The sequence below is a fragment of the Salinarimonas sp. genome (assembly GCF_046292825.1).
Lineage (GTDB): Bacteria > Pseudomonadota > Alphaproteobacteria > Rhizobiales > Beijerinckiaceae > Salinarimonas.
The window spans coordinates 1-41,707 of the sequence record NZ_JBKBQG010000037.1; the positions used below are offsets into that span (position 1 = coordinate 1).

Sequence of the window (41,707 nt, forward strand, 5' to 3'; positions counted from 1 at the left end):
CCCGGGGTGGGGTGCCCCCTCCCCCGCCCCCCCCCCCCCCCGGCCGGGTGGGGCCCGACGCCTGCCGCGAAATCTCCACCCGGGCCCCACCCGACCTCGTTCGCCTCCGGCTCCGAGGCCACCCTCCCCTACGGGGAGGGAGGACGCGCTCCCATCCCTCCCCGCAGGGGAGGGTGGACGTTCGAGCGTAAGCGAGAACGGCCGGGTGGGGCCCGACGTTTGCCGCGAAATCTCCGCCCGGGCCCCACCCGACCTCGTTCGGCTTCGCCTCCGAGGCCACCCTCCCCTACGGGGAGGGATTCAGTCGGCCTCGGCCACGACCCGCAAGACCGCCGCGCCGTAGCGCTCGAGCTTGGCCGCACCCACACCCGTGCAGGCGGACAGAGCCGTCTCGTCGCGGGGGCGGCGGGTGGCGATGTCGATGAGGGTGCGGTCGGTGAAGACGACGTAGGCCGGCACCACCTGCTCGCGCGCGGTCTGCGAGCGCCAGGCCTTGAGCGCCTTGAGCACAGGATCGTCGGCCGAAAGCCCCGCCGCCTCGGCGGCCACGGCGGCGCGCTCGGCCCGGCGGCGCTTCGAGGGGCGCTCGAGCGTGTCGGCGCGCAAGGTCAGCGTCTCGCGTCCGCGCAGGACCGCGTCCCCGCGCTCGGTGATCGAGAGCCCGCCCGCGCCCGCGACATCCATCGAGACGAGGCCGGCCGCGTAGACCTGACGGATCAGCGAGCGCCATTGCGTCTTGGGCCGATCGCGCCCCACCCCGAAGGTCTTCAGCCCCTGGTGGCCGTGGCGCAGGACCGCCTCCGTCTCCTCGCCGACCAGCACCGACATCACGTGCGCCGCGCCGAAGCGCTGGCCCGTGCGGGCGATCGCCGAGAGGATCATCTGCGCCTCGCGGGTGGCGTCGAACAGGCTCACCCCACCCTCGCACAGATCGCAATTGCCGCAGGGCTCGGAGGTCTCGCCGAAATAGGAGAGCAGCGTCTGGCGTCGGCAGCGCGGCGCCTCGCAGAGCGCGACGAGCGCGTCGAGCCGGCGCCGCTCGACGCGTTTGACCTCGTCGGGCGCGTCGCTCTGCTCGATCTGCATGCGCCGCAGCCGGATGTCGTCCATGCCGTAGAGGGTGAGCGTGTCGGCGGGCGCGCCGTCGCGGCCCGCGCGGCCGATCTCCTGGTAATAGGCCTCGATCGTCTTCGGCAGCGCCGCATGCGCGACGAAGCGCACGTCCGGCTTGTCGATGCCCATGCCGAAGGCGACGGTGGCCGTCATCACGATGCCGTCCTCCTGGAGGAAGACGTCCTGGTTCTTCTGGCGCACGCGCTGATCGAGCCCGGCATGATAGGCAAGCGCGCGATAGCCCTTCTCCTTCAGGGCGGCCGCGAGCTTCTCGGTGCTGTCGCGCGTCGCGCAATAGACGATGCCGGTCTCCTCGCGGTGGCGGTCGAGGAAGTCGGTGAGCTGGCGCTTGGTGTTCTCCTTGGCCGCCATCGCGAGGCGGATGTTGGGGCGGTCGAAGCCGTGGACGAAGACGCGCGGGCGCTCGGGGAAGAGCTGGGCGGCGATGTCCTCGCGCGTCGCGGCGTCCGCCGTCGCGGTGAGCGCGATCGTCTGCGGCGCGCCGAGCCGCGCGCGGACCTCGCCGAGGCGGGCGTAATCGGGGCGGAAATCGTGGCCCCATTGCGAGACGCAATGCGCCTCGTCGATGGCGAGCAGCGACACGCCGCGCCGCGCGAGCCAGGAGACCGACGCCTCGCTGCCGAGCCGCTCCGGCGACACGTAGAGGAGCTTGAGCCGGCCCTCGCGCAGAGCCTCGCGCACGCGCTCGGCCTCGGTCTCGTCGTTCGCCGAATTGAGCGCGCCCGCCTCGATCTCGTTCGCCCGCAATTGCGCGACCTGGTCGCGCATCAGCGCGATGAGCGGCGAGACGACGAGCGCGAGGCCCTCGCGCATGAGGGCGGGGAGCTGGTAGCAGAGCGACTTGCCCGCGCCGGTGGGCATCACCGCGAGCACGTCCGTGCCCGCCATCACGGCTTCGACCACCTCCGCCTGGCCGGGGCGGAGCGCCGTGAAGCCGAAGACGTCCTTGAGGACGGCGAGCAGAGCGGGCGAGGTCGCAGCGCTCATCCGGCCGCGCCGCCGCCCGCGTAGAGACCTGCGTAACGCTCGCGAAGCGCCGCCTTCTGCACCTTGCCCATCGTGTTGCGGGGCAATTCCGGGAGGACGATCACGCGTTTGGGCTGCTTGAAGCGGGCGAGGCGGTCGGCCAGCGCGGCCTTCACCTGCGCCTCGTCGAGCGACGCGCCGGGCTCGAGCACGATCGCGGCCGTCACCCCCTCGCCGAGATCGGGATGGGGCACGCCGAAGACCGCGCTCTCGACCACGCCGGGCAGCGCGTCGATCTCGCTCTCGACCTCCTTGGGATAGACGTTGTAGCCGCCCGTGATGACGAGGTCCTTGCCGCGCCCGACGATGTGGACGTAGCCGCGCGGGTCGATCTTGCCGAGATCGCCGGTGACGAAGAACCCGTCCTCGCGGAACTCGGCCTTCGTCTTCTCGGGATTGCGCCAATAGCCCTTGAAGACGTTGGGCCCGCGCACCTCGATCATGCCGATCTCGTCGGTCGCGAGCCCCTCCCCCGTCTGCGGGTCGACGACGCGCAGGTCGATCCCCGGAAGCGGGAAGCCGACGGTGCCCGCGATGCGCTCGCCCTCATAGGGGTTCGAGGTGTTCATGTTGGTCTCGGTCATGCCGTAGCGCTCGAGGATCGCATGCCCGGTGCGCTCGGCGAAGGCGCGATGCGTCTCCGCGAGAAGCGGCGCCGAGCCCGACACGAAGAGCCGCATATGGGCGGTCGCCTCGCTTGTGAGGCCTTCGTGCTGGAGGAGGCGCACGTAGAAGGTCGGCACGCCCATCATCGAGGTCGCGCGCGGCATCAGGCGCAGGATCTCGTCGGCGTCGAATTTCGGCAGAAACAACATCGAGGCGCCGGAGAACAGGATCGTGTTCGTCGCGGTGAAGAGCCCGTGCGTGTGGAAGGTCGGCAGCGCGTGGATCAGCACGTCGCGCGCGGTGAAGGCCCAAGTGTCGCGCAAGGTGCGGGCGTTCGAGGCGAGGTTCTCGTGGGTGAGCATCGCCCCCTTCGAGCGCCCGGTGGTGCCCGACGTGTAGAGGATCGCCGCGAGATCGTCCGGCCCGCGCTCGGCATCGGCGAAATCGGGGGAGGCGGCGGCCGCCTTGTCCGCGAGGCTGCCCTCCCCGCGCGCGTCGAGCGTCTCGACCGCGCCCACCCCGCGCCGCGTCGCGATCTCGGCGAGGGCGGGTTTGGCGGCGGGATCGCAGACGAGGAGCGCGGGCTCGGCATCGGAGAGGAAATAATCGAGCTCCGCCGGCGTATAGGCCGTGTTGAGCGGCAGGAAGACGGCGCCCGCGCGCAGGCAGCCGAGCAGCAGGAGGATCACCTCCGGGCTCTTCTCCACCTGCACCGCGACGCGATCGCCGACCTCGACGCCGAGCGCCCGCAACGCATTCGCGAAGCGCCCCGCGTGCGCGAAGGCTTGCCGGTAGGTGATCGCCCGCCCGTCTTGCGTCTCGATCAGGACCTTGTCCGGATCGCGCGCGGCGGCTTCGATCTCTGCGTAGAGGTGGGAGGGCATCGGGCGTCTCGTCGCGCGTTCGTCTCGGCCGACAGGCGTGCAATCTCCCGCGCCCCGCGTCAAGGCGGGGATCGCCCGCTCTCCCTCCCTCCCCATAGGGGAGGGTGGACTTTCGAGCGCGAGCGAGAAAGGCCGGGTGTGGCCCGGATGGTGATCATCCTGCAAGCGTCGGGCCCCACCCGACCTGCGTCGCCTTCGGCTCGCAGGCCACCCTCCCCTACGGGGAGGGAGAGGCGCGCGAATCCCTCCCCGGAGGGGAGGGTGGACTTTCGAGCGCGAGCGAGAAAGGCCGGGTGGGGCCCGGGTGGTGATCATCCTGCGAGCGTCGGGCCCCACCCGACCCCTTCGCTTCGCTCCGAGGCCACCCTCCCCTACGGGGAGGGATTCTTCTTCCCCTCCCCTCGCGGCCCCTGTAAGCACCCGAGAATGGACCTCTCCCTCCTGTGGATCCCCGCGACCCTCGCCGCAGCCGCCGCGCAGACGGCGCGCAACGCGTTGCAGCGGGATCTGACGCAGCGGATCGGGACGATCGGCGCGACGCAGGTGCGCTTCCTCTACGGCCTGCCTTTCGCGATCCTGTTCCTCGCGATCCTCGTCGCGGCGACCGGCGAGGCGCTGCCGCGTCCGGGCGAGGGCTTTTGGCCGTTCGTCGTGGCGGGCGCGGTGGCGCAGATCGGCGCGACCGCCCTGATGCTCGCGGCGATGCGCGAGCGCGCGTTCTCGGTCGTCGTCGCCTACATGAAGACCGAGCCCGTGCAGACGGCGGTCTTCGCCATCGCGGTCCTCGGCGATCCGCTGACGGCGGCGAGTATGGTCGCGATCGCGGTCGCGACGGCGGGCGTGATCGTCGTCTCGCACAAGCCGGGCTCGCTCACCGGCGGGGGCCTGCGGCCGGTCCTGATGGGCATCGGCGCGGGGGCTCTGTTCGGCCTGTCGGCGACCGCCTTCCGCGGCGCGATCCTCGCCTTCGAGGACGGCTCGTTCCCGATGCGGGCGACCGCCGCCCTCGTCGTGGCGCTCGCGGTGCAGACCGCGATCCTCCTCGTCTATCTCACTTTGTTCGACCGGCGCGCGCTGACGGCATCCTTCCGGGAATGGCGCGCCTCCGCCGGGGCGGGGTTTCTCGGCGCGCTCGCCTCGCAATTCTGGTTCATCGGCTTCGCGTTGACCAGCGCCGCGAACGTGCGCACGCTCGCCCTCGTCGAGGTGGTGATGGCGCAGGTCGTCTCGCGGCGGCTCTTCGCGCAGAGCGTCAGCGGCAAGGAGATCCTCGGGATGGCGTTGATCGTCGCGGGCGTCGGCGGTCTCCTGTGGAGCGCCGCCTGAGCGCCCTCACGAATCCATCTTGAGCGCCGCGATGAAGGCCTCCTGCGGGATCTCGACGCGGCCGAACTGGCGCATGCGCTTCTTGCCCTCCTTCTGCTTGTCGAGGAGCTTGCGCTTGCGCGAGACGTCGCCGCCGTAGCACTTGGCGGTGACGTCCTTCCTCAGCGCCCGGATCGTCTCGCGGGCGATGATCTTCCCGCCGATCGCCGCCTGGATCGGGATCTGGAAGAGGTGCTGCGGGATGAGGTCCTTGAGCTTCTCGCACATCGCCCGGCCCCGCATCTCGGCGCGGGTGCGGTGGACGAGCATCGAGAGCGCGTCGACGGGCTCCGCATTGACGAGGATCGACATCTTCACGAGGTCGCCCTCGCGGTAATCGGTGATCTGGTAGTCGAACGAGGCGTAGCCGCGGGAGATCGACTTCAGCCGATCGTAGAAGTCGAACACGACCTCGTTGAGCGGCAGGTCGTAGACCACCATCGCCCGCTTGCCGACGTAATTGAGGTCGATCTGCACGCCGCGCCGATCCTGGCAGAGCTTGAGCACGGCGCCGAGATGGTCGTCGGGCGTGAGGATGGTGGCGCGGATCCAGGGCTCGGAGATCGTCTCGATCTTCATCACGTCCGGCATGTCGGCCGGGTTGTGCAGCTCGACCTCCTCGCCGTCGCGCAGGGTGAGCTTGTAGACGACCGACGGGGCGGTGGAGATGAGGTCGAGGTTGAACTCGCGCTCGAGGCGCTCCTGGATGATCTCGAGATGGAGGAGCCCGAGGAAGCCGCAGCGGAAGCCGAAGCCGAGCGCGGCCGAGCTCTCCATCTCGTAGGAGAAGCTCGCATCGTTGAGGCGCAGCCTCCCCATCGCCGCGCGCAAATCCTCGAATTGCGCGGCGTCGACGGGGAAGAGCCCGCAGAACACCACCGGCTGCGCGGGCTTGAAGCCCGGCAGCGCCTCGGCCGTCGGGCGCTTCACCTCGGTGATGGTGTCGCCGACGCGGGTGTCCGCGACCTCCTTGATCGAGGCGGTGATGAAGCCGACCTCGCCGGGGCCGAGCTCCTCGCGCTTCTCCATCTTCGGCCGGAAGACGCCGATCGTGTCGATTTCGTATTGCGCGCCGGTGCCCATCATGGTGATGGCCTGCCCCTTGCGCATCACGCCGTCCATCACGCGCACGAGCACGATGACGCCGAGATAGGAATCGTACCAGCTGTCGACGAGCATCGCCTTGAGCGGCGCCTCGCGGTCGCCCTTGGGCGGGGGGAGCCGCGCGACGATGGCTTCGAGCACGAGATCGATGTTGAGCCCGGTCTTGGCCGAGATCGGCACGGCCTGCGACGCGTCGAGACCGATCACGTCCTCGATCTGCTCCTTGATCCGGTCCGGCTCGGCGGCGGGGAGGTCGATCTTGTTGAGGACGGGGACGATCTCGTGGTCGGCGTCGAGCGCCTGGTAGACGTTGGCGAGCGTCTGCGCCTCGACGCCCTGGGAGGCGTCCACGACGAGGAGCGAGCCCTCGCAGGCCTTGAGGGAGCGCGAGACCTCGTAGGCGAAATCGACGTGGCCGGGCGTGTCCATCAGGTTGAGGATGTAGGTCTTCCCGTCCTTGGCCTGATATTCGAGCCGGACGGTCTGCGCCTTGATGGTGATGCCGCGCTCGCGCTCGATCTCCATGTTGTCGAGCATCTGCTCCTGCATGTCCCGATCGGCGACGGTGCCGGTCGCCTGGATCAGGCGGTCGGCGAGCGTCGACTTGCCGTGGTCGATATGCGCCACGATCGAGAAATTGCGGATGTTGTCGATGGTCCTGGCGCTCATGCGGATCTTGCGCTCGTGTCTGGCGCGGGGCCGCCGCGCTGAAAGTCGTGTCGTTTCGCTGAGCGGGAGATAGCAGCCGCGCCCGCTTTCGCCAAGGGGACGGGGGGACGCGGGCGCGACCGCTGAGGCGAAAGCCGCCGCGCCTTCATCCCGCCGTCGTGGCATCGTGCTCTCGTCCCGCACGGAGAGGGAGGCGATTCGATGGGCGCAGCGATCGAGGTGGGGATGAGCGCGGAGGTGGCGCACGGGGACGGGCGCGACCTCGCCGACGAGCTCGACCGGCTGGAGGCGCTCGGCTGCGATCTCGCCGAGATCCCGCTCATCGCGCTGTGCGTGATCGCGGGAGGCCGCATCCTGCCGGGGCCGACGAGCCGGCTCGTCGCCGCCTGCGCCGGCAGGCCGCTCGCCTACAGCGTCCACGCCGCGATCGGGCTCAATTTCATGGGCGAACCGGAGCATCTGCGGCTCCAATTCGACGTGGCGGTGGCCTCCTTCGACGTCGCCGCACGCATCGGCGCGCGCCACGTCGTCATGCATACCGGCTTCTGCCGGGCGGATGCGCCCGACATCGAGGACCGCTACGCCCGCCAGCGCGAATGGCTCGCCCGGCTCGGCCTCGAGGCGCAGGCGCGCGACTGCACGATCTGCGTGGAGAACATCTTCCCCTTCGAGCCCGACCACCACACCGCCTCGCCGTCCCGCCTCGCCCGCGAGATCGCCGCGATCGGCCACGAGCACGTGCGCGCGACGCTCGATGTCAGCCACGGCTTCCTGCATGCCGGCGCCTGCGGCGGGGATCCGCTCGCGGAGGCGCTCGCGCTCGCGCGGGTGTCCCGCCACGTCCATCTCCACGACAGCTTCGGGCGGCCGGGAGGAGACGTTCTGGGCCTATTCGCAGGCGGAGCGCGTCGCGTTCGGCCTGGGCGATCTCCACCTCCCGCTCGGCTGGGGGGCGATCCCCTTCGACGCTCTGATGCGCGAGGCGCGCTTCGAGCCAGGGACGGCGTTCGTGATCGAGCTGCCGTCGAGCTTCCGCGAGGAGGCGGCGCAGACGCTCCAAGCGGCGCGCGCGCTGGCGTCGGCGGCTTCGCGCGCAGATTGAGAAAAGCGACTGCGAGTTTTCAACCTTCGATTAATCTTGTCGGATGAGGCGCCGTCGTGTTGCGCCGAGGCTACAGCCTCGCGCCGGCTCGATCTGCTAGCGTGAGTCTCCTTCACGACAAGGACACAACTCATCATGAAATATCTCTCACTGGCGACGGTTGCCCTCCTGAGCTCGGTCGGGCTCGCCGCGGCCGCCGATCTCCCGATGCGCGCGACGGCACCCGGCGTTCCGACCTTCGCCGCACCCGCCGCCTTCTCCTGGACCGGCTTCCACGTCGGCGGCCACGTGGGATGGGCCGGCGCCGATCTCGATCGGCGCAGCACGGTCACCGACCCGAATCAGTTCAACTTCGTCGGCCAGATCGGCAACGGGACCTACGAGCCCGACGGCTTCATCCCGGTCGTCACCCAGAACTTCCGCGGTCGCCAGAACGGCGTCGTCGGCGGCATCCATGCCGGCTACACGCACCAATTCGGCGCCTTCGTGCTCGGCGGCGAGGTGGACGCGTCCTTCCTGCAGGGCTCGGCCACGGGCCGGGTGGATCGGCGGGTTCTGACCGACTTCTTCAATCCGGGCGGCGGCGGTCTCCAGATCGCCGAGACGCCCATCCGCCACGAGGTGCGCGCATCGCTCGATTGGCTCGGGACCGCTCGCATCCGCGCGGGCTTCGCGCTCGACCGCGTCCTCGTCTACGCGACCGGCGGCGTCGCCTTCGGGCAAGCGAACCTGCGCGTCTCGACCGGCTACGAGACGCCGTTCGGCGGCAGCGAGAGCCTCGACGTCCGCTCGAGCGGGACACGCTTCGGCTATGCGATCGGCGGCGGCATCGAGTTCGCGGCGACCGACAACATCCTCTTGCGCGCGGAATACCTGCGCTACGATCTCGGCAGCCGGACGGTGCAAGGGCGCCTGCCGATTGGACCGGTCGGCTACCGCGCGCAGTTCCGCGGGGACATCGTCCGCGCGGGCATCGGCTACAAGTTCTGAAATCCTCGGCATCGCGGCGGGCGCGGTGCCCGCCTCCAAATAAAAGAGGCCCGGGCATTCGCCCGGGCCTCCGCGTGACGAGCGTCTGCGACGCGCGCGATCAGATCTCGAAGAAGCGCTTGCGCGCCTGCACGAAGAGCGTGTCGTTGCCGTCGGTGCGCTCGCGGACGATGCGCAGGCTCTCGACGTAGTTCTCGGCCACGCGCTTGGTGAGCGGGTCGTCCGACGCGAGCAGCTCCTCGAGGAGCTGCTTGGAGGCGTCGGCGCCGGCCTCGAGGATCTCGTCCGGGAACGTGCGGATCGTGACGCCGTGCTGGTTGATCAGCGTCTGCAGCGCGCGCGGATCGTTCGCCGCGAAGTCCGACGCGACCTGGTCGTACTCGGCCTGGCAGATGTCGCGCACGAGCGCCTGCAGATCGGCCGGGAGCGCCTGGTACTTCGCCTTGTCGACGACGAGCTCGGTCGCGAGGCCCGGCTCCGTGAACGAGGGGAAGTAGTAGTTCTTCGCGATCTGGTGGAAGCCGAGCGCGAGATCGTTGAAGGGGCCGACGAACTCGGCCGCGTCGAGCGTGCCCGACTGGAGCGCCGGGAAGATCTCGCCCGCGGGCATGTTGACGACCGAGGCGCCGAGCATCTCCCAGACCCGGCCGCCGAGGCCCGGCGTGCGGAAGCGCAGGCCCTGGATGTCGGACAGGCCGGTCAGCTCGGTGCGGAACCAGCCGCCCGCCTGGGTGCCGGTGTCGCCCGAGAGGAAGCCCTGCACGCCGAAACCGTCGTAGATCTCGTCCCAGAGCTCCTGGCCGCCCATGTAGCGGACCCAGGCGGTCAGCTCGCGCGAGGTCATGCCGTAGGGAACGCCGGTGAAGAAGGCGAGACCGCGGCTCTTGTTGAGCCAGTAATAGGCCGCGCCGTGGGCCATCTCGGCGGTGCCGTCGATGACCGCGTCGAGCGATTGCAGCGCCGGGACGAGCTCGCCCGCGGAGAAGACCTGCACCGTCAGCCGGCCGCCGGAGGCCGCGGTGATGCGGTCCGCCAGACGCTGGGCGCCGACGCCGAGGCCAGGGAAGTTGCGCGGCCAGGTCGTGACCATGCGCCAGGTGATGTTGCCCTGCGCGATCGCCGGTGCGGCGAGCGTGCTCGCGGCGGCGGCTACGCCGCCGACGGCGGCACCCTTGAGAAACTGACGACGTTCCATTCTCGTTATCCCTCCACGATTATCGGGACGCTTCTCGGCGACCTTCGCCTTGCGACCTCTCGCGATGCGGCGGCGTTTCCTCGTTTGTCCGCGATCGAACGGCGCCTCGCCCGCGCTCCTCCCCCGAAAGAGGGGCGAATTGCGCGATAGCCGCAGGCCGGCGCACCATAGGCAAAGCGCATGCGGATTACAACACAGTGGTATTGATAAAAATGCCGCGATCCTCGCGAGGTAAACGGGTTGCGAAAGACGCCGGGAGAAGGCGCCGCACGCGCCCCCTCCGCCCTCAGGCGTCGCGCTCCCGATCGGCGTCGGATCCGGCGCCGCGCCGGGGGAAGACGAAGGGCAGCGAGAAGCCGATTCCGAGGAAGCGGACCATGTGGTGGACGCCCACATAGAGCGGATCGAGCCCCATCACGAGCGCGAGCACGATCATCGCCTCGAGCCCCCCCGGCGCGAAGGCGACGAGGGCATCCGCCGGGGGCGCGCCGGCGACGGCGACCGCGAGGAGCGCGAACGAGGCCGCCACCGCCATCCCGACGACGAAGGCGGCGAGCGCCGCCGACAGGAGCTTGCGCAGGGAGGCGAGATCGAGCGTGTTGAAGCGCTGGGCGATGAAGACGCCGATCAGCACGAAGCCGAGCGTCGCGACCTCGTCCGGCAGCCGCCCCTCGATCGTGCCGGAGGCGAAGAGGACGCCGCTCGCGGCGGTCGCCCCGAGGAGGAGCGCGGCCGCCACCCCGATCCGGTCGAAGAGCGCGCCCGCGACGAGGCCGCTCGCGAGGAGCGCCCCGAGCGCGAGGGGCGAGATCGGCTCCGGGCCGGTGCCGAAGCGCGCGCCGCCGGGCTCGCCGGCGAGCGCCACGAGGAACGGCAGGACGATGAGGAGGAAGAGGAGCCGCATCGATTGGACGATGCCGATGCCGGCGACGTCCGCGCGCCGCTCGGCCGCGATCGTCATCACCGCGGTCAGCGCGCCCGGCACCGTCGCGAGGATCGCGTCGTCGCGACGCCAGCCGAAGCCTCGCATCAGCACGAGCGAGGAGGCGAGCGTCGTCGCGACCACCGCGGCGATGAGAAAGGCGAGGCTCGCCGGATAGAGCCCGATCGCGGCGAGCGTCTGCGGCGTCATGCCGGCGCCCATCACGATCCCCGAAATCAGCATCGCCGCTTCGGCGAGGGGGCGCGGCATGACGACGCCGAGTCCGAGCCGCCCCCACAGGATCACGGCCACCACCGCGCCCGAGAGCCACGAGGCCGGGATGCCCAGGGCGTCGAACGCCGCCCCGCCCGCATAGGCGACGGCGATCTGGACGATCTGGGCGACCGGCGAGCGGCGATAGGCTTCGAGCGGGAAACGGAGCACGGCTCGTTCGGCGACCTTTCTCGCATGCCTTGCGATCGATCAATGTCCGCCCCCCGCGAGCCTGCCAATGTGCGTCTCGACGGGGCGCTGTTCCTGGCGGTTACCGTCACGGACGCCCGGCGCAATCTCGGGGGAGTTGCGTCGGGCGTCTTCGTTTTCGAAGGAAGGATCTCCGTCTGCGAACGGGGATCTCGGCCGCCCGTCCTCTTTTCCATCGGGACGCGGCGAAAGAAAAGGCCGCTTCTCGCGAAGCGGCCTTGGCAGTTGGGGACGGGGTACGGCCCGCGTCCCTCGGGAGGAACCTCGGATGGACGCGGCGCCGCACGTGCGCCGGTCCGAACAAGGAGCGTTTCGGGCGGTCCTCGCGCGGGAGAGCGGCGCGCGGGGGAGTTCGGACCGCCCGAAGACCGACGACACGGCGCCCGGAGCCGGCGCCCGATCGGAAGCAGTACGCGATGGTGTAAGACGCGACGCTGGCGCGGGGCTTGTCTCGAGGGACCGCGCGGCGCGGAACCCTCAATGCGAGCCGGTCAGGCGGCAGAGCCGGCAGACGCTGGCGATCTGCACGTTGTCCTGACGGTCGTAGGCGATCACGCCCGAGCGGCGCAGCGCCGAGAAGGCGCGGCTGACGGTCTCGATGGTGAGGCCGAGATAATCGGCGATCTCCTGGCGGGTCATCGCCAGATCGACGCGGGTCTCGCTCTCGGTCTTCGAGGGGCCGGCGCAGGCATAGCCGCCGCGGCCGGGCACGAGGCGCATGATGAAGGTCGCGACCCGCTCCTGCGCCGACTTGCGGCCGAGGAGGAGGGCATGATCGTGCAGAGCGCACATCTGGGCGCGCAAGCGGGCGAAGAGGCGGTCGCGCAGGGTCGCGTCGGTGTCGATCGAGCGCTTGTCGTAGACGGCGACCCGCACCTCGGTGAGCGCCTCGGCGGCGACGTCCGAGACGGCGGTCGGCGCGAGCCCGAACACGTCGCCGACGCCGAGCACCTCGATGATCTGGCGGCGCCCGTCGGGCAGGAGCTTGAAGAGGATCACGCCGCCTTCGAGCACCTCGTAGACGCTCGAGGCCGCATCGCCCTCGTCGAGGATCAGCGCGCGGTGATGATACGAGAAGACCTTGCCCTTGTCGGGGCGATCCGCGCCTCCGCAACCGCCGTCGAAGCGCAGGCTCCAGCCGGAATCGAACTTGGCGTTGCTGAATTCGGAGCGGAAATGACGCGCATCCATGACATGGTCCTTGGAGGATGATGTCCGGGGGATCGGACTGTGCTGATCCGAGGATTTACGCCGAGCGCCCGAACCACGCATCGGGACTTGCCCTTAAGCACGATGCCGTGAGGGGAACGCCGGAGCGCGCCCGCGGCGCCGCTGCGTCAGCCGGACCGCGCGCGAATCCTCGGAGTTTGAAAATCTTTCGTTGCGGTGTCATCCCGGACGCCGAAGGCGATCCGGGACCCATATCCACGACGTCTCAGTCGCAGCCGGTAGGCTGCGTTTCTCAAACGAAAGCTGCGCAAAGGTCGAGCAGCGAGCGCGGCATGCGCGCTCGGGCTCGTCGTCGAGGTTATGGGTCCCGGGTCCGCTTCGCGGCCCGGGATGACAACCTTCGAAAGATTCACAGGCTCTCAGAGATGGGCGACGATCGACTCCGCCTCGAGCGGCTTGCGCAGGAGGGGCAGGCCCGGCAGATCCTCGAGCATCTTCTCGATGTCCACGATGGAACGCCCGGAGATCGCGACGACGCGCGGGGGCGCGTCGAGACGCCGCAGCCAGGCGATCACCTCCTGGCCGGGAATGCCGGGCAGGCCGAGATCGACGAACACGACGTCCGCCGACGAGGGGGGCCCGGAGCGGATCAGCGATTCGCCGTCGGCATAGGCCCGCACCGAGAATCCCAGCGACGAAACGAGCTCCGTCAACGAGTCGCGTACGGCGTAGTCGTCTTCGACGATATGGATCCTCACCGCGCGCCTCGTACCTCGAGCCGGGTCTTCACGTCTTGTCCACGGCACACGTCGTGCATGTCGGAGATGTCCCGGTCGCGATCAAGTCAGGGGTTTTCCCCTTGGTTCTACCGCGCAGGCGGCGGAGGCAGCCTCGAATATGACCTTGCGTGAGCGCGGCTTTCAACCATCGCAAAAGCACGTATGCAAGGGCATACGGTCGGGGCAGCGCGGAGCCGTGTTCGGGTAGAAGGTGCGGATCGCCCCGTCGCGCGCGACGAAGGTGGCGAGGATCTCGGCACCGCTCGGCGTCGTCATGCGATGCAGGCACGTCGCCCGCCCCCGCGGGCTCGGCGCCTGCGCCGCGAGCGCGCGGGTCGCCTCGACGAGGATCGAGAGCGCGTCGAGATCGAGCGCGACGCTTTTGGGGCAGGCCTGCTCGCGCGCGCCCGACGGCGTCAGGAAGGCGATGCCGAGGCCGTAGGTCGGCGGGCGGTCGGGAACGGCGTCGCAGGCCGCGCGCCCGCCCCAGCCGCGCTCCTGCATCTCGACGAGCCGCCCGCGGAAATGCAGCCCGCCGAGGCCGCTCTCGCCCGGCTCCCCGCAGAAGACGTGGCGAAAACCGCCTTCCGCGAACCAGAGCCCCGCGAGCGCGTCGCGGAAGCGCGCACCCTCGAGCGCCCGTCCGCTCGCCTGCGAGAGCGGGGCGGCGAGCGCCGCCTCGAGCGCCCGCGCCTCCTCGACGAACGCGTCGCGATCGAGGAGCGCGCGGAAGGCGGCGCGGTCCGGACGCGCGCCCCATTCGCCGCAGATCGCGAGGAGCGCCTCCTCGAAGGCGGTCAGGCGCGGACGCGGCAGGGCGCCCTCGCCGAAGAAGGGAGCGAATCGGCTCTCCCCCGGCGCTCTTTCGCCGGAGGTCTCCTGCGGCGCGCGATCGCACGCCGAGAGGCTCGCCGAGGCGAGCGCCGCGACGACGAGCGCGAGGGCGACGGCGATGGCGCGCGCCGGCCTCAGCGCTCGCCTTCCGTGAAGACGATGCGCACGAGGTCGGCGGTGTTGCGCGCGCCGAGCTTCTCCATGATGCGCGCGCGGTGGACCTCGATCGTCCGCGGCGAGATGCCGAGCTCGCGACCCGCCTCCTTGTTGGAGGCGCCGTGGGCGATCTGCTCGAGCACGTCGCGCTCGCGCGGGGTGAGGAGATCGGCTCCGTTGAAGCGCAGCCCGAGCTTCGAGCCGCTCTCCGCGGCCTTGCGGCGCTTGTGCACCGCCTCGCGCACGCGCCCGATCACCTCCTCGGCGTCGAAGGGTTTCTCCAGGAAATCGTGCGCGCCGGCCTTGATGGCGTTCACCGCCATCGGGATGTCGCCTTGGCCCGAGATCATGAAGACGGGCGCCTGGTAATTGTGACCCCCGAGCGCTTCGAGCACCTCGAGCCCGGAGCGGCCGGGCATGTGGACGTCGAGGAGCACGCAATCGATCTTCATGCGCTTCACCTCGGAGAGGAAGCTCTCTCCGTCCGGAAAGGCGCGCGTGCGCCAGCCTTCGAGGTCGAAGATCGTCACCAGAGAATCGCGCACGGCCGGATCGTCGTCGACCACCGCCATCTCGATCATGTCGCCGCTCATGCTACCCCCGTCGTTGCCGCCCCGCCTGCACCGCGCGCACGCCGCGAAATCCTAGCCGGATGCACGCGGCCGCGTCCACTCCTGCTCCAACCGATCCGGCGCCGGCGCGGCGATCGGCAGGCGGATCAGGAAGCGCGCGCCGCGCCCCTCGCCGCCCGGATCGACCGTGAGGTCGCCGCCATGGCTCTGCGCGATCGTGCGCGAGATCGCGAGCCCGAGCCCCATGCCCGAGCGCTTGCCCGTCTTGAAGGCCTGGAAGAGCTCGGACACCTTGTCCGCTGGGATGCCGGGCCCGTTGTCCTCGATCGCGACGACGAGATAGCGGTCCTCCGCCCCCGTCGAAACCACGATCCGCCCGCCCTTGCGCCCCTTCACCGCCTCGTAGGCGTTGCGGACGAGGTTGACGACGACCTGCTGCACCTGGACCGGATCGATCGAGATCAGCGGCAGGCCCGCCTGATAATCGCGCAGGATCGTCACGTTGCGGTCCTGGCCGATGACGGTCAGGTCGACGGCGTCGTCCACGATCGCGTTGAGCTCGACCTCCTTGCGCTCGGGCGCGCGCTTCTCGACGAGCGAGCGGATGCGCTGGATGATCGAGCCGGCGCGGTGCGCCTCCCGCCGGGCCTTCTCGAGGATCGCCTCGGCGCGCCCGTCGGCCTCCGCCGTGTGGCCGGCCTCCTTGGCGCGGGCGAATTCCCGCCCGACCGCCTGGAGGTAGAGCATGATCGCGGTGAGCGGCTGGTTCAGCTCGTGCGCCAGCGCCGAGCCCATCTCGTCGAGCGCGGAGACGCGGGCGAGGCGGATCAGGTCCGCCTGCAGCTCGTTGAGGCGGCGCTCGGCGTCCTTGCGCGAGGTGAGATCGCGCAGGATGCCGACGAATTGCCGCCCGTCCGGCGTCTCCGCCTCGCCCACCGAGAGATCGATCGGGAAGAAGGTGCCGTCGCGGTGGCGGGCGCGCACCTCGCGCCCGATGCCGATGATCTTGGCGTGGCCCGTGCGGCGATAGCTCGAGAGGTAGGCGTCGTGCGTCTGGGCGTGCTCGGGCGGCATCAGGAGCGAGACGTTGCGCCCGGCGACCTCGGCCGCCGAATAGCCGAACATGCGCTCGCAGGCCCGGTTGAAGATCATGATGCGCGCATCCTCGTCGATGACGATGATGCCGTCGACGGCGGTGTTGAGGATGCTCGCCCATCGCGCGTCGGAGACGGAGCCGAGGACGACGCGGGCGCCGTCGTCCTCCTGCGACCTGTCGTGCATGACCTCCCCCACGCTCTTCGTATATTCAATCTCGTGAAACTAACGCCGCGATCGCTCCCGATGCAAGAAGTTCCTACGCGTTTTTGCGTATTTGCACAGGCGCCGCCCCTTCGCGCTCGTTTCAGGCGCGAACCTGCACGGGCCGGCTGCGCTCGCCCTCGGCGGCGGCGGCGTTCAGGACCGGCACGAGGCGCTCCATCGCCGCGGCGAGGTCCTCGGCGCGCCGCGCGAAGCACAGCCGCAGGAATCCCGCGCCGCCCGCCCCGAAGGCCGTGCCGGGCGCGAGCCCGATTCGGGCCTCGTCGACGATGCGACGGGCGAGCGCGGGGGCGTCCGCGCCGGGGAGACCGAAGAAGGCGTAGAAGGCGCCCGGCGGCGGCACGAAGGTGAGCCCCGGCACGCGCGCGAGCGCCTGCGAGACGAGCGCGCGCCCCTCGACCGCGCGGGCGATCTGGTGGGCGACGAAGCCCTCGCCGTGATCGAGCGCCGCGACCGCCGCGCGCTGGACGAAGACGGGCGTGCCCGAGCTCGAATATTGGATCAGGTTCTCGATCGTCTGGCCGAGCTCCGGGTCCGCCTCCAGCCAGCCGATGCGCCAGCCGGTCATGGCGTAGTTCTTGGAGAGCGTCTGCACGAACAGGATCCGGTCGCCCTCCCGGCGCACGTCGTGGAAGGAGGCGGCGCGCTCGCCTTCGCGCACGCGCGCGTCGAAGACGAAGCGGTGGTAGATCTCGTCGGCGACGATCCACAGCCCCCGTGCCCGCGCGATCTCGAGAATCGCGCCGAGTTCGGCGCGCGTCGCCGTCCAGCCGGTCGGATTGGCCGGGCTGTTGAGCGCGATCGCCCGCGTGCGCGGCGTGATCGCCGCCTCGAGCTTGGCGAGATCGAGCGAGAAGCCCTCCGGTGAGGGATCCATCGGCACCTCGACCGGCGTCGCGCCGGACACGGTCAGCGCGCCGGCGAAGTTCGGCCAGGCGGGGGTCGGCACGATCACCTCCTCGCCGGCGCCCGCGACCATGCGCATCGCGATCTGCACCGCGTGCATGCCGCCGCTCGTCACGAAGAAGCGCTCGGGCGAGAGCGTGCGGCCGTAGATCGCGCTCATCCTGCGCGCGATCGCCGCGCGCAGCTCCGGCACGCCGCGCTGCCAGGTGTAGAAGGTCTCGCCCGCCGCGAGCGAGCGCGTCGCCGCCTCCGCGATGAAGGCGGGCGTGGGGAGATCGCCCTCGCCGACCCAGAGCGGAATCAGCCCCGGCACGAGCCGTCCGTAATTCACGGTGTCGACGATGCCGCTCGTCGGCGCGCGGCGGGCCTCGATACGCAGGCTCTCGATCGTGTCGTCGGTCATGTCTCTCGTCGCTCGGGTCGTCGTGCGGGGGGATGCCGGGCCGCGGAATCGAGCGGGCCGGCGCGCGCGACCATACACGCTCGCGGCGCGCGCGACTCATCAAAGATGCGCAGGCCGCTCATGAAGGACGCTGATGCGAGGCGCGCGCCGACGATGCGAGGCCCGCGCGGACGCGCGCGCGTCCGCGCGGGCGATCGCAGGCCGAACGCAGGCCGCGCGTGTTGACCGCGCAGGCGCTTTCGGCTAACTCCCGGCGCAACGTCACGCGGGCGCCGCGTGCGCGCGCTCCTTTTCGTCTCTCGCGAGGGCCCTCTCCTCGGGATCGGCGTTCGGAAGCGTCGCACGTCGCGGGCAGCGGGGCCCTTCTCGAACGGACAGATGGACGTCGCGCCCGACGGCGCGACATCGGAGTGAAGACAATGAAGATCCGCAACTCGCTCAAGGCCCTGGTCGCGCGCCACCGCGAGAACCGCATCGTGCGCCGCAAGGGCCGCGTGTACATCATCAACAAGACGCAGAAGCGCTTCAAGGCCCGCCAGGGCTGAGGCGCGCGGGCGGCTCGCGCCCCGGCCCTCGGCCGCGGCATCGCGCGCCTGCGACCATGTTCGTCTTGACGGCGCATGCGGGATCGGGGACGATTCCGCATGCGCTTTCGTCTGCCCAATCGCCTGCTCGCCACGCTCGCCGCCTCGGGTCTCGCCGCGGGCGCCGCCGTCGCGCAGGCGCCGACGGAGGCGCTCCCGCTCCTGGACGAGCCCGCGATCGTCGACGGCGAAATCGGGGGCGATGTCGGAAGCGAAATCGGCAGCGAGGCGGCCCCCTCCTCCCGCGATCCGCAGCTCGACCGGCTCTATCGCCGCCTCGCGGAGGCCGAGAACGAGAGCGAGGCGCGCGGCGTCGCGCTCCTGATCCAGCGCCGCTGGATGCGCTCGGGCTCCGACACCGCCGATCTCCTGATGCGGCGCGCGCAGGACGCGATGCGCGAGAGCGACGCGGCGCTGGCGATCGAGCTCATCGACCGCGTCATCGCCCTGGAGCCCGATTGGGCGGAGGCGTGGCACCGGCGGGCGATGGCCTTCATGGTGATGGAAGACCCGATCGCCGCCGTCGCCGACATCTACCGGACGCTGACGCTCGAGCCGCGCCACTACGCCGCGTGGACGGGGCTCGGGGGCATCTTCCTGCGCGCGGGCGACGAGGAGGGCGCGCTCGAGAGCTTCCGCCGCGCGCTCGACGCCCATCCCCACCAGCCGCGGATCCGGGCCGTGGTCGACCGCCTCGAGCGCAACGTCGACGGCATCGACCTCTGAACGCCCCCCTTCCCGCCCGCGGACCCGCCGTTCGACGAATGTCGCATGGTGGCGATGACACTTTAGAGAAATTGTAACACGACGCGGGCCATGCCGCATTGTCGGGCGCGCGCGCTTTGTCTAGTTAGCGTGCAGCGCGAAGACTTTCTTGCGGCAACGCGGCCGCGCGTGAGGAGTGAGAGCCCATGGAGACGCCAACGGCACGCGCCGCGGCACCCCGTCCCCGGCCCCTGTCGCCGCATCTTCAGATCTATCGCTGGACCTGGACGATGGCGATGTCCATCTTCCATCGCGCCACGGGCGTCGCTCTCTATGTCGGCACCCTGTTCCTGGCCTTCTGGCTGGTCTCCCTCGCGTCCGGCCCCGAGGCCTACGCCCGCGCGGGCGCCTTCTTCGGCTCGCCGATCGGCTGGCTCCTCCTGTTCGGCTATACCTGGGCGCTGATGCACCACATGCTCGGCGGCGTGCGCCATTTCGTGTGGGATTTCGGCAAGGGCTACGAGCCCGAGCAGCGCTTCCTGCTGGCCAAGCTGACGCTCGCGGGCTCGATCGGGCTCACGCTGTTCGTCTGGCTCGTCGGCCTGATCGCGCGCTGAGGGAGGCTTTGATGGCAGATTCGAACACCCGCTCGCTGCGCACCCCGATCGCCCGCGCCAAGGGGCTCGGCGCCTCCGGCTCCGGCACCGACCATTTCTGGCACCACCGCGTCTCGGCGGTATCGAATTTCCTGCTCGTGCTGCCGTTCGTCGTGATCGTCGCGATGGTCGCCGGGCGGCCCTATGCCGAGGCGGTCGCGATCGTGTCGCACCCGCTCGTCGCGATCCTGCTCGGGCTCTTCGTCGTATCGGTCACGTATCACATGGCGCACGGCCTGCGGATCGTGATCGAGGATTACGTCCACGGGAAGGGCGCGAAGATCGCCGCGCTCATCGCGAACACCTTCTTCGCGTTCCTGATCGCGGCGGCCTGCCTCTACGCGATCCTGACCGTCGGCCTGCGCGCTGCGCTCTGAGGAGACGAACGAATCATGGCGACCAACGGACAGACGAGCGCGCCCAACGTGAACGGCGCGGCCTATCCGATCACCGACCACACCTTCGACGTGGTGGTCGTCGGCGCCGGCGGTGCCGGGCTTCGCGCGACGGTGGGCTGCTCGCAGGCCGGCCTGCGCACCGCCTGCGTGACCAAGGTCTTCCCCACGCGCTCGCACACGGTCGCCGCGCAGGGCGGCATCTCGGCCGCGCTCGGCAACATGGGCGAGGACGATTGGCGCTGGCACATGTACGACACCGTGAAGGGGTCGGACTGGCTCGGCGACCAGGACGCGATCGAATATCTGTGCCGCCAGGCGCCCGCCGCCGTCTACGAGCTCGAACATTGGGGCGTGCCCTTCTCGCGCACCGAGGCCGGCGCGATCTACCAGCGCCCCTTCGGCGGGATGACGACCCATTACGGCCAGGGCACCGCCCAGCGCACCTGCGCGGCGGCCGACCGCACGGGCCACGCCATCCTGCACACGCTCTACGGCGCGGCTCTGAAGAACGACACGAACTTCTTCATCGAGTTCTTCGCGATCGACCTGATCATGGACGAGGAGGGTCGCTGCCGCGGCATCGTCGCGCTCGACATGACGACGGGCACGATCCACCGCTTCCGCGCGCAGATGGTGATCCTCGCCACCGGCGGCTACGGGCGCGCCTATTTCTCGGCGACCTCCGCCCATACCTGCACGGGTGACGGCAACGCGATGGTGCTGCGCGCGGGCCTGCCGCTGCAGGACATGGAATTCGTGCAATTCCACCCGACCGGCATCTACGGCGCGGGCTGCCTCATCACCGAGGGCGCTCGCGGCGAGGGCGGGTACCTGACGAATTCCGAGGGCGAGCGCTTCATGGAGCGCTATGCGCCGTCCGCCAAGGACCTCGCCTCGCGCGACGTCGTCTCGCGCGCGATGACGATGGAGATCCGCGGCGGGCGCGGCGTCGGCAAGGACAAGGACCACATCTATCTCCACCTCGACCATCTCGACCCGAAGATCCTCCACGAGCGCCTGCCGGGCATCTCGGAGAGCGCCAAGATCTTCGCGGGCGTCGACGTGACGAAGGAGCCGATCCCGGTTCTTCCGACCGTGCATTACAACATGGGCGGCATCCCGACGAACTTCCACGGCGAGGTGCTCACCAAGAAGGACGGCAATGCCGATACCGTCGTGCCGGGCCTGATGGCGATCGGCGAGGCGGCCTGCGTGTCCGTCCACGGCGCCAACCGTCTCGGCTCGAACTCGCTGATCGACCTCGTGGTCTTCGGCCGCGCGGCGGGCCTGCGCTGCGCCGAGATCGTCAAGCCGGGCGAGAACCAGCCGAGCCTGCCCAAGGGCTCTGCCGATCTCGCGCTCTCGCGCCTCGACCGCTACCGCCACGCGAGCGGCGGCACGCCGACGGCGGAGCTGCGCCTCGACATGCAGAAGACGATGCAGAACAATTGCGCCGTCTTCCGCACCGGCGAGGTGCTCGAGGAGGGCCGCGGCCTCATCGCCAAGGTCTGGAGCGGCATCGACGACGTCTCGACCAAGGACCGCTCGCTGATCTTCAACACGGATCTGATCGAGACGCTCGAGTTCGACAACCTCATCACGCAAGCCGTGGTGACGATGGAATCGGCCGCGAACCGCACCGAATCCCGCGGCGCTCATGCCCGCGAGGATTATCCGGATCGCGACGACAAGAACTGGATGAAGCACACCCTCGCCTTCCTCGACGAGGAGAAGCGCACCGTCACGATGGACGACCGCCCGGTGCACACCTACACGCTCTCGAACGAGATCGAATACATCGCGCCCAAGGCGCGCGTGTATTGACGGAAGGAGAGGCGAGGAGCGCGACATGGCCGACTTCCCCCGCATCACCCGAGATCCCGCCCTCATGGGCGGCAAGGCCTGCATCCGCGGGATGCGGGTCACGGTCGGCATGATCGTCGGGCAGATCGGCGCGGGCGTCCCGGTCGATCGCCTCCTCGCCGATTACCCGTATCTCGAGCATGAGGACGTGCTGGAGGCGATGCGTTACGCCGCATGGCTCGCCCAAGAGCGCGAGATCGATCTCGCGCCGGCGCAATGAGGCTCGTCATCGACATGAACCTCTCTCCAGCATGGGCAGAGCATCTCGCCGCGTCCGGCCACGATGCGGTTCATTGGTCGCGCGTCGGCTATACCGCTCGGGCGCGTCTGCGTGTCCTCCCGCTCGTAAACCGCTCGCAATCGGACTCGTCAAATGGCTGAATTCTCCCTCCCCAAGAACTCGCAGATGCGCGAGGGCAAGGTCTGGCCGAAGCCGGACGGCGGCAAGCGGCTGCAGGAGTTCCGGATCTATCGCTGGAACCCGGACGACGGCGAGAATCCGCGCATCGACACCTATTTCGTCGATCGCGAGGATTGCGGTCCGATGGTGCTCGACGCGCTCATCTGGATCAAGAACAAGATCGATCCGACGCTGACCTTCCGGCGCTCCTGCCGCGAGGGCATCTGCGGCTCGTGCGCGATGAACATCGCCGGGCAGAACACCATCGCCTGCACGCGCGGCATCGACGAGTGCGGCTCGGGCGCGGTGAAGATCTACCCGCTGCCGCACATGCCGGTGCTCAAGGATCTGGTGCCGGACCTGACCCAGTTCTTCGCCCAGCACGCTTCCGTCGAGCCCTGGCTGCAGACGCAGACGCCGGCGCCCGAGCGCGAATGGCAGCAGACGCCCGAGGACCGGCTCAAGCTCGACGGGCTCTACGAGTGCATCCTGTGCGCGTGCTGCACGACGGCCTGCCCCTCCTATTGGTGGAACGGCGACCGCTTCCTCGGCCCCGCGGCGCTGCTGCACGCCTATCGCTGGCTGGCGGACTCGCGCGACGAGATGACCGGCGAGCGGCTCGACGGGCTCGAGGACCCCTTCAAGCTCTATCGCTGCCACACGATCATGAACTGCGCCAACGCCTGCCCCAAGGGCCTCAACCCGGCCAAGGCGATCGCCGAGATCAAGAAGATGATGGTGACGCGCCACGTCTGAGCCGCACGCGAGCGCGCGCCCTCGCGCGTTGCATTCCGGCAACACTCCCGAGCCGAATGGCCGCGTCCGTCGTCGACGCGCGGCCATTTGGCGTTTGCGGTCGGGCGCCGATCGTGGTTCATGAAGCGTGAACCCGGATCGGCTAGTCTCACGGACGGCGGCCCGCCGCCTCGCACGATCGCGGCTTTCGCCGCGTCCGCAACGGATTTGGACACGATGACGCTCACCGCTCCTCGCCTCCTGCGCCTCTCGCTCGTCGCCGCCTGCGTGCTGGCGCTCGGCGCCTGCCAAACCGCACGCTTCGGCGGCGGGCCGGCCCCGCGCGGCGGCGTGGTCGCCGGACAGACCCCGCTGACCCAGCCGCTGACGCCCGGCATCGCGGCGCCGACGGGGGTCGTCGAAGCGAGCGAGCTCGCCCCGCCTCCCGGCGCCACGGGCATGCCCGGCGGGGCGCTCGCCGGGCAGGGGCCGATCATCTCCGACGTGCCGACCTCGCCGCAGGTCGCCGCCCTGCCCCAGCAGCCCGCCCCGGCGGCAACGCCCTCGCGGCTCACCCGCACGAGCTTCGTCGGCACCTGGCGCGTGAGCGAGCCCGGCGGCACGACCTGCCGCGTGACGCTCTCCTCGACGCCCTCGCTCGATCTCTATCGCGCCTCGACGTCGGGCTGCCAGAACGAGGACATGTCGCGCGTCAGCGCGTGGGACCTGCGCAACGACGAGGTCTTCCTCTACCGCCAGGGCGGCGCCGTCGCCGCGCGCCTGCGCGCCGGCACCGGCTCGATGCAGGGCGTGCTCTCGCGCTCCGGCGCGCCGGTGGCGCTCGCGCGTTGAGAACGAGCGCGCCCGTGCAGGGCGCGCGCTCCGTCGGCGGACGACGCGTGCGCGGGCGGACGCGTCAGAGCGACGCGCGCGCGCTCAGCCAGCTCTCGAAGAGATAGAAGCCGTTCCAGGCCAGCACGGCGTCCGCCGCATGAGCGTCGAAGCCCTGCGGCAGCGGCTCGCCCGCTTCCACGCGCTCGACGAAGGCCCAACCCTCGCTCGTGATGAAGCCCGGCACCGCGCGGTCGTCCGGGACGGCGCAGATCAGCTCGGGCGCGTCGATGCGGCGGAACAGGTTGAAGCCCCGCGACGCGATCGGCCGCGAGGTCAGGCGCGACGGGGCGCGGGCGATCGCGGCGCAGGCGGCAGAGGTCACCGTCTGGGTGGTCGTCTGCATGGCATGGCCTCCTCGTCCGTCCCGAATCGGGCATCTGCAACTGTCGAGAGGGATAGCACGCGCCTGCGGCAATTCCATGACGAAATGGTCGGCGCGCGCAAATCCCAGAAATCGGCGGGGAATTGAGGTCGAAGGCGTGCTCGATCGCGGCGCGACCGAACCCCTCCGTCAACTGCAACGCTCGTGCGGCAGCGGAGTTCCCAGCGGCGCGCAAATGATCTAGATCCATCGCGCGGATCGCGGGCGGGGGCCGCGCCGTTGCCGATGCGGGCGGCGCGCCGACCCTCGACGCCGAAACGCAGACGAGTAGGCCAGAGACGAGTAGGCCAGTGGACCATTCGCCACCCCCTCCCCCGAGCCACGGAGCGCGCGCCGACGCGTCCACGGCGGGCCCCGTGCGCCGACGCTACGATGCGCATGTCGAGGCCCGCCACATCGAGCGCGACCCCGCCCAGGCCGCCCTCGTCGCGCGGCTCGACCGGCTCGCGGCAGCGCTCGGCGAGCGCCGCCTCGCGCGCAAGGGCTCGGCGCTCGGCTGGCTGTTCGGCCGACGCGCGGCGGCGATCGTCCCCGTCAAGGGGCTCTACGTCTGGGGCTCGGTCGGCCGCGGCAAGACGATGCTGATGGACCTCTTCTACGAGGGGCTGCCCGTGCGCCGCAAGCGCAGGGCGCATTTCCATGCCTTCATGGCGGACGTGCACGGGCGCATCCATACCTGGCGCGCGGACCTCAAGGCCGGGCGGGTGAAGGGCGACGATCCGATCAAGCCGGTCGCCGCCGCGATCGCGGAAGAAGCCTGGGTGCTCTGCTTCGACGAGTTCACCGTCACCGACATCGCCGACGCGATGATCCTCGGCCGCCTGTTCACCGCGCTCTACGCCCATGGCGTCACCGTCGTCGCGACCTCGAACGTCGAGCCCGCGCGCCTCTACGAAGGCGGGTTGAACCGAGCCCTCTTCCTGCCCTTCATCGAGACGCTCACCGCGCATATGGACGTCGTGCGCCTCGACGCGCGCACCGATTTCCGCCTCGAGAAGCTCGCCGGCGCTCCGGTCTACCACGTGCCGGCCGACGAGGCCGCGAGGGCGGCGCTCGATTCCGCCTTCGCCAAGCTCGCCGGTCGCGCCCGCGGGGAGGCGATCGCGATCGCGGTCAAGGGCCGCGCGGTGCCGGTCCCGCAGGCTGCGGGCGGCGTCGCGCGCTTCTCCTTCACCGATCTGTGCGCGCAGCCGCTCGGCGCCTCCGACTATCTCGCCATCGCCCAGGATTTCCACACCGTGATCCTCGAGGCGATCCCCGTGATGGACCTCCCCCAGCGCAACGAGGCCAAGCGCTTCATCACGCTCGTCGACGCGCTCTACGACAACCGCGTCAAGCTCCTCGCCTCCGCCGCCGCCGAGCCGCACGAGCTCTACCGCGCCGCGACCGGCCGCGAGGCCTTCGAGTTCGACCGCACGGTGTCGCGCCTCGTCGAGATGCGCTCGGAGGCCTATCTCGCCCTCCCCCACGGCCGCCCCGATTCCCGCGCCTCGGACGACACGACGGGGCTGGTGGAGACCTGAGCGGGCCCACGATCAGGAGCGACCCCGCCCATGAGCGATTCCGACCCCCACGATCTCTCCCGCTTCGTCGAGGCGCAGGATCGCGGCGTTTACGAGCGGGCGGTCGCCGAGCTGCGGGCGGGTGCGAAGCGCTCGCACTGGATGTGGTTCGTCTTTCCGCAGCTGCGCGGGCTCGGCCGCTCGCCGACGGCGCAGCGCTACGCCATCGCCGACGCGCAGGAGGCGCGCGCCTATCTCGCCCATCCGGTGCTCGGGCCCCGTCTGCGCGAGGCGACGCACGCGATCCTCTCGGTGCGCGAGCGCGACGCGACCGCGATCCTCGGCCGACCGGACGACGCGAAGCTGCGCTCCTGCCTCACCCTGTTCCTCGCCGCCGCCGACGACGAGGCCGACCGCGCGCTGTTCCGCGCAGGCCTCGCCCGCTTCTACGCGGGCCGCCCCGATCCGGCGACGCTCGATCTCCTCGGCGCGTGAGACGCGAAGTCAGGCGGCCGCGGCCCGCGTCGGCGCGCGCGGCGCCGCTGCGGCAGGCAGGAAGGGCGCGTTGGTCTCGGCGCGGTAGAAGCCCGGGATGCGGGCCGCCTCGCAGGAGGCCGTGCCCGCGCCGGCCACGACGAGGAGACGCGGCGCGACGGGGGCGTGGACGAGATCGGCGCGGCGGGCGTCGTCTCTTGCGGGGACCATGGCTCTCTCCTCGGATCGTTTTCTCCCGGGGGCTCGCGCCCACGCATTCCTCCTGCGCCCGCCGCGTTTCGGGACGATGTCGTCGCGCCGCAGCGCCCGGAAATCCGACGGATCGGGGCGCCGGGCGGGGTCCGCAGGTCGGAATGGGCGCCGAGCACCCTTCCGTCGCGCGCCCGGCTGTTGCAAGCTGTGCCGCCGTGCTCCGACAGGAATCGACGATGTCCCCCACGATGCGAGCCCTCCCCACGCTCCGCCACGCCGCGACGGCCGCGGCGCTCGCGCTGTGCCTCGATGCAGGCTTCCGCGAAGGCGCTGCGCAGGCCCAGCCGCTTCTCGCCCCGCCGTCCGGCGAGCCCTGGGAGATGCTGCCGCCCGTCTTCGGCGACGCGGTCGCCTCCTGCATCGATCTCGGCGACGACGCCATCTGCTTCGGGCTGACCTGCCGGGAGGGCACGATCGCCACCTGGTTCCTGGGCACCGGAGACTGGTCGGACGCCCTCGTCGTCGAGGCGATCCGCGGCCAGTACGAGACGCCGGAGGCGCGCGTCTACCACATCCCGCTCGACCCCGACGAGGAGGCGACCGCCGACGCGGGCTTTCCCGTGATGACGGCGCCGGCCGGCGAGCAGCTCGTCTCGGACATCGTCGAATCGCGCGCGCTCCGCGTCGCGCCCCTGTCGGACGGCCAGGGCGCCTGGATGCTGTTCTCAACCTCCGGCGCCGCCGCCGTCATCGCCGGCTTGGAGCGCCGCTGCGCGCCGGGGGAGCGTTGAGGCAGAAGGCGAGGGCCATGTTGGTGCGCGAGGCGCGTTCACATCCGCTCGCGTCCGGCTATGATCGGCACGCGACGACGCGCGGATCACGCGCGCGAAAGAGGATCGAGGAAGCCCGATGAGCGACAGCGCCAATACCCGGACGCGACGGATCACGCCCTCCCAGCTGCGTTCGCGGCTGTGGTTCGACAATCCCGACAATCCGGGCATGACCGCGCTCTATCTCGAGCGCTACCTCAATTTCGGGCTCACACGCGAGGAATTGTGCTCGGGCAAGCCGCTCATCGGCATCGCCCAGACGGGCTCCGACCTCGCCCCCTGCAACCGCCACCACATGGAGCTCGCCAAGCGCGTGCGCGAGGGCATCGTGGCGGCGGGCGGCGTCGCCTTCGAATTCCCCTGCCATCCGATCCAGGAGACCGGCAAGCGCCCGACCGCCGCGCTCGACCGCAATCTCGCCTATCTCTCCCTCGTCGAGGTGCTCTACGGCTACCCGCTCGACGGCGTCGTGCTGCTCACCGGCTGCGACAAGACCACGCCCGCGCTGATCATGGCCGCGGCGACCGTCGACATCCCGGCGATCGCGCTCAATGTCGGGCCGATGCTCAACGGCTGGATGGAGGGCACGCGCACCGGCTCGGGCACCATCGTCTGGGCGGCGCGCGAGCGGCACGCGGCGGGCGACATCGACTACCAGCAATTCATGGACATCGTGGCGACCTCGGCCCCGTCGGACGGGCATTGCAACACCATGGGCACCGCCTCGACCATGAACTCGCTCGCCGAGGCGCTCGGGCTCAGCCTGCCGGGCCAGGCGGCGATCCCGGCGCCCTATCGCGAGCGCGGCCAGATGGCCTATCTGACCGGCAAGCGCATCGTCGACATGGTCTGGGAGGACCTGAAGCCCTCCGACATTCTCACCCGCGAGGCCTTCGAGAACGCGATCGTCGCCTGCTCGGCGATCGGCGGCTCGACCAACGCGCCGATCCACATCAACGCCATCGCCAAGCATGTCGGCGTGCCGCTCGATTGCGACGATTGGGAGACGATCGGCTTCGAGATCCCGCTCCTCGTCAACCTGCAGCCGGCGGGCGAATATCTCGGCGAGGAATATTTCCGCGCCGGCGGGCTCGTCGCGGTGATGGCCGAGCTGATCGAGGCGGGCAAGGTGCACGAGGGCGCGCTCACCGCCAACGGCCGCACGATGGGGGAGAATTGCCGCGGGCGGTTCTCGTGGGACCGCGAGGTGATCCGCCCCTACGGCCGGCCGCTCAAGGAGAAGTCCGGCTTCCTGCATCTGAAGGGGACGCTGTTCGACAGTGCCATCATGAAGACGAGCGTCGTCTCGCGGGAATTCGCGGAGCGCTTCCTCTCCAATCCGAACGACCCGATGGCGTTCGAGGGGCCGGTCGTCGTGTTCGAGGGGCCGGAGGATTACCACGCGCGCATCGACGATCCGGCGCTCGGCATCGACGAGACGACGATCCTCGTCATCCGCGGCACCGGGCCGATCGGCTATCCGGGCGCGGCCGAGGTCGTCAACATGCAGCCGCCGGGCGCGATGATCCGCCGGGGCGTGCGCGCCCTGCCCTGCATCGGCGACGGGCGCCAATCGGGCACGTCCGGCTCGCCCTCGATCCTCAACGCCTCGCCGGAAGCGGCGCTCGGCGGCGGGCTCGCCCTCCTGCGCACGGGCGACCGCGTGCGGATCGACCTGAACACGCGCCGCGCCGACATCCTGATCTCGGCCGACGAGCTCGCGGAGCGCCGCGACGCGCTCGCCCGCGCGGGCGGGTTTCCGGTGCCGCCGAGCCAGACGCCCTGGCAGGAGATCCAGCGCGCCATGGTCGCCCAGCTCTCCGAGGGCATGGTGCTCGAGCCGGCGGTCAAGTACCAGCGCATCGCCAAGACCTTCGGCGTCCCGCGCGACAACCATTGAGGCGCCCCTCCCTCTCCTTCCCTGCTCGATTATGTATCGTAGGCTGTCATCCCGGGCCGCGAAGCGGACCCGGGACCCATACGCTCCGACGAACGTTCGAGCGCGCATGCCGCGCTCGCGTCCCAACCGTAGAGCATCGACCGTCACAGAAACGCAGCCTATAGGCTGCGACTGCACCGTCGGGCGTATGGGTCCCGGATCGCCTTCGGCGTCCGGGATGACAGCTCTCCATTCAAACCGCTCCCGGGGGCCACCCTCCCCTCCGGGGAGGGATTTCGGCATGCCTCGCGTGCGTCCAAGGCATGGCCTCCCGCGTAGACGCCATGACCGAGGCGGTGCATCCTTCGCCGCTCATGCGACGAGAGGCGGAATGGACAAGCGAGCTTCCGACGTGGCGCGTTTCGGGATCGGTCAGCCGGTGCCGCGCAGCGAGGATCCGATCCTGGTGCGCGGCGCGGGCCGCTACACGGACGATCACGCGGCCGAGGGCGCGCTGCATGCCGTCTTCGTCCGCTCCCCCGTCGCCCACGGCACCTTGCGCGGGCTCGCGACCGAGGACGCGCGCGCCGTGCCGGGCGTCGTCGCGATCGTGACGGGCGAGGACCTCGCCGAATACGGCCCGATGCCGGCCAATCTCGCGCCGAATTTCAAGAACCGCGACGGCTCGCCGATGGCGGTCCCCGACGTGCCGGCGCTCGCGCGCGAGCGCGTCATCCATGTCGGCCAGCCGATCGCGCTCGTGATCGCCGAGAGCGCCGACGCCGCGCGCCTCGGCGCCGAGGCGGTGATCCCCGACATCGACCCCCTCCCCGCTCTGCCCGATCCGCGCGCGGCGCTCGCCCCCGGCGCGCCCGCGATCCACCCGGCGCTCCCCCACAACCGCGCCCTCGATTTCGTCTCGGGCGACGAGACGGCCTGCGACGACGCCTTCGCGAAGGCCGCTCACGTGACGCGGCTGTCCATCGTCTCGAACCGCATCGTCGTCGCGCCGCTCGAGCCGCGCGCGGCGATCGCGCGCTACGATGCGCAGGCCGAGCGCTACGAGCTGATCGCGGGCACGCAGGGCGTCTTCCCGATGCGGGCGATGCTCTCGAAGGTCTTGCGCGTGCCGCCCGAGCGCATCCGCGTCCTGACCGACCGCGTCGGCGGCTCCTTCGGCATGAAGCTCGCGGTCTATCCCGAATACGTCGCCTGCCTGCATGCCGCGAAGGTGCTCGGGCGGCCGGTGCGCTGGGTCGACACGCGCTCGGAGAGCTTCCTGTCGGACCATCACGGCCGCGCGCTCGATCTGGAAGCCGCGCTCGCGCTCGACGCGGAAGGCCGCTTCCTCGCGCTGCACGTGACGGGTTACGCCGATCTCGGCGCCTATCTGAGCCCCGTCGCGCCGCTCTTCTCGACCGTGAACATCGGCAAGAACGCGCAGAGCGTCTATCGCACGCCCGTCGTCCGGGTCGAGATCGCCTGCGCCTATACCAACACGCCGGTGGTCGGCCCCTATCGCGGCGCCGGGCGGCCGGACGGCAATTACGTGATGGAGCGGCTCATCGACAACGCCGCCGCCGAGACCGGCCGCGACCGCATCGCGCTGCGCCGTCTCAACCAGATCGCGCCCGCCGAGATCCCCTTCGAGACCGGCGTCGGCACGACCTACGACAGCGGCGACTTCCCCGCCGTGCTCGACGCCGCGCTCGCGGCCGCCGACGTCTCGGGCTTCCCCGCACGGCGTGCCGAGAGCGAGGCGCGGGGCCTGCTGCGCGGGCTCGGCATCGGGCAATATCTCGAGGTCACGGCTCCGCCCGCGAACGAGATGGGCGGCATATCCTTCGAGGCGGACGGCACCGTGACGATCACGACCGGCACGCTCGATTACGGCCAGGGCCACGCGACGCCCTTCGCCCAGGTGCTCGCGAGCCGGCTCGGCGTGCCCTTCGCCGCGATCCGGCTCGTCCAGGGCGACAGCGATCGCCTCGTGGCGGGCGGGGGCACCGGCGGATCGAAATCGCTGATGGCGTCTGGTGCCGCGATCCTGGAGGCTGCCGATCTCGTGATCGAACGCGGGCGCGTGCTCGCGGCCCAGGCGCTCGAGACGGCGGAGGTCGACATCGCCTTCGAGGACGGCCGCTTCGTCGTCGCCGGCACCGATCGCGGCATCGACGTCATGGCGCTCGCGCAGGCGCTTCGCGAGGGGCGCGTGCGGGCGCCGGACGGCGTCGAGCCGAGCCTCGACGTCGTCCACGTCCACGCCGCCTCGCCCTCCGCCTACCCGAACGGTTGTCACGTCGCCGAGGTCGAGATCGATCCGCAGACGGGGTCGGTGGCGGTCGTGCGCTACATGGCGGTCAACGATTTCGGGACGATCGTGAACCCGATGCTCGTCGAGGGGCAGATGCATGGCGGGGTCGTCCAGGGCATCGGCCAGGCTCTGATGGAGCGCACCGTGTTCGACGCGGACGGGCAGCTCGTCTCGGGCTCCTTCATGGATTACGCCCTGCCGCGCGCGGACGACAGCCCGACGATCCGCGTCGAGAGCCGCCCCTCGCCGGCCACCACGAACCCGCTCGGCGCCAAGGGCTGCGGCGAGGCCGGGTGCGCCGGCGCGCTGCCGGCCGTGATGAACGCCGTCGTCGACGCGCTGCGCCCCTACGGCATCCACCATATCGACATGCCGGCGACGCCCGCGCGGGTGTGGGGGGCGCTGCACGGGAGCGGGTGACCGGGCGGCTCGGAGCGCCGGGCGACAGCCGGTCCGCCCCTCAAGAGGCGGGCGTCTTGCGCGAGCGGTCGAGCACGATCCGCAGCGCTTCGAGATCGGGCAGAAGCGCGGCCGCGCGTTCGGGCGGAAAGAGCGAGGCGAGGTGTTCGAGATCGGGCCCGAGCCGCTCGATCACCGCATCTCGGAAACGACGCCCTTCATCCGTGATCCGCACGAGCTTCGAGCGCCCGTCCTCCGGATTGGGGCGCACGACGACGTATCCCGCCCGCTCGAGACCCGCGAGCGTATGCGTCATCGAGGTCTTCGGGACCTGGAAGGCCCGTGCGAGATCGAGCGGCGTGCGCCCGTCGCCGAGGCGCACCAGATGATTGAGCACCACGAAATGCGGGTAGACCATGCCCTCGGGCATGGCCGCCTCGAGCATGGTGCGGCTCAGCTGCGCGACGATGCCGACCTCGTTGAGAAGCCGGAAATAGGTCGCGCGATGGTCGTCACCCGTCAATGATGCGCGCCTCCAGGGGCCAGCGCGGACTTGCGCCGACGCTCGGTCCATACCCGATCCGCGCGAGCATTTGTACCGTCCCCCCGTCCGGCGCGAGGCGCGCGTGCACCTGGCGATGGAGATCGGCCATTTCGGGGAATTCCTGCAAGGCCTGGCTCATGGGCTGGAAGCCGATGCCGAGCGCCGTCGTGGCGAGGTTGATCCGCAGCCAATCGCGACCTGCACGGAGCTGATCCGCGCGCGTGTTCCCCTCCGTGACGAGCCAGACATAGCCCATGCCCGTCTGCGCGTTGGCGAGAACGGCGTCGATGCCGGCCCGGTAGGCCATGCTCGTCGGATCGAGCGCCCGTTCGCGGGTGAACAGGCCGGTGGCCCGCAAGCCCTCGAAGAGCGGCCCGGAGAGATCGATGCCGTCGGGCTCCGCGTCGATCTCCGCGTGACCGATCCGGAAGAGATCGACGCTCTCCTTGAACGTGTGCGGCGTCTCGAATTCGATGCGGAAGGCCTCGCTCGTCAGGCTCCGCCAGAACGCGATCTCGTCCGGCGCGACGCTGCCGCCGAACCGGCCCAGCGGCCCGGCCATCGCGGCGATCGAGGCGAGCGATGCGGGCGGGATCGGGCGGGCGAGATCGTAGGGCTCCTTGAGGGTCCGGCGCTGCGGCGCGAAGGCGAAGAGGGGATCGTCCGCGATCGCGGGATCGGGGACGAAGCGCGCGCGGGCCACCGGACGCGCGTCGAGCCCGTCGGGATCCTCGCCATCGGGAAAGGTCGCGATCTCGACCCGATACCCGTCGCTCGCCGCGGCCATGCGCATGAGCTCGAGAAAACAGCCGAGACCGATCGTGACCTGCCGATTGGGCGGGTCGGTATGGGGGAGGAGGCGGTCGAGATCGGCGTAGAGGGTGACCTCGCCCGCCTCGCGCAGGTTGACGAGCCACGGCTGACGATTGTGCGGATTGGGCGCGAGCAGCGCCCACGACAGGGCCCGACGGCGGGGCTCGTCGTAGCCGCCTGCGGCCGACCAGGGCGCGAGCGCGGTCTTCGGTTGCCGCGTCAGCGCCTGGCCGGCGACGGCGCCGGCGGCGAGGACGACCCCGCCGCCGACGAGGGCGAGGAATTTTCGACGATCGACGGACATGACGAGCTCCATTAGTTCGATGTCGCACTATATCGTGCGATATCGAACTAATCAAGCCCCTCCCCTCCGCCTCCCGGTCGGCGTCCGCCCCGCCCCCCCTGACCTGGATCAAGGCGCCCGCGCGCCTGCTCCTGTCTTCTGCCGCACGACGCGACAGACCGGAGCGACGTGGATGGATCATGGCTCGACGACGATCGCGGGCGCAGGCGCCGATCGAGCGCTCGCGACCCGCATCGAGACGCAGACGCGCTATCTGATCGAGATGATGCGCCGGCTCGGCGTGTCCTCGGGGGACGCGCGGCGGGAGGCGGACCGGGCGGGGCTCGTCGGCGCCGCCATCGCTTGCGCGGAATGCGACGCGCGCGAGGCCTGCGGCCGGCTGCTCGCCCGGAAGGACGCGCTCGAGGCGCCCCCCGATTTCTGCCCCAACCGCGCCTTCCTCGAAGCCTGCGCGCGCCGTGCGATAAGCGAGGCTTCTTAAGCCGTCCGGCCCGCGAGCCGCGCGAGCGCCTTCTCGCGGCCGATCAGGGGCAGGAGCCCGGCGAGTTCGGGGCCGTGGTCGCGGCCGGTGAGCGCGAGGCGCAGCGGCATGAACAAGGCCTTGCCCTTGGCGCCGGTCTGCGCCTTCACGGCACCCGTCCACGCGGCCCAGGTGCCCGCGTCGAAGGGCGCGTCGGGCAGGAGCGCGGCGGCGCGCGCGCAGAAATCCGCGTCCTCGATCGCGGGCGCGACCGGCCCCTCGACCACGCCCCACCAATCGCGCGCTTCGGCCAAGCGCGAGACGTTCTTGCGCACCGCCTCCCAGAACGCCGCGCCGCCGTCGATGCCGAGCGCGCCGAGCCGATCGGCGACCGCTTCGAAGGGCGTCTCGTGCAGGAGACGGGCGTTGAGCGCCTCGAGCTCGGCTTCGTCGAAGCGGGCGGGGGCGCGCGAGATGCGGGCGAGATCGACGAGCGCGCCGAGCGCGTCGAGGCTCTCGACGGGCCGCACGGATTCCGAGGAGCCGACGAGGACCGCGAGCGCCGCGACCGCCATCGGCTCGAGCCCAGCTTCGCGCAGCGAGCGCAGGGAGAGATGCCCCATGCGCTTCGAGAGCCCCTCCCCGCTCGAATCGGTGAGGAGGTTGTGGTGGCCGAAGGCGGGCGGGCGCGCGCCGAGCGCCTCGAAGATCTCGATCTGCACCGCCGTGTTGGTGACGTGGTCCTCCCCGCGCACCACGTGCGTGACGTGGAGATCGACGTCGTCGACGACGGAGGGCAGCGTGTAGAGGTAGGTCCCGTCCTCGCGCACGAGCACCGGATCGGAGAGCGAGGCGCAATCGACCCGCACCTCGCCGCGCACGAGATCGTGCCAGACGACCTCCCGCGGCTCGAGCCGGAAGCGCCAATGCGGGCGCCGGCCCTCCGCTTCCAGCGCCGCGCGCTCGTCGGGCGTGAGCGCGAGCGCCGCGCGGTCGTAGATCGGCGGCAGGCCCCGCGCGAGCTGGCGCTTGCGCTTGCGCTCGAGCTCGTCGGCGGTCTCGTAGCAGGCATAGAGCCGTCCGGCCTCGCGCAAGCGCGAAGCCGCATCGTCGTAGAGGCCGATCCGATCGGATTGGCGCACGCGCACGTCCGGCGCGATGCCGAGCCAGGCGAGATCCTCGACGATGGCGTTCGCGTATTCCTCGCGGGAGCGCTCGCGATCGGTATCGTCGAGGCGCAGCACGAAGGTGCCGCCCTCCCGCCGCGCGATCAGCGCGTTGAGGAGCGCGGTGCGCGCGTTGCCGATGTGGATCAGCCCGGTCGGCGACGGGGCGAAGCGGAGGACGGGGGCGCGAGGGGAGATGCTCATGGTCGCACGTCTAAACCCTCGCGCGGGCGCGGACAACGGACCATCTGCGATGCTATAAGGCTTGCCGCCCGCTGCCGACCTGCCGTCGGCCGACACGACCGATCCCAGGAGACCCGATGGACCACGGACGCGAGAAGGCCCCCCGCGGCATTCCCCTCCACGATGCCGCGGCCTTCGCCGCCATGCGCCGCGCCGGCCGGCTCGCGGCGGCGACGCTCGACTTCATCGCACCGCACGTGCGCCCGGGGGTGACGACCGCCGCGCTCGATCGGCTGTGCGAGACCTTCATGCGCGATCACGGCGCCGTCCCGGCGACGATCGGCTATCAGGGCTATCGCCACGCGAGCTGCATCTCGGTGAATCAGGTCGTCACCCACGGCATCCCCTCCGAGGACGTGGTGCTCGCCGACGGCGACATCCTCAACATCGACGTGACGCCCATCCTCGACGGCTGGTACGGCGACGCGAGCCGGATGTACGTCGCGGGCACCGCCTCGAAGGCGGCCGCGCGCCTGATCGAAACGGCGGAGGCCGCGATGATGGCGGGCGTCATGGCGGTGCGCCCGGGGGCGACGCTCGGGGACGTCGGCCACGCGATGGAGAGCGTCGCGAAGAAGGGCGGCTATACGGTCGTGCGCGATTTCTGCGGCCACGGCATCGGCCGCGTCTTCCACGCGCCGCCCGAAGTGCTGAGCTACGGCCTGCCCGGGCGCGGCGTGCGGCTCGAGCCCGGCATGATCTTCACGGTCGAGCCGATGCTCAATGCCGGGCGCGCGGAGGTGCAGATCCTGCCCGACGGCTGGACCACGATCACCCGCGACGGCAAGCTCTCCGCCCAGTTCGAGCACACCGTCGGCGTCACGCAGACGGGCGTGGAGATCTTCACGCGCTGAGGGCTTCGTCGCCGGCGCTCAGAACTTGCGCTCGACGAAGGCCTCGGTCGCCGCGCGCTCGGCATCGTCCGGCGCGGGGCGGCGGGCGGCGGCGGCCTCGAGCATGGGGATCACCTCCCCCACCCGCTCGGCGACGAGGTAGGAGAGCTCCAGCCCCTCGCGGATGAAGCCGCGCTCGCGCATGTGTTCGAGGAGCACGAGGAGCGGCTTCCAGAACGAGAGCAGCGAAAGGACGAGGATCGGCTTGTGGTGGCGCCCGAGCTGCGCCCAGGTCATCTGCTCGACGAGCTCCTCGAGCGTGCCGATCCCGCCGGGCATCGCGACGAAGGCGTCCGCGCGATCGAACATCATCCGCTTGCGGGTATGCATGTCGGGGACGACGATCGTCTCCTGGACCTCGTCGAGGAGCTGCTCCTTGCGGGTGAGGAAATCGGGAATGATGCCCGTCACCTCGCCGCCGGCCTCGATGGTCGCGCGCGCCACCTCGCCCATCAGCCCCAGCGCGCCGCCGCCATAGACGAGGCGGATATTCGCCCGCGCCATCGCGGTGCCGAGCTCGCGCGCGGCCGCGAGGAAGGCCGGATCGCCCCCCGCCGCCGAGCCGCAATAGACGCAGATCGATCGGATACGACTCATTGTCGCGGCCCACTCCCTCGAAAATGTGCGAATCGGCCGACCACGGCCGTTGATTTTTCTTTCGATCAAGGCGCTGGCGAAGTAAATCGTTCCGTGAGGAAAACCGCATCCTGCGAGGAACGAGCGCCGTGTCCGTCGATCGTCGCCGCACCATTGCCCTGGCCGGCGTGGCCGCCATCGCTCTCGCCGGAGCGTCGACCGCCTATTTCGTCCGCGATCGTGGCACGGACGAGGCGACCGTGGAAGCGCCCGCCCCGCTCGCCGTCTCGCCCGCCGCGAGCATCGCCGCGGCGCCTCCCGTCGTCGAGACGCAGGAGACGGTCGCCCAGCAGCCCCCCGCAGCGGAGCCTCCCGCGGAGGAGCCTGCCGTCGAGGTCGCCCAAGAGAGCGAGCCCGAGCCCGAGCCCGTCGAGATGGCGGCGGTCGCGCCGTCGGCTCCGGTCGAGACCGTCGAGCCGGCCCCCGTCGCGCAGGCGCCGGCCCTTCCGGAGGCGACCTTCGACATCGTGCGCGTCGAGCCGACCGGCGATGCCGTGATCGCCGGTCAGGCCGCGCCGGGCGCGACCGTCGAGCTTCTGCGCAACGGGCAGACGCACGCGATCGAGGTCGCCGACGCGAGCGGCGCCTTCGTCTTCATCGCGCCCCCGCTCCCGCCGGGCGCCCACGAGATCGGCCTGCAGATCCGCGGCGCGGAAGGCGAGGCCCGCCTCTCGCGCCAGAGCGTGACGGTGGTGATCGCGCCGGGAGGCGACGAGACGCCGATGGTCGCGCTCGCCGAGCCCGACCGGCCGACCATAGTGCTCTCGCAACCCGAGCCCGCCGCGGAGCCGACGGCCGAGGCGGTCGCCGAAAGCCCGGCCGAGCCGGCCCCCGCCGCGGAGCCGACGATCGCGATCGCGGCGATCGACCCCGTCGCGGAGGCGCCCGCCGAGGCGGCCCCGGTCGAGGTGCCGGCCATGGCCGAGACCGATCCCGAACCCGAGCCGGTGCCGGTCGCCGAACCGGCGACGCGCGAGGGCGTGCGCATCGCCTCCGTCGAGGCGGAGACGCAGGGCGGCCTGTTCGTGTCGGGCGCCGCCGCGCCGGGCGCGAGCGTGCGGCTCTACCTCAACGAGACGCTGGTCGGCATGGCGCGCGCCGAGGAGACGGGCTCCGTCACCTTCGCCATCCGCCGCGGCGTGCGCCCCGGCGATTACCGCGTGCGCCTCGACGACGTCGACATCCGCGACGGCCGCGTGCTGAGCCGGGCCGAGGTCGTGTTCGCGATGCCGCTGATCGTGGCCGACGAGCCGCCCCCGCCGCAGGTCGCCGCTGCGCCCACGGCCGAACCCCTCCCCGCGCCCCCTGCCGAGCCCGCGCCGCAGGCGCAGATCGCGCCCGCGACCGAGAGCCCGGCCCCGAGCGACCCGCAAATGCCGGTCGCGGACGCCCCCGCTCGGGTCGAGACGCCCGCGACGGCCGAGGCTCCGGCGGAAGAGCCGGTCGAGCGGGCCGCGACGCTCACGATCCCCGAGATCAACACCGCGCTCGTCGCCCGCGGCGACAGCCTCTGGCGGATCAGCCGGCGCGTCTACGGGCGCGGCGTGCGCTACACCGTGATCTACGAGGCCAATGCCGAGCAGATCCGCAACCCGAACCTGATCTTTCCCGGCCAGGTCTTCGTCCTCCCCGCCGCCGAGGATCTCGGCGAGAGCGCCGATCCCGCGACCCCGCCGGGCTGAGCCGCCCCTCCTCACCCCGCCTGCGAGGGGGTGAAGCGGGCGCACAGGACGTGGCTGTCGCCGGGATAGACGAGGCGCACCTGCGTGATCGCGCCGGACGCGTTCCAGGTGCGGCGCTCGACGACGAGGCAGGCGCTGCCGGGCGGGATGGCGAGCGCGCGCGCGGTCTCCGCATCGGCCGCGATCGCGCGCACGAGATGCTCGGCCTCGCTCCAAGGCACCTGCGCGAGGAGCCAGGGGCCGGGCGGGGCGGCGGCGAAATCGGCGTCTTCGGCATGAGGAACGCTGGTCAGGTCGATCAGCCGGTCCTCGAGGCAGAACGGCCGCCCGCCCGCGTCGTGGCGGCACAGGAGATGGAGGAGGCGCGCGCCGCGGGCGGCGGCGAGGCGCTCGCGATCGGCAGCGGTCGCGGGCCGCACGCGGCGCGCGGCGAGACGGTAGGAATAGGGCAGGCCGAGGGAGCGCACCTCGGCCTCGATCGAGTGGATCTCGAGCACGGCCGATTGCGCCCGCGGCTTCGACACGAAGCTGCCCGAGCGCTTGCGCCGCTCGATCAGCCCCGCCCGCGCGAGCTGCGAGAGCACCTTGTTCACGGTCATGCGCGAGCAGGCGTAATGGCGCGCGAGGTCCACCTCGAAGGGGATGCGGGTGCCGGGCGGCCACTCGCCGGAGACGATCCGCCCCTCGATCTCGCCGAGGATGCGCTGGTGGAGGGTGCGCGGGGCGCGCGTGGCGTCGTGCATGGGATCGTCTGCGGGTGGGGTGGCAGCGGGGGACGTGGGCACCATCTACGATCACTCCGCGCTTCGCGCAAAGCGGCGTCCGATCAGCCGACGATCCGGCGCATCGCGCGCGCGTAGCGGGCGAGGATCGCCTCGCGCGCGACGTGGCGCCCCTGCGCGACCACCTGCCGGCCGCGCGCCCAGACGCCGTCGACGGCGATCCCCGCCCCGAACAGGAAGGCGCCGAGCGCCGCGTCCTCCTCGAGATAGGCGAGCGCCTCGCCGTCGAGCGACACGATGTCGGCCGGCGCGCCCGCGACGAGCCCCGTCGGCGCATCGAGCGCGGCGCCGCCCCCGGCGAGCGCCTCCTCGAACAGACGCCGCGCCGTCGAGCGGCCGGGCCGGGCGATCACGTTGCGCTCGCGATGGGCGAGGCGCTGGGAATATTCGAGCTGCCGCAATTCGCCCGCGACCGAGATCGTCACGTTGGAATCCGACCCCACCCCGAGCCGCCCGCCCGCGCCGAGGAAATCGCGGGCGCGAAAGATCCCGTCGCCGAGATTGGCCTCGGTGATCGGGCACAGACCCGCGATGGCGCCCGTGCGCGCGAGGCGGCGCGCCTCGTCCTCGGTCATATGGGTCGCGTGGATCAGGCACCAGCGATCGTCGACCCCCGCATGGTCGAGGAGCCATTCGACCGGGCGCTGGCCCGACCAGGCGAGGCAATCCTCGACCTCCTTCACCTGCTCGGCGGCGTGGATGTGGACCGGCCCGCCCGCCGCCATCGGCACGACGGAAGCCAGTTCTTCGGGCGTCGCCGCGCGCAGCGAATGGGGCGCGATGCCGAAGCGCCCGCCCTCGAGCGCGAGCGCGATCGTCCGCGAGCGCTCGGCGAGGCGCGCGAAATCGTCGAGACCGGTGACGAAGCGGCGCTGCCCGGGGTTGGGCTCGGCGCCGCCGAAGGTCGCGTGGGCGTAGAAGACGGGGAGCAGCGTGAGCGCGATGCCCGTCTGCGCGCTCGCGGCGGCGATGCGCCCGGCCGTCTCGGCGATGTCGTCGTAGAGGCCGCCGTCCTCGCGATGATGCAGGTAGTGGAACTCGCCCACCCGCGTGAAGCCGGCCTCCAGCATGTCCATGTAGAGACGCGCGGCCACCGCCTCGATCTCGTCGGGCGTGAGCTTGAGCGCGACGTCGTACATGAGCACGCGCCAGGTCCAGAACGTGTCCGCGCTCGGCCCCGCGACCTCGGCGAGCCCCGCCATGGCGCGCTGGAAGGCGTGGCTGTGGAGGTTCGGCATGCCCGGCAGCGCCAGCGCCACCCGCGCGTCCTCCGGCGCCGCCGCGACGCCCGTCTCGACCCGCGCGATCGCGCCGTCCGCGATCGCGATCCGCACGTCGCGGGCGAAGCCTTCGGGCAGGAGCGCGGAGCGGGCGTGGATCGTCTGATGCATCGGAGCGTCCTCTCGGGCGGGTGTCTATGTATAGACATGCATCGCGAGGAGCGCCAACCCAATCCCTCCCCGTAGGGGGGGGGTGGCCTCGGAGCGCAGCGAACGAGGTCGGGTGGGGCCCGACGCTCGAAGGACAATCTCCACCCGGGCCCCACCCGACCCCTGTCGCTGACGCTCCAGGGGCCACCCTCCCCTACGGGGAGGGATTCGCGCCGCCATCCCTCCCCGTAGGGGAGGGTGGACTTTCGAGCGGAGCGAGAAAGGCCGGGTGGGGCCCGAGGTTTGAAGGATTATCACCACCCGGGCCCCACCCGACCCCTGTCGCTGGCGCTCCAGGGGCCACCCTCCCCTACGGGGAGGGATTTTCGCGGGTCAGATGGCGGAAGATCGCTTCCATGACGCCGTCGAAATTGCGGTCGACCTCGTTGTTCCAGAAGCGCAGCACGCGGAAGCCCTGCCGGGCGAGCGAGGCGTCTCGCGCACGGTCGGATGCGACATGCGGATCCTCACCGTGCTGGCTTCCGTCGATCTCGACGACGAGCCTCTGCTTCAGACACGCGAAATCCACGACATGTCGCCCGATCGGCATCTGTCTGCGAAAGTGAAAGCCTGCCGGACGCCACCCGCGAAGAGCCTTCCAGACCCGAACCTCCTGGCGCGTCAGCTCCTTGCGCAGCCGTCGGGGAACCGATGCGCTGACGGTCGTCTCGGGTCGCTGATGGAGGCGCATGGCGAGCTCCGGTTGGGTGCGTGAATCTTCGGTCGGTTCTCGACACTAATGCAATCCGCAAATTCACGAGGGCGCGAATCCCTCCCCGTAGGGGAGGGTGGCCCCTGGAGCGGTAGCGACAGGGGTCGGGTGGGGCCCGACGCTCGAAGAACAATCTCCACCCGGGCCCCACCCGGCCTTTCTCGGCTCACGCCTCGAAAGTCCACCCTCCCCTA

General features: G+C 70.9%; 40 protein-coding genes. 20 read left to right on the top strand and 20 right to left on the bottom strand.

Annotated elements, in window-relative coordinates:
• Nucleotides 1–300: 300 nt before the first annotated feature.
• Together recQ and ACK4UM_RS15840 are read right to left on the bottom strand one after the other, a co-directional pair.
• Nucleotides 301–2,121 (bottom strand): DNA helicase RecQ, encoded by a 1,821-nt coding sequence (recQ, locus tag ACK4UM_RS15835; RefSeq protein WP_409800905.1) that lies wholly within the window; start codon nucleotides 2,119–2,121, stop codon nucleotides 301–303.
• On the bottom strand, nucleotides 2,118–3,650 hold the full coding sequence (locus ACK4UM_RS15840) for a malonate--CoA ligase (protein ID WP_409800907.1): 1,533 nt from the start codon (nucleotides 3,648–3,650) through the stop codon (nucleotides 2,118–2,120). The genes recQ and ACK4UM_RS15840 overlap by 4 nt, the downstream gene beginning before the upstream one ends.
• A 426-nt stretch (nucleotides 3,651–4,076) precedes the next feature.
• On the opposite strand from ACK4UM_RS15840, the gene ACK4UM_RS15845 reads away from it, so the two are divergent.
• Nucleotides 4,077–4,976 (top strand): DMT family transporter, encoded by a 900-nt coding sequence (locus tag ACK4UM_RS15845; RefSeq protein WP_409800908.1) that lies wholly within the window; start codon nucleotides 4,077–4,079, stop codon nucleotides 4,974–4,976.
• Between the two features lie 6 nt (nucleotides 4,977–4,982).
• Here ACK4UM_RS15845 and lepA read toward each other — a convergent pair whose 3' ends face one another.
• Complete coding sequence (gene lepA / locus ACK4UM_RS15850; protein ID WP_409800910.1) at nucleotides 4,983–6,788, bottom strand: translation elongation factor 4; 1,806 nt, start codon at nucleotides 6,786–6,788, stop codon at nucleotides 4,983–4,985.
• A 201-nt stretch (nucleotides 6,789–6,989) separates the two neighbouring features.
• Between lepA and ACK4UM_RS15855 the strand changes: the two genes are divergently transcribed.
• Entirely contained in the window at nucleotides 6,990–7,937 is a 948-nt protein-coding gene (locus tag ACK4UM_RS15855) for a sugar phosphate isomerase/epimerase family protein (RefSeq protein WP_409800912.1), read from the top strand.
• Between the two features lie 88 nt (nucleotides 7,938–8,025).
• On the top strand, nucleotides 8,026–8,880 hold the full coding sequence (locus ACK4UM_RS15860; protein WP_409800914.1) for an outer membrane protein: 855 nt from the start codon (nucleotides 8,026–8,028) through the stop codon (nucleotides 8,878–8,880).
• A 100-nt stretch (nucleotides 8,881–8,980) separates the two neighbouring features.
• Here ACK4UM_RS15860 and ACK4UM_RS15865 read toward each other — a convergent pair whose 3' ends face one another.
• The 8 genes from ACK4UM_RS15865 to ACK4UM_RS15900 form a co-directional block, all read right to left on the bottom strand.
• Nucleotides 8,981–10,075 (bottom strand): TRAP transporter substrate-binding protein, encoded by a 1,095-nt coding sequence (locus ACK4UM_RS15865; RefSeq protein WP_409800916.1) that lies wholly within the window; start codon nucleotides 10,073–10,075, stop codon nucleotides 8,981–8,983.
• A 286-nt stretch (nucleotides 10,076–10,361) separates the two neighbouring features.
• Nucleotides 10,362–11,441, bottom strand: coding sequence for an AbrB family transcriptional regulator (locus ACK4UM_RS15870; protein WP_409800918.1), 1,080 nt, complete (start codon nucleotides 11,439–11,441; stop codon nucleotides 10,362–10,364).
• A 516-nt stretch (nucleotides 11,442–11,957) separates the two neighbouring features.
• On the bottom strand, nucleotides 11,958–12,671 hold the full coding sequence (locus tag ACK4UM_RS15875) for a helix-turn-helix domain-containing protein (RefSeq protein WP_409800920.1): 714 nt from the start codon (nucleotides 12,669–12,671) through the stop codon (nucleotides 11,958–11,960).
• A 398-nt stretch (nucleotides 12,672–13,069) separates the two neighbouring features.
• Entirely contained in the window at nucleotides 13,070–13,456 is a 387-nt protein-coding gene (locus tag ACK4UM_RS15880) for a response regulator (protein ID WP_409800922.1), read from the bottom strand.
• A gap of 114 nt (nucleotides 13,457–13,570) precedes the next feature.
• On the bottom strand, nucleotides 13,571–14,401 hold the full coding sequence (locus ACK4UM_RS15885) for an EndoU domain-containing protein (RefSeq protein ID WP_409800976.1): 831 nt from the start codon (nucleotides 14,399–14,401) through the stop codon (nucleotides 13,571–13,573).
• A complete protein-coding gene (locus ACK4UM_RS15890) occupies nucleotides 14,398–15,012 on the bottom strand; it encodes a response regulator transcription factor (RefSeq protein ID WP_409800924.1) in 615 nt (204 codons plus the stop codon). Before ACK4UM_RS15890 ends, ACK4UM_RS15885 begins: the two co-directional genes overlap by 4 nt.
• 51 nt (nucleotides 15,013–15,063) lie before the next feature.
• Nucleotides 15,064–16,272, bottom strand: coding sequence for a two-component system sensor histidine kinase NtrB (locus ACK4UM_RS15895; protein ID WP_409800926.1), 1,209 nt, complete (start codon nucleotides 16,270–16,272; stop codon nucleotides 15,064–15,066).
• Between the two features lie 121 nt (nucleotides 16,273–16,393).
• Nucleotides 16,394–17,620: a pyridoxal phosphate-dependent aminotransferase gene (locus tag ACK4UM_RS15900; protein WP_409800928.1), complete on the bottom strand. Its 1,227-nt coding sequence runs from the start codon at nucleotides 17,618–17,620 to the stop codon at nucleotides 16,394–16,396.
• A 419-nt stretch (nucleotides 17,621–18,039) separates the two neighbouring features.
• Between ACK4UM_RS15900 and ykgO the strand changes: the two genes are divergently transcribed.
• The 9 genes from ykgO (at nucleotide 18,040) to ACK4UM_RS15945 (ending at nucleotide 23,813) form a co-directional block, all read left to right on the top strand.
• Nucleotides 18,040–18,165 carry a type B 50S ribosomal protein L36 gene (ykgO, locus tag ACK4UM_RS15905; protein ID WP_409800930.1) on the top strand — a complete coding sequence of 42 codons (126 nt, stop codon included), beginning with the start codon at nucleotides 18,040–18,042 and terminating at the stop codon, nucleotides 18,163–18,165.
• A 99-nt stretch (nucleotides 18,166–18,264) separates the two neighbouring features.
• Nucleotides 18,265–18,930, top strand: coding sequence for a tetratricopeptide repeat protein (locus ACK4UM_RS15910; protein WP_409800932.1), 666 nt, complete (start codon nucleotides 18,265–18,267; stop codon nucleotides 18,928–18,930).
• A 185-nt stretch (nucleotides 18,931–19,115) separates the two neighbouring features.
• Nucleotides 19,116–19,526: a succinate dehydrogenase, cytochrome b556 subunit gene (sdhC, locus tag ACK4UM_RS15915; protein ID WP_409800934.1), complete on the top strand. Its 411-nt coding sequence runs from the start codon at nucleotides 19,116–19,118 to the stop codon at nucleotides 19,524–19,526.
• A gap of 11 nt (nucleotides 19,527–19,537) precedes the next feature.
• A complete protein-coding gene (sdhD, locus tag ACK4UM_RS15920; protein ID WP_409800935.1) occupies nucleotides 19,538–19,942 on the top strand; it encodes a succinate dehydrogenase, hydrophobic membrane anchor protein in 405 nt (134 codons plus the stop codon).
• A gap of 15 nt (nucleotides 19,943–19,957) precedes the next feature.
• Complete coding sequence (sdhA, locus tag ACK4UM_RS15925; RefSeq protein WP_409800937.1) at nucleotides 19,958–21,787, top strand: succinate dehydrogenase flavoprotein subunit; 1,830 nt, start codon at nucleotides 19,958–19,960, stop codon at nucleotides 21,785–21,787.
• 25 nt (nucleotides 21,788–21,812) lie between these two features.
• Nucleotides 21,813–22,046 (top strand): DUF433 domain-containing protein, encoded by a 234-nt coding sequence (locus tag ACK4UM_RS15930; protein ID WP_409800939.1) that lies wholly within the window; start codon nucleotides 21,813–21,815, stop codon nucleotides 22,044–22,046.
• 14 nt (nucleotides 22,047–22,060) lie between these two features.
• Nucleotides 22,061–22,207, top strand: coding sequence for a hypothetical protein (locus ACK4UM_RS15935; RefSeq protein WP_409800978.1), 147 nt, complete (start codon nucleotides 22,061–22,063; stop codon nucleotides 22,205–22,207).
• Nucleotides 22,200–22,982: a succinate dehydrogenase iron-sulfur subunit gene (locus tag ACK4UM_RS15940; RefSeq protein WP_409800940.1), complete on the top strand. Its 783-nt coding sequence runs from the start codon at nucleotides 22,200–22,202 to the stop codon at nucleotides 22,980–22,982. Before ACK4UM_RS15935 ends, ACK4UM_RS15940 begins: the two co-directional genes overlap by 8 nt.
• Before the next feature lie 216 nt (nucleotides 22,983–23,198).
• Nucleotides 23,199–23,813, top strand: a complete 615-nt coding sequence (locus ACK4UM_RS15945) for an AprI/Inh family metalloprotease inhibitor (RefSeq protein ID WP_409800942.1) — start codon at nucleotides 23,199–23,201, stop codon at nucleotides 23,811–23,813.
• A 64-nt stretch (nucleotides 23,814–23,877) separates the two neighbouring features.
• On the opposite strand, the gene ACK4UM_RS15950 is transcribed toward ACK4UM_RS15945, so the two are convergent.
• A complete protein-coding gene (locus ACK4UM_RS15950; protein WP_409800944.1) occupies nucleotides 23,878–24,198 on the bottom strand; it encodes a hypothetical protein in 321 nt (106 codons plus the stop codon).
• Nucleotides 24,199–24,527: 329 nt separating this feature from the next.
• On the opposite strand from ACK4UM_RS15950, the gene zapE reads away from it, so the two are divergent.
• Both zapE and ACK4UM_RS15960 read left to right on the top strand, forming a co-directional pair.
• Entirely contained in the window at nucleotides 24,528–25,760 is a 1,233-nt protein-coding gene (zapE, locus tag ACK4UM_RS15955) for a cell division protein ZapE (RefSeq protein ID WP_409800946.1), read from the top strand.
• Between the two features lie 30 nt (nucleotides 25,761–25,790).
• A complete protein-coding gene (locus tag ACK4UM_RS15960) occupies nucleotides 25,791–26,234 on the top strand; it encodes a DUF1810 domain-containing protein (RefSeq protein ID WP_409800948.1) in 444 nt (147 codons plus the stop codon).
• A gap of 9 nt (nucleotides 26,235–26,243) precedes the next feature.
• Here ACK4UM_RS15960 and ACK4UM_RS15965 read toward each other — a convergent pair whose 3' ends face one another.
• Nucleotides 26,244–26,444, bottom strand: a complete 201-nt coding sequence (locus ACK4UM_RS15965) for a hypothetical protein (RefSeq protein WP_409800950.1) — start codon at nucleotides 26,442–26,444, stop codon at nucleotides 26,244–26,246.
• Between the two features lie 230 nt (nucleotides 26,445–26,674).
• Between ACK4UM_RS15965 and ACK4UM_RS15970 the strand changes: the two genes are divergently transcribed.
• The 3 genes from ACK4UM_RS15970 (at nucleotide 26,675) to ACK4UM_RS15980 (ending at nucleotide 31,869) form a co-directional block, all read left to right on the top strand.
• A complete protein-coding gene (locus ACK4UM_RS15970; RefSeq protein ID WP_409800952.1) occupies nucleotides 26,675–27,217 on the top strand; it encodes a hypothetical protein in 543 nt (180 codons plus the stop codon).
• A 118-nt stretch (nucleotides 27,218–27,335) separates the two neighbouring features.
• The gene (locus tag ACK4UM_RS15975) at nucleotides 27,336–29,156 is read left to right on the top strand and encodes an IlvD/Edd family dehydratase (RefSeq protein ID WP_409800954.1); all 1,821 of its coding nucleotides are present in this window, start codon (nucleotides 27,336–27,338) and stop codon (nucleotides 29,154–29,156) included.
• Between the two features lie 370 nt (nucleotides 29,157–29,526).
• Complete coding sequence (locus ACK4UM_RS15980; protein ID WP_409800956.1) at nucleotides 29,527–31,869, top strand: xanthine dehydrogenase family protein molybdopterin-binding subunit; 2,343 nt, start codon at nucleotides 29,527–29,529, stop codon at nucleotides 31,867–31,869.
• A 40-nt stretch (nucleotides 31,870–31,909) separates the two neighbouring features.
• Here the strand turns inward: ACK4UM_RS15980 and ACK4UM_RS15985 are convergent, their stop codons facing one another.
• Together ACK4UM_RS15985 and ACK4UM_RS15990 are read right to left on the bottom strand one after the other, a co-directional pair.
• Nucleotides 31,910–32,371 carry a MarR family winged helix-turn-helix transcriptional regulator gene (locus tag ACK4UM_RS15985; RefSeq protein ID WP_409800958.1) on the bottom strand — a complete coding sequence of 154 codons (462 nt, stop codon included), beginning with the start codon at nucleotides 32,369–32,371 and terminating at the stop codon, nucleotides 31,910–31,912.
• On the bottom strand, nucleotides 32,361–33,509 hold the full coding sequence (locus ACK4UM_RS15990; RefSeq protein ID WP_409800960.1) for an Acg family FMN-binding oxidoreductase: 1,149 nt from the start codon (nucleotides 33,507–33,509) through the stop codon (nucleotides 32,361–32,363). Before ACK4UM_RS15990 ends, ACK4UM_RS15985 begins: the two co-directional genes overlap by 11 nt.
• Before the next feature lie 172 nt (nucleotides 33,510–33,681).
• On the opposite strand from ACK4UM_RS15990, the gene ACK4UM_RS15995 reads away from it, so the two are divergent.
• Nucleotides 33,682–33,990 (top strand): DUF6455 family protein, encoded by a 309-nt coding sequence (locus ACK4UM_RS15995; RefSeq protein ID WP_409800962.1) that lies wholly within the window; start codon nucleotides 33,682–33,684, stop codon nucleotides 33,988–33,990.
• Here the strand turns inward: ACK4UM_RS15995 and gltX are convergent.
• The gene (gene gltX / locus ACK4UM_RS16000) at nucleotides 33,987–35,339 is read right to left on the bottom strand and encodes a glutamate--tRNA ligase (RefSeq protein ID WP_409800963.1); all 1,353 of its coding nucleotides are present in this window, start codon (nucleotides 35,337–35,339) and stop codon (nucleotides 33,987–33,989) included. The genes ACK4UM_RS15995 and gltX overlap by 4 nt on opposite strands.
• Nucleotides 35,340–35,455: 116 nt before the next feature.
• On the opposite strand from gltX, the gene map reads away from it, so the two are divergent.
• The gene (map, locus tag ACK4UM_RS16005) at nucleotides 35,456–36,232 is read left to right on the top strand and encodes a type I methionyl aminopeptidase (RefSeq protein ID WP_409800965.1); all 777 of its coding nucleotides are present in this window, start codon (nucleotides 35,456–35,458) and stop codon (nucleotides 36,230–36,232) included.
• Between the two features lie 18 nt (nucleotides 36,233–36,250).
• Here map and ACK4UM_RS16010 read toward each other — a convergent pair whose 3' ends face one another.
• Complete coding sequence (locus ACK4UM_RS16010) at nucleotides 36,251–36,868, bottom strand: TIGR00730 family Rossman fold protein (RefSeq protein ID WP_409800967.1); 618 nt, start codon at nucleotides 36,866–36,868, stop codon at nucleotides 36,251–36,253.
• Nucleotides 36,869–36,996: 128 nt separating this feature from the next.
• Between ACK4UM_RS16010 and ACK4UM_RS16015 the strand changes: the two genes are divergently transcribed.
• Complete coding sequence (locus ACK4UM_RS16015) at nucleotides 36,997–38,589, top strand: LysM peptidoglycan-binding domain-containing protein (protein ID WP_409800969.1); 1,593 nt, start codon at nucleotides 36,997–36,999, stop codon at nucleotides 38,587–38,589.
• 11 nt (nucleotides 38,590–38,600) lie between these two features.
• Here the strand turns inward: ACK4UM_RS16015 and hutC are convergent, their stop codons facing one another.
• From hutC to ACK4UM_RS16030, 3 genes are all read right to left on the bottom strand, one after another.
• Nucleotides 38,601–39,332, bottom strand: a complete 732-nt coding sequence (gene hutC, locus ACK4UM_RS16020; RefSeq protein ID WP_409800971.1) for a histidine utilization repressor — start codon at nucleotides 39,330–39,332, stop codon at nucleotides 38,601–38,603.
• Nucleotides 39,333–39,415: 83 nt separating this feature from the next.
• A complete protein-coding gene (locus tag ACK4UM_RS16025; protein WP_409800973.1) occupies nucleotides 39,416–40,762 on the bottom strand; it encodes a formimidoylglutamate deiminase in 1,347 nt (448 codons plus the stop codon).
• A gap of 349 nt (nucleotides 40,763–41,111) precedes the next feature.
• Nucleotides 41,112–41,492: an endonuclease domain-containing protein gene (locus ACK4UM_RS16030; protein WP_409800974.1), complete on the bottom strand. Its 381-nt coding sequence runs from the start codon at nucleotides 41,490–41,492 to the stop codon at nucleotides 41,112–41,114.
• Between the last annotated feature and the right edge of the window lie 215 nt (nucleotides 41,493–41,707).

What these genes read in the sequence shown, in the direction of transcription:
- recQ (WP_409800905.1), bottom strand. Translation starts at nt 2,121, where the DNA reads ATGAGCGCTGCGACCTCGCCCGCTCTGCTCGCCGTCCTCAAGGACGTC.
- ACK4UM_RS15840 (WP_409800907.1), bottom strand. Translation starts at nt 3,650, where the DNA reads ATGCCCTCCCACCTCTACGCAGAGATCGAAGCCGCCGCGCGCGATCCG.
- ACK4UM_RS15845 (WP_409800908.1), top strand. Translation starts at nt 4,077, where the DNA reads ATGGACCTCTCCCTCCTGTGGATCCCCGCGACCCTCGCCGCAGCCGCC.
- lepA (WP_409800910.1), bottom strand. Translation starts at nt 6,788, where the DNA reads ATGAGCGCCAGGACCATCGACAACATCCGCAATTTCTCGATCGTGGCG.
- ACK4UM_RS15855 (WP_409800912.1), top strand. Translation starts at nt 6,990, where the DNA reads ATGGGCGCAGCGATCGAGGTGGGGATGAGCGCGGAGGTGGCGCACGGG.
- ACK4UM_RS15860 (WP_409800914.1), top strand. Translation starts at nt 8,026, where the DNA reads ATGAAATATCTCTCACTGGCGACGGTTGCCCTCCTGAGCTCGGTCGGG.
- ACK4UM_RS15865 (WP_409800916.1), bottom strand. Translation starts at nt 10,075, where the DNA reads ATGGAACGTCGTCAGTTTCTCAAGGGTGCCGCCGTCGGCGGCGTAGCC.
- ACK4UM_RS15875 (WP_409800920.1), bottom strand. Translation starts at nt 12,671, where the DNA reads ATGGATGCGCGTCATTTCCGCTCCGAATTCAGCAACGCCAAGTTCGAT.
- ACK4UM_RS15890 (WP_409800924.1), bottom strand. Translation starts at nt 15,012, where the DNA reads ATGAGCGGCGACATGATCGAGATGGCGGTGGTCGACGACGATCCGGCC.
- ACK4UM_RS15895 (WP_409800926.1), bottom strand. Translation starts at nt 16,272, where the DNA reads ATGCACGACAGGTCGCAGGAGGACGACGGCGCCCGCGTCGTCCTCGGC.
- ACK4UM_RS15900 (WP_409800928.1), bottom strand. Translation starts at nt 17,620, where the DNA reads ATGACCGACGACACGATCGAGAGCCTGCGTATCGAGGCCCGCCGCGCG.
- ykgO (WP_409800930.1), top strand. Translation starts at nt 18,040, where the DNA reads ATGAAGATCCGCAACTCGCTCAAGGCCCTGGTCGCGCGCCACCGCGAG.
- ACK4UM_RS15910 (WP_409800932.1), top strand. Translation starts at nt 18,265, where the DNA reads ATGCGCTTTCGTCTGCCCAATCGCCTGCTCGCCACGCTCGCCGCCTCG.
- sdhC (WP_409800934.1), top strand. Translation starts at nt 19,116, where the DNA reads ATGGAGACGCCAACGGCACGCGCCGCGGCACCCCGTCCCCGGCCCCTG.
- sdhD (WP_409800935.1), top strand. Translation starts at nt 19,538, where the DNA reads ATGGCAGATTCGAACACCCGCTCGCTGCGCACCCCGATCGCCCGCGCC.
- sdhA (WP_409800937.1), top strand. Translation starts at nt 19,958, where the DNA reads ATGGCGACCAACGGACAGACGAGCGCGCCCAACGTGAACGGCGCGGCC.
- ACK4UM_RS15930 (WP_409800939.1), top strand. Translation starts at nt 21,813, where the DNA reads ATGGCCGACTTCCCCCGCATCACCCGAGATCCCGCCCTCATGGGCGGC.
- ACK4UM_RS15935 (WP_409800978.1), top strand. Translation starts at nt 22,061, where the DNA reads ATGAACCTCTCTCCAGCATGGGCAGAGCATCTCGCCGCGTCCGGCCAC.
- ACK4UM_RS15940 (WP_409800940.1), top strand. Translation starts at nt 22,200, where the DNA reads ATGGCTGAATTCTCCCTCCCCAAGAACTCGCAGATGCGCGAGGGCAAG.
- ACK4UM_RS15945 (WP_409800942.1), top strand. Translation starts at nt 23,199, where the DNA reads ATGACGCTCACCGCTCCTCGCCTCCTGCGCCTCTCGCTCGTCGCCGCC.
- ACK4UM_RS15950 (WP_409800944.1), bottom strand. Translation starts at nt 24,198, where the DNA reads ATGCAGACGACCACCCAGACGGTGACCTCTGCCGCCTGCGCCGCGATC.
- ACK4UM_RS15960 (WP_409800948.1), top strand. Translation starts at nt 25,791, where the DNA reads ATGAGCGATTCCGACCCCCACGATCTCTCCCGCTTCGTCGAGGCGCAG.
- ACK4UM_RS15965 (WP_409800950.1), bottom strand. Translation starts at nt 26,444, where the DNA reads ATGGTCCCCGCAAGAGACGACGCCCGCCGCGCCGATCTCGTCCACGCC.
- ACK4UM_RS15970 (WP_409800952.1), top strand. Translation starts at nt 26,675, where the DNA reads ATGCGAGCCCTCCCCACGCTCCGCCACGCCGCGACGGCCGCGGCGCTC.
- ACK4UM_RS15975 (WP_409800954.1), top strand. Translation starts at nt 27,336, where the DNA reads ATGAGCGACAGCGCCAATACCCGGACGCGACGGATCACGCCCTCCCAG.
- ACK4UM_RS15980 (WP_409800956.1), top strand. Translation starts at nt 29,527, where the DNA reads ATGGACAAGCGAGCTTCCGACGTGGCGCGTTTCGGGATCGGTCAGCCG.
- ACK4UM_RS15990 (WP_409800960.1), bottom strand. Translation starts at nt 33,509, where the DNA reads ATGTCCGTCGATCGTCGAAAATTCCTCGCCCTCGTCGGCGGCGGGGTC.
- ACK4UM_RS15995 (WP_409800962.1), top strand. Translation starts at nt 33,682, where the DNA reads ATGGATCATGGCTCGACGACGATCGCGGGCGCAGGCGCCGATCGAGCG.
- gltX (WP_409800963.1), bottom strand. Translation starts at nt 35,339, where the DNA reads ATGAGCATCTCCCCTCGCGCCCCCGTCCTCCGCTTCGCCCCGTCGCCG.
- map (WP_409800965.1), top strand. Translation starts at nt 35,456, where the DNA reads ATGGACCACGGACGCGAGAAGGCCCCCCGCGGCATTCCCCTCCACGAT.
- ACK4UM_RS16010 (WP_409800967.1), bottom strand. Translation starts at nt 36,868, where the DNA reads ATGAGTCGTATCCGATCGATCTGCGTCTATTGCGGCTCGGCGGCGGGG.
- hutC (WP_409800971.1), bottom strand. Translation starts at nt 39,332, where the DNA reads ATGCACGACGCCACGCGCGCCCCGCGCACCCTCCACCAGCGCATCCTC.
- ACK4UM_RS16025 (WP_409800973.1), bottom strand. Translation starts at nt 40,762, where the DNA reads ATGCATCAGACGATCCACGCCCGCTCCGCGCTCCTGCCCGAAGGCTTC.
- ACK4UM_RS16030 (WP_409800974.1), bottom strand. Translation starts at nt 41,492, where the DNA reads ATGCGCCTCCATCAGCGACCCGAGACGACCGTCAGCGCATCGGTTCCC.